We start from the raw sequence: 57671 nt of genomic DNA, 5'->3' as shown, positions 1-57671 counted from the left end.
CCTGTATTAAGGAGGTTCTCGTGAAGGGTAATTTCAAAGAGGCGCGCAAGCACGCCGGCTTGAGCCAGGACGACGCGGCCCGTGCGCTCGGCATTCCGTCGCGCACGTTCGGCTCGTGGGAACGCGGCGAACGCGAGATCAGCGCCGTCGACGCCATGCGCATCGCCGATATCTACGGATGCTCCCTCGATTACCTTGCGGGACGCATCTCATGGGAAGAGGAGCGGGCGCTTGCACGGAAGAAGCGCGTCATCGGATCGTTCGACGCCTTGACCGACCAGGCTCAGAAGATGCTCGTCGACTATTGCGCGGTCCTTCTGGGCAACCCGGATTGCCGCAAGGACCCGCACGGGGAATAGGCCTTTCGGAACTGAATGCCGGAAACGTCGACGCGGCCGCAAGGATGCGCATGGGAATTGGGCGCCATGGCCATTGACGCCGATGGTCGGGACACGGGCGGCAGGTTCCCGTACTCCGTTGCGCAACCTGCATTCAGCGGCCTAGATCACGTAATAGTTTCCCTCGTCAATGCGTTCTGCCAGGTCGGCCACCGTAATGCCGTCGAGGTAGTCGTTGATGACCTTGTCGAGCCCGCGCCACATCTCCACGGTACGGCACGATCCCATGCGATCGCAGGACGATTCGTCTTCGTCGAGGCAGGGAACCTGGGCAAGCCCGCCCTCGGTCAGGCGCAGGATCTCGCCTACGGTGTACAACGAAGGGTCGCGCGTCAGGCGATATCCGCCGCCCTTGCCGCGTAGTCCGACGAGCAGACCGTTCTTCACGAGCACCTTGAGGATGCTTTCGAGATATTTTTCCGAAATTTCCTGACGCCGGGCGATCTCCTTCAGAGGCGTGTACGAACAGGACATGTGTTCGGCCAGGTCGACCATGACGCGCAGGGCGTAGCGGCCTTTCGTTGAAATCATCATATGCTCTGCCTCTTCTCTCAATTTCATTACCCATAATATCACCAGGTTGTATGTATTTACAGGGAAGCGCATCATGAATCCCGCGCCGTCGTCTTGACTTTATCGCTCGAAGTAGGTTTAATCCCTCTAAACCTACTTAGTAGATAGGGTTATGCAGTGACGCATCTTCGGCACGACCCGTCTGCGTGTCCTCGAAAGGAAGCTGCCATGACCGTCTACACATCCATCGACCAGCTCATAGGCAATACGCCGCTCCTCGAGCTCAAGGGCATCGAAGCGAAGGAGGGCCTGAAGGCCCGCGTGCTCGGCAAGCTCGAGTATTTCAATCCTGCCGGTTCGGTCAAAGACCGCATCGCCAAAGCCATGCTCGACGATGCCGAGGCGCGCGGCAAGATCGGCCCGGGTGCCACGATCATCGAACCCACCTCCGGCAATACCGGCGTCGGCCTCGCTTCCGTGGCCGCCGCGCGCGGGTACAAGGTCGTCATCACGATGCCCGAGACCATGAGCGTCGAGCGTCGCCTGCTCATGAAGGCCTACGGGGCGCAGCTCGTCCTGACCGACGGCTCGAAGGGCATGAAAGGCGCCATCGCGAAGGCGCAGGAACTCGCCGACCAGATGCCGAACAGCTTTTTGGCCGGCCAGTTCGTCAATCCTGCGAATCCGGCGGTCCATAAGGCCACGACCGGTCCCGAAATCTGGGCGGACACCGACGGCGCGGTCGACATCTTCGTCGCGGGCGTCGGCACCGGCGGCACGGTGACGGGCACGGGCGCGTACCTCAAGGAGCAGAATCCCGCCGTCAAGGTCGTCGCCGTCGAACCGGCAAGCTCTCCGGTCCTGTCCGAAGGCACGTCCGGCTCCCATAAGATCCAGGGTATCGGCGCGGGCTTCGTGCCCGATGTGCTGGACACGTCCGTCTACGACGAGGTCGTCAAGGTCGAAAACGACGACGCCTTCGAAACCGGGCGCGAGATCGGCCGCCTGGAAGGAGTGCTCGTGGGCATATCCTCGGGCGCTGCGGTCTGGGCCGCCGTCGAGCTTGCGAAGCGTTCGGAAAACGAAGGCAAGACCATCGTCGCGCTCCTTCCCGATACGGGCGAGCGGTACCTGTCCACACCGCTGTTCGCCGAATAGGGAGGTATTCGGGTATCCGGCGGATTATGACGGGCGTTCCGCACGATTCCCGCATGGTTTGATGCGCGGAATGCAATGCGGCAGGGAAAGGAGGCTTCACATGATGATATGCGTGGATCATGCGGCTTCGATGCCGCCGCGTCCTAGGGCGCGCGCAGCCTTCGCGTGCGCTCTCGAGGCATCGTGGGGCAATCCGAGCAGCCTGCCCGGGGAAGGAGCGGTCCGCCGATGACGAAACGCGTCATGGTGGGCATGAGCGGCGGCGTCGATTCGAGCGTTACCGCATACGTGCTCAAACAGCAGGGATACGAAGTCATCGGCGCCACGATGCGCCTGCATGGCAGCGACCTGCCCGGCCGCGACGCGCACTCGTGCGCGAGCCGTGCCTGCTGCGGCCTGGACGACGTCGAGGATGCCAAGAGCGTCGCGCGCCGTTTGGGCATAGCCCATCGCACGATCGATTTCACCGATCGTTTCGAAGACGCCGTCATCAAGCCGTTCGTACGCGCGTACGAAACGGCGCGCACGCCGAACCCGTGCATCGACTGCAATCGCCGACTGAAGTTCGGAAGCATGCTTGAACGGGCGCTCGACCTGGGGTGCGACTATGTGGCGACGGGCCACTACGCGCAGATCGTGCGTCGCGGCGACCGATTCGCCCTCGTGCGCGGCGCCGATGCGTCGAAAGACCAGAGCTATGTGCTCTATTCGCTCACGCAGCGCCAGCTGGCGCGCACGCTGCTGCCGCTCGGCGGCATGCGCAAGTCCGAGGTGCGTGCGATCGCCGCCGAACAGGGCTTCATCAATGCAGACAAACCCGAAAGCCAGGATATCTGCTTCATTCCCGACGGCGACTACGTCGGCTTTCTGGAGCGCTATTCCGGCCATACGCCGCAGCCGGGAGAAATCCGCGATGAGGCGGGCGCGGTGATCGGACGGCATTCGGGCATCGAGTCGTTCACCGTGGGGCAGCGCAAAGGCATCGGCATCGCCGCATCGGAGCCTCTGTACGTGGTGGCGAAAGACGCGCGGGATCACGCGCTCGTCGTCGGGCCGAAGGATTCCCTGCTGTCCGGCGGGTGCGTCGCCGACGACTGGAACTGGATCGTCGATCCCGAGAACCTCGCATCTTTCGAGGTCATGGTCAAGACGCACTATCGCCAGACTCTGCATCCGGCGCGCGTGGAGCGCAGGCAGGACGGCACGGTCCGCATCGTCTACGCGTCGCCCGCGCGCCTCGCGGCGCCCGGCCAGGCCGTCGTCGCCTATCAGGGCGATGAGGTCGTCGGCGGCGGCACCGTCGTCTCGACGTTCTGATCGGCCCTGCGCATACGAGACGGGAATGAAGAGAGGTCGAACGGGATGTCCGCTCGACCTCTTCTTTCGGAAATTCCCGACCTATGCCGCCACGATGTTGGAGACGGCCTGGAACGCCTGGTCAAGATCGCCGATGATGTCTTCGGCGGCTTCGATGCCGATGGATAGGCGGATGGTGGCCTGCGTGATGCCTGCGTCCGCGAGCTCTTCGGCGGTGAGCTCGGCATGGGTGGTGTCGTAGGGATGCACGACGAGGCTCTTGACGTCGGCGACGTTCGCGAGCAGCGAGAAGATCTTCAGGTTGTCGATGAACGCATACGCGGCTTCCTTGCCTCCCTTGATCTCGAACGTGAAGATCGACGCGCCTCCATCGGGGAAGTAGCGCTCGTAGAGCTCGTGGTCGGGATGTCCGGGAAGGCTCGGGTGGTTGAGCTTTTCGATCAGGGGCTGGGCCGCCAGGTATTCGACGACTTTCTTCGTGTTCTCGATATGGCGGTCGAGGCGCACGGCGAGCGTTTCGGTTCCCTGGAGCAGGAGCCAGGCGTTGAACGGCGAGATGCAGGCCCCGGTGTCGCGCAGCAGGATGGCGCGGATATAGGCGGCGAGCGCCGCCGGTCCGGCGGATTGGACGAACGACACGCCGTGATAGGAGGCGTTCGGCTCGGAGAACTGCGGGAAGCGTCCCGACGCAGCCCAGTCGAAGGTGCCGCCGTCCACGATCACGCCGCCGAGCGTGGTGCCGTGCCCGCCGATGAACTTCGTGGCGGAATGGATGACGATGTCGGCGCCGTGCTCGATCGGGCGGAACAGGTACGGCGTGCCGAAGGTGTTGTCCACGGCCACGGGGATGCCGTGCGCATGGGCGATCTTCGCGATGGCGTCGACGTCGGGGATGTCGGAATTCGGGTTGCCGAGCGTTTCGATGAAAACGAGCTTGGTGGTGTCTCGGATGGCGGATTCGACTTCCGCGAGGTTCTGGGCATCCACGAACGACGTGTCGATGCCGAACGGCGCCAGCGTGTGCTTGAGCAGGTTGGCCGTGCCGCCGTAGATGGTCTTCTGCGCGACCACGTGGTCGCCGCTGCGGGCGAGGGCCTGGATGACGTAGGTGATCGCCGCCGCGCCGGATGCCACGGCAAGCCCGGCCACGCCTCCTTCGAGCGCCGCGATGCGGTCTTCGAAGACGCCTTGGGTGGAATTGGTCAGGCGTCCGTAGATGTTGCCGGCATCGCGCAGCCCGAAGCGGTCGGCGGCGTGCTGCGCGCTGCGGAAGACGTACGACGTGGTTTGGTAGATGGGCACCGCGCGGGAGTCGGATGCGGGATCGGCCTGTTCCTGCCCGACATGCAGGGCCTTGGTCTCGAATCGGTATTCAGTCATGGTTCGTTCCTCCGAATGCGAAATCGTTCGTCATGATGCAAAGGGAAAAGGGCGAAGCAGTGCGCTCGGGCGCGTTCCCGGCTGCCACGAATCCGATTCGAATGAATGCGGAAGGCCGGGAGCAGCGCCCGTATGCCTCCCGAACGAGGCCGCGCCGATGCCTATCGGCGCGCGCGGCCCTCAGGCGGAGATTTCGCCGAAAAGGACTGCAAGATTCGCTCGGGAGCAGGGCATTCGCCTGCAAGGCATCGATGCGCGCATGAAGATCATGTCGTGCGTGGCGTAGCAGCCCCGGTTGAGCGTGTTGAACTTCTCGGTCATGCGATGCCTCCTTCCGAGCGTCGTGCCGTCCTGTGATGACGACACAATAACCCACTAACCAATAAGGTCAATAGGTTTTAAGAATATGCGGAGGAGTCTTCACAATCGGGATCGAGACGAAGGGCGGTCCGCGTGCGAACGGAGTCGTAGTACAATGGCGCGGTTTGATTCGCCGATGGGCGCCGCTTCGCGCGGGCTTCGCGTCCCGAAAGGATTCTCATGGTCGCATTCGACTTCGAGAGCAAGATCGCCAGCATTCCCGATTACCCCGAGCCGGGCGTCGTCTTCAAGGACATCACGCCGCTTCTGGCCGATGGGGAAGGATTCTCGGCCGTCATCGACGCGATCGTCGACCATTTCAAGGATGCAGGCGTCACGAAGGTCGTCGGCGCAGAGGCGCGCGGCTTCATGATCGGCGCGCCTGTGGCGTATCGCTTGAACGCCGGCTTCGTTCCTGCTCGCAAGCCGGGCAAGCTTCCGCGCGCGACGCTTTCCGAGGAATACGAACTTGAATACGGCGTCGACCGTCTGGAAATCCATGCGGATGCGCTGTGCGCCGACGACGTGGTCCTTCTGGTGGACGATCTGGTGGCGACCGGCGGCACGGCCGTCGCGCAGATCCGCCTGGTGCAGAAGTTCGGCGCACGTCTCGCGGGCCTCGGGTTCCTGATGGAGCTTGAATTCCTCGAGCCGCGCACCTGCATTTCACGCGCGACGGATGCCGACGTCTTCTCGCTCGTGAAGGTCAGGTAGGCGCCTCCCTCCCATGCGTTGAAAAGCATATGTGAACAGGTGTTTCAAGAAACGGTATCGATACGGTGTCAAGGCCTTGATGACCTCGTCTCCTGCGGTATAGTGGCAGCATCATCAACCCTGTAAGGCGATCCGCGCCGTGCGTTCGGCCTTCGGCGGCCGGCTTTCGACGTCGAAGATCGGACAGCATGCATCGCCACGAGAAAGGAAGTGGTCGCAGTGCAGATCAAGTACTTCCAGACCGCATGGAACGACGTGAAGAACTCGCCCGGCTGGTTCAAGAACGTGCTCAAGCTGGGCCTTCTCGATATGATCCCGATCCTCGGCACCATCGTCCAGAACGGTTTCCTCTATGGATGGGCGCGCGAGGCCGCATGGAACGTGCGCAATCCTCTGCCGCGCACGATCTTCGGCAACAACGATACGCGGCTCTGGGCGCGCGGCGGGCTCATCTTCGTGTTCATGTTCGTGCTCGGGCTCATTCCCGGCATCATCTCGACCTTCAGCGACATGCTGACGAACAGCGGGTACTTCGCGCTGCTGGCCGGCGGGTCGTATTACGGGTCGGTGCCGCCCGTTTCCGGCGGAGCCATGGCGCTCGGGTTCCTGCTCTCGCTCGTCTCCCTTGCGCTCTACGTGCTTGTGGAATTCATAGGCTGGGCCGGCAGCATGCGCATCAGCATCTACGACTCGCTGTCCGCAGGCTTCAATATCAAGAACGACTGGAGCATGCTGAAGCGCGACACGAACGGCATCGTGCGCATCTTCGCGATGAACCTCCTGTTCGGCCTTATTTTCGGTCTCATATTCGGCCTCGTGCTCTTCATCGTCTGCTTCACCTTCCTGATGTCGATCCTCGTTCCCGTGATCAACGCGTCTTCGGGAACCATGTCCGATTCCGAAATCATGACGGCGATCGCGAGCGCAGGCGCCGGCTTCCTGGTGTTCATGCTCGTCTTCACGCTTCTCATATACGCGCTCATGTGCGTGAGCGCGTGGCTCCAGATGATCACGACGCGCGCCCTCGGCTATTGGACGTCGCAATTCAACGTTCCGTCCTGGGGTCCTCAGGACGCTCCGCTCCCGGGTGGATACGCCCCGGCCGGCGCATGGCAGCAGCCGAACCAGTATCAGCAGCCCCAGGGCGGCCAGCCGCAGCAGGGCGCCCAGCCGCAGCCGAATCCGTATCAGCAGCAGGCATACGGGCAGCAGTACCAGCAGCCCCAAGGCGGCTACCAGCCGTTCGCGCAGGATCAAGGCTTCGCACAGCCTCAGCAGCAGGCTGCCGCACCGCAGACGGCGGCTTTCGCGCCGCAACCGCAGGCCGCGGCTCCTGAGTCGGCCGAATCTCAAGCTGCTCCGGCAAATCAGACCGCTCCGGTCGCTTCGGTCGCACAGGCTGCTCCTGAACAGGTTGCTCCGGCTTCTCCGACCGACCCTCAGACGGTCCCTGCTTCGGCAGCGCAGGCTCCTGCCGCTTCTTCGGCGCCCGAGCTCCCAGCGCAGGCATCGGTTCCGGCCGGCACCGACGTGCAGGCCGCGGCGCCCGCGGTTCCGCCGACGCCTCCGGCCGCAGCGCCGTCGCTTGTCGATGCGGATGCCGGCGAAGGAGATGCATCTGCGCCTCATGACGCATCCTCTTCCGACGAGACGGGCAAATAACCTTCCGGCTCGTCGCGCATGTCCTTCCAAGACGCCGTCCGCTCCGTTGCGGTCGGCGTCTTTCTGCGAATAAGGAGATGATTTCCATGTCTGCGCTTCCTTCCGACCAGAATCCCGCGCGTCCCGAAGGGGAGGGCGGCCTGACCATGCTCGAGCGCATGAACGGCGGCCGTCACGCGATGCTTTCCGCGTGGAGCTTCACGCAGCTTTCGATCGATGATACGGCCGATGCGATCGATATCGGCTGCGGCGGCGGCGCAAACGTCGCGCGTCTGGTCGAGCGCTGTCCGCGCGGCAGCGTGACCGGCGTCGATTACGCTCCGACGAGCGTCGATAAATCGCGCTCGTTCAATGCACGGGCCATTGCGCAGGGTTCCTGCCGCATCGTCGAAGGCGACGTGATGGCGCTTCCCTTCGCCGATGCATCCTTCGATGTGGCGACCGCGTTCGAGACCGTGTATTTCTGGCCCGATATCCGCCGATCGCTTTCCGAGGTCGCGCGCGTGCTTCGTCGCGGCGGCACGTTCATGATCTCGAACGAGGTGGACGGCACGGCCGAATCCGACCGCGAGATGGCCGCATCGTTTTCGGGGATGTCGATGTATACGGGCGACGATCTTGCAGCCCTCCTAGAGGAAGCGGGCTTCGACCGCATCGAGGTGCGCACGCATCCGAGCGAGCGTTGGATGGTCGTGCTGGCCCGTCGCGCCTGATCGGATCCCCAATACTTTCGGCCTGCCGTGTCCTTCTGGCGCTTCATACCGATTCAAGAGCTCGGTGCGTACGCTTGCCCACCCTGCCGTGTTCCTACGCGAGGATCGATATCCGCCCTGTCCGATTTCAGCTTTTCGGCGCGGCTCGGCGTGCTCGTCCCTTCGTTTCCGTTCATGCTGCGTGTTCGTCATATAGAATGGTGACGCATTGCATGCAGGAAAGGGAAAGGGTCGTTCATGACGAAACCGCTTGGAGCGGCGCTCAGGGCCGTGCTCAAGATCATCTCGACGCTTCTGGTGTTCATCGTGCTCGTCGTCGGGTGCTATGTCGCGTATATGCAGATCACCTACTATCGGATCGACGACAACGAACGTCTCGTCACGGATTCCAACGTCCTGCAGACGCTGTCGGCGGGAACGGAATACACCGCGACCACGTACAACATCGGGTTCGGGGCGTATACGCCCGACTACACGTTCTTCATGGACGAAGGCGTCATGGCCGACGGAACGCCGAAGAAAGGCACGCATGGCACGGCCGTGAGCAAGGAAAGCGTCGAAGCCTGCACCCAGGGCGCCATCGCGACCACCCAAGCCCTCGATCCCGATTTCGCTCTGTTCCAGGAGGCGGACGTCGATTCGACGCGCAGCTATCATGTGAATCAGGTCGATGCCATCAAGGGCGCCATGCCCGGCTACGGATCGACCTACGCGTCGAACTTCCACAGCGCGTTTCTGGCGTATCCGCTGACCGACCCGCACGGCATCGTGAATGCCGGCCTCCTCACGATGGCCGACGCGCACGTCGCAAGCGCGGTGCGTCGCAGCTATCCGGTATCGGATGCGTTCCCCGCCAAGTTCTTCGATCTCGACCGTTGCTTCGAGGTCCTTCGCATCCCCGTGGACAACGGCAAGGAGCTCGTGCTCATCAACAGCCATATGTCCGCGTACGACGAGGGCGGCACGGTCCGCGCCCAGCAGCTTGCGATGCTCAATCAGGTGCTCAAGGAAGAATACGAAGCGGGCAACTACGTTATCGCAGGCGGCGACTGGAACCACGCGCTGTGCGGCAGCCTTGAGATATATCCTTCCGAGCAGCAGGTGCCGAGCTGGGTCGCGACGCTTTCCTCCGAGGATCTGGCCGAAGGCTATTCGGTCGTCGAGGCGAGCAACCTTGCCGATGTTCCGACGTGCCGTGGCGACGACATCCCGTATCAGAAGGGCGTGACGTACACGACCACAATTGACGGCTTCATCGTGTCGGACAACGTGACGGCCACGGCCGAGAACATCGATACAGGATTCGAATTCAGCGACCACAACCCCGTCAAGCTCACGTTCTCGCTCAACGAATAGAAGCCGACGGCGGCGGGAGTTTTGTAGCGTCTGACATCGGCATGCGGTATCATCATGCAGCTTGCCGTAGTTAGAACCGCATTCGTTCCCTCATACGGACGGATGTCCGCTCCCTTTGCAAAGGAAACCAGTCAAGATGCACCGACCATTCAGGTCATTCGACCGCCTGTTCCTGTTCGCGCCAATGCTCATGCTGGCGGCGGCCGTCGCCCATGCGGGCGCCGTGCCGTCCATCGCCCATGCTGACGAGCGCATTCATGTGATCTCGCTCATCTCCGAAGATGCCATCGTCCTGGAAAGCGACGGCCATTTCGGCATCGTCGATTCAGGCGAAGACAGTTTCTGGCCCGACGGTTCGGATCCTCGGTACCCATGGCGAGACGGCATCACGACCGGCAGAGGGTCGGAAGACGAGGTTCTCGGCTATCTGCGCAGCCTGGGGGTCAACGAAGATAATTTCGACTTCTATATCGGAACGCATCCGCATAGCGACCACATAAGCATGGCCGATCAGGTGATTCGCGAATTCAAACCCAAGCGCGTCTACATCAAGCCGTACAAGGACGAATACGTCACCGAACCGGATCGCCTGTGGGACAACCTGTTCATCTACGACCGCATGATCGCGGCTGCTCAAGAAACAGGCGCCACGCTCATCCAGCACTTCGACGAAGGGGCGCCCGTATCGCCCGATCAGACGTCCGAAGATGTGGTCGCGCGCACCACGGGCAATCCCGTGTTCATGCTCGGGAACATGCGCATCACCATCATGAACACGTCCGAGGATTACGAGGAGCATCCCGTATACGATGCCAACTGCTTCTCGCTCGGCGTCAAAGCGGAAGCGAACGGTCATTCCGCATTCCTTGCGGGCGACATCAATAACGTGACGCGCGTCGACCAGGATCCCGAGAAGGAACCGGGCCTTGAGGACGAACTGGCGGCCGAGCTCGGGCATGTCGATGTGCTCAAGGTGGGCCACCATGGCCTCTATCGGTCGAACACCTGGAACTACCTTGAAACGCTTTCGCCCGATTTCGCCATTCAGACGCAGCGGCGCAGGAACATGTACTGGCCGACCATGCAGCACCTGTTCGAGTTGGGAACGAAGTACTATCCGACGGATGATGCGATTGCCGCGGGCGTTCCCGCCATCGTCGTGACGATGGGCGACGAGGTTTCGATCAACGAGCGGCCTACGGCCACGGTCGGCCGCATCGAAGGCTCCTCGCTTCTGCATGCGCGCGTCGGCGACGCGGCCGCCGCCGCAACGGGTTGGTACTGGTACGACGGAGCCAGGTATTTCTTCGATAACGCGGACGTGTGCGCGACGGGCTGGACGAAGGTCGGCGACGATTGGCGCTACTTCGACGAGTCGACGGGTGTTGAACGCACCGGATGGCAGAAGCTCGCATGGAACCAGTCGACTGCGTGGTATCACTTCGACGCCGACGGCGTTATGGACACCGGGTGGCATAAGATCGATGGCCGTTGGTATTATCTTGCGCCTTCGGGCCGTATGAAGACCGGATGGCTTGAGGACGAGGGCTATTGGTATCACCTCGCCTCTTCGGGAGCCATGCAGACCGGCTGGTATAAAGATGGGTCGGAATGGTATTTCCTGCGCAGCTCGGGCCGCATGGCGACCGGTTGGCAGGAAGTCGAGGGAAATAACGTCACGAACTGGTACTTCTTCGGCGAGTCGGGGCGGTATCTCACGGGATGGATCAAGTCGGGCGGGGAGTGGTACCACCTCGCCGTCGACGGCATCATGGACACCGGCTGGCTGAAAGAAGGGCGGAACTGGTATTTCCTGACGTCGTCGGGTGCCATGAAGACCGGCTGGCTTAACCGCAACGGAACCTGGTATCACCTCCGCGAGTCCGGCGCGATGGACACGGGCTGGATCAAACTGGACAGCCTGTGGTACTACCTGTACGACGACGGCTCGATGGCTTTCAGCACCTGGATCGGATCGTGGCACGTCGGATCCGACGGCGCGTACGACATGACCAAGGAGGAATTCGAGAAGAAGGCGGCGAAGGAGTCTGCGCGATAACGAAGCATCTCCGCATGCTTGGGATACAATAGGCGACTGATTCTCGGACGGGGCAGGAAAGGACGCATCATGAACTTCGCTGCAATTCTGGCGGGAGGCCGCGGCACGCGCATGGGCAACCAGGACAAACCCAAGCAGTATCTGCTCCTGGACAAGAAGCCCATCATCGCGCACACGGTCGAAAAGTTCCTGGTCATGCCCGAATTCGAGAAGGTCATCGTGCTCTGTCCCGATGCCTGGGTGGAACCGACCAAAGACATCCTGCGCACCTACGTGGGGGAAAGCGACCGGCTGGTCGTCATCGCCGGCGGAGAGCGGCGCAACGACACCATCATGAACGCCATCGCCTATATCGAAGACGCCTTCGGCATCGACGACGACGCCGTGCTCGTCACGCACGATTCGGTGCGTCCGTTCGTCACCTACCGCATCATCAAGGACAACCTTGACGCCATGGCCTCCCACGATGCCTGCGACACCGTGATTCCCGCCACCGATACCATCGTCGAAAGCGTCGACGGCACGGTGATCGACGCGGTTCCCGAACGAAGCCGCATGTTCCAGGGCCAGACGCCTCAGACCTTCAAGATCGGTACGCTCAAGAGCCTGTATGCCTCGCTTTCGAACGAGGAGCGCGCCATCCTGACCGATGCATGCAAGATCTTCGTCCTGCGCGATCGAAAGGTCGCGCTCGTGCCCGGCACCGCATCCAACATCAAGATCACCTATCCGACCGATCTCAAGATCGCGCAGGCGCTCCTGGGGATCGAGGATTAAATGCTGAACACCGTGTATCAGCTGACCGCGCCGCGCCGCTTCGAGATGCTCGTACGCGACGAGAGCATCGATGAAGGCACCTTGCTCGTGCGCCCGACGCACCTGTCTATCTGCAACGCGGATCAGCGTTACTACCAAGGAACGCGCGGTGCCGCCATCATGGCCGAGAAGCTTCCGATGGCGCTTATCCATGAATCCATCGGGGAAGTGGTGCTGGACAACACCGGCACCTACGCGCCTGGCGACGCCGTCGTCATGATTCCGAATCTTCCGTGCGAATCTCATGAGGTCATCGCCGAGAACTACCTGCGCACGAGCAAGTTTCGCGCATCGAGCGCCGACGGCTTCATGCAGGAGCTCGTACGCACCGTGCCCGATCGCGTGGTGGCCTTGCCCGAAGGCATCGACAAAGACGTTGCGGCTTTCACCGAGCTCGTGTCCGTGGCGACGCATACGATTTCACGCTATGACGCGTTCGCCCACGCGGATCGCTCGTCGGTGGGCGTCTGGGGCGACGGCAACGTCGGCTTCATCACGGCCCTTCTGATCAAGAAGCGCTTTCCTCGCACCGCGGTCTACGTGTTCGGCCGCAACGAGGACAAGCTTGCCGATTTCACGTTCGTCGACGGCACGTATTTGACGAACGCGATTCCCGCCGACCTCATCGTCGCCCATGCATTCGAATGCGCCGGCGGCTTGGGGTCGCAGAGCGCCATCGACCAGGCGATCGACCATATCCAGCCCGAAGGCTGCATCGCGCTCATGGGCGTGAGCGAAAACGCCGTGCCCATCAACACGCGCATGGTGCTCGAAAAGGGGCTGCGCGTGTTCGGCAGCAGTCGTTCGGGGCGCATCGACTTCCAGGAAACGCTCGATCTGTACCGGGCGCAGCCGTCGGTGCCGGCATACCTCGAACGCATCGTGGGGCAGGTCTTCGACGTGTGTTCCATCGCCGATGCGACGGCGGCCTTCGAGGGTGACATCCAGAAGCGTCTCGGCAAGACGGTCATGCGCTGGCATATCTAAGCGATGCATTGCGCCGACGCGTGAAGGCGCGAGGCGCATCGGATTGCAAGCCTTTTTAAGCGTATCTCCCATGAATCGCACTGGCGCGCATATTCTAACGCATGGACGAATGCGCTTCGATGAATGCGAAGACGGCATCGGTCGTGGAATCGCCCGGGTGCACGAACGTGTCGCCGATCAGGCGATCGAGCGCTTGGCGGTCGTAGGATCCAGGGTCGTTCGCCAAGCGCTCGAGAAGCGCGACGAGCTCGGATTCGCTCGTGCAGGTTATGCCCGGTGCGATGGCGAGCGGATTGAAGTTGAGTCCGGGGGATTCCAGGTATTCATCGAGGTCGGGAACGTAGAACACGACCTTCTTGCCGAGAAGCGCGCCTTCGTACATGATCGACGAGTAGTCGGTCACCACGATGTCCGTGCCGATAAGCGACGCGATGCCGCTCGGCCCGATGTGCCCGCGGTTCTCGATCGGGTGGAACGACCAGCGGAATTCGGCATCCACGTCTGCGAGCGCTTCGTCCGCATGGTCGTAGAGCTCGACGAAGGGGTGTTGGGATTCGTCGGAACGGCGCAGGGTGGGAGCGAAGAGGATGACTGTCCGCGCGCCTTCCTCGCGCCGTGCGCGGTCGGCCTCTTCCTCCTGTCGACGCAGCTCGTCGTGCTCGTCGAAGCTGGGGCGTCCGAGCGCTGCAACGCGCTCCACGGGGTAGGAGAACGCCTGTGCGTACACGCTGCGGTTGCATGCGCCGCTGCAGAGGATCCAGGAATAGTTGCGGTGCATGCGCACGGCTTGCGCAGCGGCGAGCGAACGGCCTTCGCGCGTGCCGATGGCCTGGTAGCCGAATTTCTTGTAGGCACCGTACGCATGCCAGATCTGCATGACCAGGGGACGTTCGGGGAATTCGTCATGAATGGGTGCGTCTGTGCCATCGGGCGTGCCGGCATGCATGCCGTTCTGGGCGACCTTGGCCTGCGCGGTGGTCGTCGCTGCGCGGCCGTTCAGAGGATCGCACGGGTCGTCGAGGCCGTCATGCGGGCAAGCGTCCAGCACGCTGCGATCGGCGTTCGCCTGAATGCCTGATCGTCCGCTTGTTTCGCAGCGCATGTTCACGAGGCTTACGGCCGGGTTGTAGCCGTCCACGATGCATGCGCGGCATCGCGCTAGGTGATAGAGCTGACGTATGGTCGATGCGCCGTAGGCTATCGCATGCTTCGCTTTGAACGTGCGCGTGATCATGACCGGCTTCCATCCGCCGGCTTCGAAGCGTTCGGCCAGGATTTTGAAGTCCTTGCTGGGGCTGTTCGACTGGCGCGAGGCGAACAGCACTTCGTTCCGGCGCGTGAACATCAAGCAGAAGAGCTGGTAGAGGCCGTTGTAGACGACGCGGGCGCAGGCGATGGCGGCGTGTTTCATTCAGGCTCGCCTCTCTACCGTTGCGGCGTTGCTTGATGATGCGCGCGACATACGGGACGCGTCGGAGGCTTCGGCGTTCGAAAAGCCGGATGGTCCATGCGGTTCGCTCGGTGCGCCAGCATGTCGGGGAGCCGCATTGCTCCGGGCGTCTTCGTCATTCCGCCCATCGTCTCGCGCGGGCGCATCCCTGAACATCTCGGTGCAGATGCGTTCGGTTGCATGGCCGTCGCAGGCGCTCATGAATTTCACGCGGAAGGCCTCGACCTGCGCGGCGTCGAAGCGCTCGTCTACATGCGTCAGGTAGTCGACGAGTTCCTCGTTCGTGGCCAGCACGGGGCCGGGCGTAAGCTCGTCGTAGTCGTAGTAGAAATTGCGCCAATCCTTGTATTCATCCAGATCGTAGGCGAAGAATGCCATGGGTCGCCCGAAAAGCGAATACTCGAACACGAGCGACGAATAATCGGAGATGCAGACGTCGGCGCAGCTGAGAAGCACGTCGATAGGCAGGCTGCCGTCGTCGAGGAAGGCGAAATCCTGGCAATCGTCGGGAACGGGCATCGGATGCTTCACGAAAGGATGATGCTTGACGACCAGCACGTATTCGTCGCCGATCGCATGCATGAGCGCACGGACGTCAAGCACGTCGGGTCCGGTCGCGTTGCTCACATGCCCGCGGAACGTCGGCGCGTACAGGATGACCTTCTTACCTTCGGCCTGCGGAAACGCGTGTTCGAGCCGCGTGCGGGCGCCGGCGAGGAACGCGTCGTCGAAGAATACGTCGGTGCGGCTGACGCCGAGGGGCTTGATGATGCCGGGCGTGTCCTCGAGCACCATGGCTTCGGCGTAGGCCCAGGCAACGTCGGGGCTCGAGACGGTCACAAGCGACAGGTTCCCGTAGTAGGGATGACGCAGCAGCTCTTCGCGCGTGCCGCCGAAGGCGAGGCCGGCCGTGGACATGCCCCATTTCTTGAAGGCGCCGCAGGCATGCCAGAGCTGGGCGATCTTCGTTTCGGGGCGAAGGGGCAGGCAGCTTGCGAGCTGCGATGCGTCGTTGAGGAAGACGTAGCGGGCCGTGGCGATCTCCCGCGCGGCAGCCACGCAGTTCTCGAAGTACCGCGTGCGGGGCACGCTCGTTTCATGCAGCGAGATGAAGACGGTGTCGAGCCCGTAGCGTTCGCGTGCGCATCGTTCGACGAGCGCGAAGCTGTCAGGCAGGTCGTCATCTTTGTTTTCGAGGAAGACGACCTTGCGCGGATCGACGGGCGCCTGTGCCGCCGCGCGATATGCGGCGGGAATGCGCCGGCCGAAAAGGGAATCCTTGGCGATGCGCTTCGCGACGGAGCGGAGCTTTTGAGGAATGCTCATGAGGGGTGCCTCGATCATGAAAAGGAAAACATGCGGATTGAATTATAGGTGAGTTCATCTTTCAGCGCGATTCGCGTATTCTAGCCGGGATCGCGCCTTCGCACGGATGGCATCGAGGTGCAGAGGCTGCGGTTTTCGAGGGCTGACGGCCTAGAGAGGCCGATTTCAGCTCGAAGTTCGACCGAGACACGAGACATATAGAAAGGTAATCGCCATGAGATATGACGATGTACGACTCGACGTGCCCCGTTCGGAACGTGCCGAACATCCGTTTTCAAAGAATCCTATCCATACGGTGGCGTTCGCGGTCCTGACGGCCGCGATGGTCGTCCTGTGCGCGGCTCCGGTTTCGGCGCTCGCCGACGAGCCTGATGGTGCCGCGGCTGTAGGTGCGGCCGCCGTGGTCGGCGTTGCCGATGAACCTGCCGCCGATGCCGCGGCCGATATTGCCGGCGGGTCCGTTGCTGCGGCCGGTGCTGCCGGTGGGTCTGCCGCCGCGGCTGATGCTGCCGACAGGCCTGCTGCCGATGAACCTGATGGCGCTGGCAAGCGCGAAGCCGCCGACAACGATGGGGCCGATAAGCCCGCTGCCGAGGCTGCGGCCGATGCGGCCGCCGAGCCCGAAGCGGTCGCGGCTGCCGATGCCAAGCTCACCGGTTGGCAGAAGATCGAAGGGGAATGGTATTACTACGACAAAAATGGGAACAGGTATGCTAACGATGTGTTCAGCATAGATGGTGATCTCTATTACTTCGATACGCACGGGCGTATGGTCACCGGCTGGCAGAAGATCTATGAGGACTGGTATTACTTCAACGACCAGGGACATATGCTCTTCGAATGGCAGAAGATCGGCGGCTTCTGGTATTACCTGCATCCTGAAGGCGGCAGCATGGTCACCGGATACAAGAAGATCGGTGGAAAGATGTACCTCTTTGCCGATTCCGGGTACATGCGCACCGGTTGGCAGAAGGTCAATGAGAAATTCCCCGATGCAAAATACGCGGACGTGTTCTTCGAATCCAATGGCGCTGCATCGGGCATGATCAGGACGACGAAGGATGGGAAGCTTCTGGTTTCCGACGAAAACCTCAAGACCTTGACCGGCTGGTCCGAAATCGGCGGCTCCTGGTTCTTCTCGGACAAGGAGGGCATCGCGCAGACCGGCTGGCTCAAGCGCGGCGGCAACTGGTATCACATGGCCGGCAACGGTCGCATGGACACGGGCTGGATCAAGGACGACGGCAGCTGGTATCATCTCGGCTCTTCCGGCCGCATGGACACCGGCTGGGAGAAGATCAAGGGCGACTGGTACTACTTCAAGGGCTCCGGCCGCATGGCGACGGGCTGGTACAAGATCGACGGGACGTGGTACTTCTTTACATCCAACGGCGTGCTCGTCGAGTAACATCCGGCATCCGCAACGGATGCTTCTTGCAAGTTGATTCGATCGTTTCCGTCCGGCGTCTCTTCTTTTGGGAGAGACGCCGTTCTCGTCTTTCTCTGGCACATGTGCATCATGCATCGTCGTGTCAAGCTTTGCCGTAGGATGGCCGTATGTCCCATGGGCGCAGGGCGCTATGGGTCGCGCGTCCATTTTATGCGTCCATCTGCCGAAACGGGATGCGGACTAGCTCCGACTTTCCTGCACGTGGTCTATCATCGCATTAGGGGAGCCGTAGCTTCGGTCGATCTGTTTACGGCTCGAAGGGCTCGGATCCGGCTCCGGCCGGCGCCGACGGGGATGCGGGGCAAGGAGGGCGATTGCCATGACGTGCGATGATGTGCGGCTCGATATGTCGCGTTCGGAAAGCAAAGGGAGCTTCTTCTCGAGGGTGTCCTTCGCTGCGGCGGTCTTCGCGTTCTTAGCGGCCGCCGTCCTGTGCGCGGCCCCTGCGCCGGCGTTCGCCGACGAGCCCGCCGCCGACGGCGCGGAGATGCAGCGTGCGGGCGACAAGGTGCTCACGGGTTGGCAGAGGATCGGCGATTACTGGTACCTCTACGACGACGACGGGAACATGCTCACGGGTTGGCAGAAGCCCGGCGGCTACTGGTTCTACCTCGATCCGGATTACGGGTTCATGTATGCTTACGCAATTCTCGATATTGGTGATCATACCTACGGTTTCGACGAGCACGGGCATATGGTGACCGGGTGGTGGGAGTACAACGAGCTCTGGTATCTCTTCGACGAGTCCGGGCGCATGCTCACGGGTTGGCAGAAGCCCAGCGGCTACTGGTTCTACCTCGATACGGACTACGGGTTCATGCATGCCAATGAGTTTCTCCACCTAGAGGATAGCGTCTATTACGTCGATGAATATGGGCACATGGCGACGAGCTGGAAGAAGATCGTCGGGAATTGGTATCTCTTCGACAAGTCCGGGCGCATGCTCACGGGTTGGCAGAAGGTCGGCGGTTACTGGTATTGCCTGGATTCCGAATGGGGCATGCATACGGGATATCAGATGATTGACGGACGCTGGTACCTCTTCGACAAATCCGGGCGCATGCTCACCGGCTGGCAGAGGCTGTATGGAACAGGGGAAGCCATCGAATATGCAGATATCTTCTTCGCGTCCAACGGCGCCGCCTCGGGTGAGATTCGGATGATGTGGGATGGAAATCTGCTGGCCTGGAACGAGGACTCCGGTAATCCGAACGGCTGGTTCGCGCTCGGCGGCTACTGGTTCTTCACGGACGAGCACGGATACGTGCAGACCGGCTGGCTCAAGCGCGGCGGCGACTGGTACCATTTCGCCGACAACGGCCGCATGGACACCGGCTGGGAGAAGATCAAGGGCGACTGGTACTACTTCAAGGGCTCCGGCCGCATGGCTACGGGCTGGCACAAGATTGAAGGGACGTGGTACTTCTTCGCATCCAACGGCGTGTGGATCGGGTAGTCGAGAGGAATTCGGCAACTCGTGCGGCGATTGCGGATAATCGCCTGCGGAGGGGGATTGCCCCAAGATCGTGTTTCGACAACGGCCTCGGTAGTGCACCGGGGCCGATCCTTTTTTCTCGGTTCGATAGCGTCGTATGTTCCGATGGCGTTGTGCGTTCTGGCAGCGTTGCATATCCCGGCGCTGCATGCTTCGATAGCGCTGCGAGTTCTGACGACATTGCGTGTTCCTATAGGTGAACGAACATGCCGTCTCCGCAGCAAGGATCCTGGAAGAAACCTTCGGTGAAAACCCGTACGGCCGACGGCAGCTTGATGGTGCAATGGGAGGTCCGGCTCGTCGTCACCGAATCAGACGTCGAGCAATCCCAGGTCGCCGACATCGGCTTTCGATGCGTCGCGTGCGGTAAAAAGGGGGTATCGGCCACCCCGACGCATCGTGTTGGCGACTGCATCAAGTTCCGTCCGAAAAAAAAAGGGGGGGGGTATAGCCCCTTTTCGACCATCGAATTCGATGCCGATGACAAAAAATCGCTGTTTAGAGAATCTCGAGCATCATTTATGTTGTATTCACAACGAAACCGTCCTTAATCAAGCATCATTTCGTTGTAATAACAACTTATGCACCGAAAATATACCCCTATAGGGTATACTAAACGTCGATTTTTTGGCATCGAGGAAGGGTTTGACTTGCATCCTTCGGCATGCGGCCGCACACGACGGTCGTGTGCCGAATGCGCATCGAACGCATCGAACGCGGCAAACGCAGCCGTCCCTCCGTTCCGACCGCTTGGATTCTCGCTCGCCTTCGCGCTTCCTTCGCAAGCGGTATCATGCATTCGTTTTTTGCAGCATCGCATCGACGGCCTCGACGGATCGGCTTGTGCGCGCCCGATACCATCCGCCCCGCGTCTCGAATGCCGGACACGAAGGCGGATGGATACCATGGGCGATAACACGACGTTCGATGCAGCCTTTCTTGACGGCATCGACCCTCGCATCGTCGAGCGCATCTGCGCGACGCTTCAATGCGATCGGCGGGATATCGTCGATGTCGCGCCTGTGTCGGCAGGCCTTACCAACAAGTCGTTTCGCTTCTCGTGCGCAGGTGAGGCATACATCTATCGGCATCCCGGCGTCGGATCCGACGCGCTCATCAACCGCACATCGGAAGCGTACGCGCTCGGCATCGCGCGCAAGCTGGGGCTCGATTCGACGTTCGTGCACGAGGATCCGATCGAGGGCTGGAAGATCTCCCGCTTCATACCCGGATGCGTCGAATTCGACTATGGAGACGAGGCGCAGGTGGATGCCGCTATGGAACTCATTCGTCGCCTTCATCGAAGCGGCGAGACGTCGCCTTGGTCGTTGGACTTCCATGAAGAGGCGCTCCGTATCCTGGGAATGCTTGAGCAGGCGTCGTATCCGATACCCGACGGCTTCTCCGAACTTCGCGCGACCATCGATGAAGCGGCTGCCTTCCTTGCGCGCGAGAGAGGCGAGAAGGTTTTCTGCCACAACGATTTCTACGGCCCCAACATCCTCGTGAAGGACGGCCGTCTCCAGCTTATCGACTGGGAATACGCCGCCATGGGAGACTACGGCTGCGACCTGGGGAATTTCATCGCGCAAACCCCTGAGTACTCCCTCGATGACTGCACGAGGCTGTTCGATTCCTATTTCCAGAGGCCGGCGACGCCCGCCGAGGCCCGCCATTGCCTCGCGTGCGCGGCCGTCGTCGGGTTCTACTGGTACGTCTGGTCGATGTTCCAGGAGATGCAGGGGAATCCGATGGGCGAATGGCAGGATATCTGGCGCCGCGCGGCCCAACGGTTCGGCGCGCATGTCCTGCCGTCGTACCGATGCGATCCTGCGCTTCGTGCGAGGAGGATGTCGCGCAAGGAATTCGATCGCCTGGTCGCACGCGCGGAGGCGGGGAAGGCGAGCGAGGACGAGCTTCAAGCGCTCGAACCGTATCGCGCGAAGAGGGCGGTCCTGCTCGCAGCCGGGTTCGGCAGCAGGCTCCTTCCCGTCACCGCGACCACCCCCAAGCCGCTCGTGCGCGTCCACGGCGTCCGCATCATCGATCGGCTCATCGATGCCCTTCGCGCCGTCGGCATAGAGGAGATCTACGTGGTCAGGGGCTATCTGAAAGATGAGTTCGACCGGCTGCTTCCGACGTATCCCATGCTGAGGTTCATCGACAATCCCCTCTACGATTCGACGAACAACATATCGTCCGCCGCAGCCGCAGCCGGCTGCTTCGAAAACGCCTACGTCTTCGAGTCGGACCTGTTGCTCGCAAATCCCGGGCTCGTCACGAAATACCAGTTCGAATCGAACTACCTGGCAATTCCCGTCCCGGCGACCGAGGACTGGTGCTTCGATGCCGATGAGAAGGGCTCCATCACGCGCATCGCGAAGGGGAGCGACAAGCCCTGCTGGCAGATGGTGGGGCTGTCGTTTTGGACGAAGGAGGACGGTGCGCGCCTCGCCGCGGACATTCCCGCGGTGTTCGCGCAAAGCGGGGATTGCGCGCAGATCTTCTGGGACGACGTCGCGCTCGTGCATCGTGCGGACGCCTATGACGTGCATGTGAGGGAATGCTCCTTCGACGATGTCGTCGAGATAGACACGTTTGCCGAGCTCCAGGCCATAGATCCGGCCTATGCCGTCGAAGGGGATTAGGCCGCGTCGGGCGTCGATAGTGTCGAATGCCAGATGTTGACGCGCTGTGATGGTCGAAATGCCGTTCACTCGGTATCCTACGAGGAACCTATGGACAGAAGGAATCCTGGGAACCATACGGATCGCACATGTCGACAGTGAAGGATTGCATGCATGGCAGGGCAGACTACAGCTCAAGGTAATTCGTTCGAACTATCGCGGAAGGTTGCGGCCGTATGCTGCGCAGCGGTTCTCGGCGCATCCCTCTACGCGGCGCCCGCCTTCGCCGATGAAGATGAGCTTCTTCTCGATGCCGCTTCGGCCTCGCAAGATGCAACCGCAGGGGCTTCAAGCGAAGCTTCTACCCCGACGGCCGCCGATTCGCTCGGCAACCCCGACGCATCCGGACAGGGCGCGGCATCCGAGGCCGTGCCGGAAGCTCCCGTCTCCGAATCTCCCGCACCTGCTGCTCCTCCTGCAGGCGCGCTTACCCTCAGTGAATCCTCGCTGATGTTCGAAGACGCCCAGGATTCCGCAACGCTTGTCGCTGCGGGCGCCCAGGGTGCCGTTTCCTGGAAAAGCACCGATCCGCGCGTCGCGACCGTGTCGGACGACGGCGTCGTCACGGCGGTCGGTGCGGGAACCTGCCGCATCATCGCGCGCGACGACGCGGGCGTCGAAGCATCCTGCGAGGTGAAGGCCAGCGCCTTCGACCGCAGCGATCCGTCGGGACGCCTGGCGTACCTGCGTCCCGACGGATCGCGCGCCCAGGGCATGGTAAGCGTCCATGGGTTGCGGTATCTGTTCGATGCGAACGGCTGGGCGCGTTCCGGCTGGCAGAAAAACGACGGCGTTTGGATGCACTTCGATCCAAAGATCTTTACGGCCGTTACCGGCTGGAACCGTCTTACGTGGAATGACCAGGCGTCCTGGTACCTCTTCGACGCCGACGGGCGCATGCTGACCGGATGGCAGAAGGACGACGGGAAGTGGTATCTGCTCTCCGATTCCGGCCGCATGCTCAAGGGCTGGCAGAAGGACGAAGGTTCCTGGTATCACATGGCCGATGCCGGCGGTGCCATGGATACGGGCTGGATCAGGGACGACGATAGCTGGTATCTGCTTGCGGAATCCGGGCGCATGCTGACCGGATGGCAGAAGGACGACGGGAAGTGGTATCTGCTCTCCGATTCCGGCCGCATGCTCAAGGGCTGGCAGAAGGACGAAGGTTCCTGGTACCACATGGCCTTCGACGGCGGCGCCATGGAGACCGGCTGGATCAAGAGCGGCGGATCGTGGTATCTGCTCGGCGAGTCGGGCCGCATGCGCACCGGATGGCAGAAGGTCGATGGCAGCTGGTACCACCTGGATGATTACGGCCGCATGGACACGGGGTGGCTCAAGCTTCATGGCACGTGGTACCTGCTTTCCAGCGGCGGACGCATGCTCACCGGCTGGCAGAAGGTCGGCGGAGAATGGTATTACCTGTATGAGCAGGGCGACATGGCGTCCGACGAGTGGGTCGGCGACTACTACGTGCGTCCGAACGGGGAGTGGAGCGATTACGCGACCTCGTACAAGACGGGGTACCAGAATCCTTCGGGGTACTATCAGCTGAGCAGCAAGAACGTGTATTTCAACGGGTACGGCTCGAGCTTCGACTACGCGACGCCCTCGAGGATCGCCAAAAGCGCCACCCGCTCCGAGGCCATCGAGGCGTTCATCGATCGCGCGTACGATTATCGGGGCACCGACTACGTGTGGAACTGGTCGAAGCGGCCGGGCGAAGGCGTCGACTGCATAGGCCTCGTGTTTCAATGCGCATACGCCTGCGGCATGGATTTGGACGGCGGCACGAAGAACTTCGACGACTTCAATCCCTACACGCATTACATGACCGGCGCGAACGGATGGCATAGCCATGATGCCGATAATATGTGGAACTACGGCAAGGTCCAGCATCTTTCGCTATCGCAGCGCGAGCGCGGCGACGTGATCTACTGGCCCGGCCATGTGGCGATATACCTGGGCAACGACAAAATCATCGAAGCGTTCGGCGACGATGTGCACATTACGAGCCTCTGGTCCCATAGAAGCTCCCCGACGGGCGTCATGCGCTTCTTTGTGAAATAATGGCCGGGAAACCGGATGTTCGATAGGCGCATCGCAGGGGGTGCGCCTATTTTTTCGGCTGTCCGTATGGCCGGCACGACGGAGGGATGGGACATGGCGCTTCATACGAAGGACGACAAATTCGCGCATCTTCTTGCGATGTACTGCGAGTTCGATGACTGGGCCCGCGCCCACGACGTCAAGGTGTTCCTCGATTGGGGAACGCTGCTCGGCGCCGTGAGGCATCGCGGCTTCATTCCCTGGGATTTCGATCTCGATATCAGCGCGACGTGGGGAGACTACCAGCGTCTGCTGAAGGCGTGGGACGAAGACCCGCTGCCGAACCGCGCGATCGTCAACATCTACCGCAATCCTGGGTACCCGTCGCTTTTCTCGCGCCTGGTGGACACCACCACGACCGAGATTCGCCGGGCGTCTGCCTGGGACCTTGCGCCGTGCGGCATGTCCATCGACATCTTCCCCCTGGTTCCTTTGCCGAAGGATCCGAAGAAGCGCGAGCGTGCGAAGGATGCGATGCTCGTGTTCTACGAGCTGACGAACCACATGATGCTCAACAAGCGTTCGCGCAGGAAAAGCATGCGTCGGCTCCTTGCGAAGTCTTTGGTCAAACGCCGCATCTTCGGAGAGAAGCGAGTGCTCGAAGACCTGCACAGAATCGCGTTCTCGACGCCCGAGGAAGAATGCACGGCCTATATGGAGCTCACAGGCGGCAGCGTCGATGCCTGCGTCATCGAGAAGGACGTCCTCGGCACGTACAAGGAGCTGCCCTTCGAGGGGCATATGTCCTACGTGCCCGAGAAATACATCGAATTCCTGCAGGCTGGCTACGGCGTGACCTGGCGCAATTATCCGAGCAACCGGTCGGGCGGCTATCATTACGTCGAAAACCTCGACATTCCCTACGACGTGTACGTGCACGACTATATGCAGTTCCTCGACAAGGAGAAGGTTCTCAAGAACTACCGGACCTTCAAAGCCAAGGAGCTTCAGGACGTGCTCATGCGCGCGCACGTATCCCCTGAATACTGCCGCACGTCCCTTCAGCCTGCGCGGCTGCGCGTCGAGGCGTTCGGATCTCCCTCGGAATATACCGAAGGCGTGCCCGAAGACCTTGAAGCCGCCCTGACGGACTACGTGAATGCGCAGATCGCCTCGAAGCCGTGGTACTGGCGCGTCTGGGGCGGCCTGTCAGACGAATGGATCGCGCTCGCGTGCCGCATCTTCTTCGACCGCGGCATGTACAACAAGATCATGCATATCATCACGCAGAGGTCCTGGTCGCTCGACGAACCGTTGCCCGAAAGCATCCTTGAGGTCAAAAACAAGATAGAAGCCATCTTTCGCGTGTACAACGCCATCGATTACGACGATACGGACGAGGTCAGACGCCTTGTCGCGCAGGACGGCGCGGTTCTCGACGCGCTCGTGTCCACGCATGCGGATCTCTATCTGCGCTCGTGCGATGCCGAAGGCGAAGACGATTGGCGCGGGGTCGCCGAGGCGGCCGAAGCGGCGCTCGCCGCATTTCCCGGCGACGACGAGATCGAACGACGCCAGGCCGTCGCGTACGCGCGCATCGGCCGCACGGACGAGGCGTCCGCCATGCTCGAAGACATCATCGTCCGTTCGAACAACGGCATGACGGTCCTCGCCGCTAAGGATGACAGGAAGGAGCTCGGCCTTGACGAGCGCGATTGAGAAGCATCACCTGAAACTCCTGGAGGAATTCGACGCGTTCTGCGCTGAGCGGAACATCCCGTATGCGCTCGCGTTCCATTCCGCATGGGATGCGGAGAAGTTCGGCGGCTATCACGGGGGGATGTACGAGACCTCGGTCCATATGACCGAAGAGGCGTTTCGCAGGCTCCAGGAGGCCGTGCTTCCCGAAGGCCGCGGCATCGTGGGCTTCTCGAAGCGCGGCCATGCGGCGAAGTATGCGGATATGAACGCCATCGCCATCAACTTCGTCGACGAGCCGGTGGAGAAGCTGCCCGTTCCCGGTATCGCCATCGCGATCCTGAACCGGTCTTCCGACGGTTCATGGACGGGATCGAAGCCCCGCAAGCGCAGAGGGTCGTTCGTCCTGCCCGGCACCATCTTCGACGAGCTTCGCCGCGTGAAGCTGGACGACGGCGAGTTCTGGGCGTTCGCCGATGCCGACGCGTACCTCACGGCCCTTGCGGGCGAAAGCTGGCGCACGGCGAAATGGCCGTACTTCACGCCGAAATCCGACATCTACCTCACGTTCGACACGGACACCGATCCGCATCGGTTCATGGCGTCCCCCGTCGTGCGCAGGATGCTGCGGTGGCCGAACCGTGTGTTCCGCGCGAAGTATCGCGACTGGGTCCGCGAGAAGTACAACCCGTTCTACAAGAAGACCCTGCGCTATCCGCTCTACCTGACGAGGACCGAGAACCGCTTCGATCTGTGGGAAACCTATTATCCCCTCGAAGCCGACCTCATCGCCATGTCGAAGGACCCCGCGCGTGCCGAAGAGTTCGAGACCGTGCTCGAACCCCTGATCGAGCGCATGGTGTATTGGAATACGCAGAAGCTCGGCCTGTCCGTGGACGACGATCTGCTGGATCTGTGCATGCCCTTTCTTGAACGCCGTCTGGGCAAGGAAGGCGCCGAGAAGCTCGTCTCGCGCATTCCCGAGGCGTACCGCACCTCCCGCATCGAAGACGTCCTGCGCGAGCGCGGCGTGGGCCATCCGCTGCTCGAAACGGTATAATCCATACGTTCATCTGCCTGCATGGCGTTTAAGGAGCATGGAATGTCACGTACGTACAAGCGGATCCTCCTTCTGATGATGGGCGGGTCCGGCACGCGTTTCGGCGCGCCCGTTCCCAAGCAGTTCGTCGAGGTCGAGGGCAAGCCCACGTTCAGCTATCTGGTCGAGAAGTATGCGAGCATCGATTTCGCCGACCGCATGGTCATCGTCTGCAACGGCGACTGGGTCGACTACACGCGCGAATGGGTTGGAAACCTCGGGCTCGGCATCGATTGGGCCGTGGTCAACGGCGGCGCGAGCCGCTCCGAATCCGTCAAGAACGGCCTGACCGAGGCGGCGAAATCCGCGGTCGCGGGCGATATCGTCTTCATCCACGACGTCACGCACCCCTACGTCGACGAGGCGCATCTCGAGGAGCTGTCCGCCGCTGCGGCGGCCCACGGCGGCGCGACGATGGGCGAATGCCAATACGACACCGTCTACGGCATCGACCCCGAAACCCGCATGCTCGAGCGTGTCATCCCTCGCCAGACGGTGGTGACGGGCGCGAGCCCCGAGGCCTTCGAGTTCTCGCGCATCTGGGGCATCTACAGCACCCTTTCGGTCGATGAGCTGGAGAACTATACGTCGGCGGGCGCCCTTGCGCTGGCGTTCGACATACCGATCGAAGTCGTGCCGACCGACCTCATCAACCTGAAGATTACCTATCGAAACGATATGGAAGCCTTCAAGAAGCTCTTCCATAACTATTATTTCTAGGACAACGATTCCAATCGCGCGGTCATCGGGCCGCGCGATTCTCATCGCAAGGGAGCGCCTATGAAAGCTGCGGTGCTGCACGGCACGCAAGAGGTCGTCTACGAAGACATCGAGCGCACGGAGCCGGCCGCCGGCGAAGTGGTCGTCAAGGTCCACTACACCGGCGTCTGCGGATCCGACGTGCCGCGCGTCCTCCAAGGGCGCGTGCATTTCTTCCCGCTCGTGCTCGGGCACGAATTCTCGGGCCGAATCGTCGCGGTGGGCGACGGCGTCTCCTCCGACCTGGTCGGACGTCGCGTCGCCGGCGTTCCGCTGCAGCCCTGCATGGAATGCGAGGACTGCCTGGAGGGCGACTATTCGCTCTGCGGCCATTACGGCTTCGTCGGCTCCCGCTCCCAGGGCAGCATGGCCGAATACGTCACGCTGCCCGAGAAGAACGTCGTGTTCCTCGGCGATGACGTGCCCGATCTGGACGGCGCGTTCTTCGAGCCCGCATCGGTCGCCATCCACGGCATCGAGCTCGCGCATTTCAAGGAAGGGGCCACGGCCGCGGTCGTGGGCTGCGGGACCATCGGCATCCTCTGCGCCCAGGCGCTTTCCGGCTACGGCGCGTCCAACGTGGTCGCCACCGTGCGTTCGGCCCCGAAGGCCGCCGCCGCCCGCGCCGCCGGCGTGACGAAGCTCGCCGACACGCTGGAGGAAGATTGGCTCGACCAGGTGCTCGCTCTGAACGACGGGCGCCGCTTCGACTACGTCTTCGATACCGCGGGCACGCCGGAAACCATCCTTGATTCGTTCGAGCTGGCCGCCAACAAGGCCCGCGTCATGTTCATCGGCACGCCGTCGCGCGACGTGGCCTTCACCGCGAAGCAGTGGGAGACGATCAACCGCAAGGAACTCACGGTCGGGGGCTCGTGGATGTCCTACAGCAAGCCGTGGCCGGGCGTCGAATGGGATATAGTCAACCGTTTCTTCAATCAAGGAATCATGAGGGTGGTTCCCGAGATGTTAGATACGGTTTACAATCTCTCCGACACATCGGATGCCTTCGAGCGTTACGCCAAGCGCGACGTCGAAGGCAAGATTCTCATCGACTCTTGGGAGGAACACTAGATGATTACGCTGCAGGAAATCGTGAAGAAGAACAAGGAAGGCCGTCGCGCCGGCATCTATTCGTGCTGCTCCGCCAACGAGGACGTCATTCGCGCCGCGCTCATCCGCGCGCGCAAGACCGGGACGCCCGCCCTGATCGAATCCACATCCAACCAGGTGAACCAGCTCGGCGGCTACACGGGCATGACCCCGTTCGACTTCGCCGATTTCGTACGCCGTCTCGCCGAGGAGAACGCGGTGCCTTGGGAGCAGGTCATCGTCGGCGGCGACCATCTGGGCCCGCTGCCCTGGGTGGACTGCGAAGAGGAAGAAGCGCTCGTGAACGCCGAGGAGCTCGTGCGCGAGTGCGTGCTCGCCGGCTATAAGAAGATCCACCTGGACACCAGCATGCGTGTCGCATCCGACGACCCGGCGAAGCCCTTCATGACCAAGACCTGCGCCGAGCGCGGCGCGCGCCTGTGCCGTGCGGCCGAAGACGCCTATGCCCAATACAAGGAATCGCACCCCGAGGCGCCCGAGCTCGTCTACGTCATCGGCAGCGAGGTCCCCGTGCCCGGCGGCGATTTCAACGCCGGCGAAATGGGCGTGACTACGGCGGACGACGCCTACAACACCATCCGCATCTATCGCGAGGAGTTCGAGCGCCTGGGCCTGGAAGAGGCCTTCGGGCGCGTCGTCGCCATCGTCGTCGAGATGGGCGTCGAATTCCACGAGTTCAGGATCGACGAGTACGATCGCACGCGCGCGGCCGACCTCGTCGCCGCGATGCGCAAGGAGCCCCTGTGCATCGAGGGCCATTCGAGCGATTACCAGACCACGACGAACCTGACCGCCATGTGCGAAGACGGCGTCGCCATCCTGAAGGTCGGCCCGGCGCTCACCTTCGCGCTGCGCGAGGCGCTCTTCGCCCTCGAGCAGATCGAGCGCGAGATCTACGCCGAGACGCCCGAGGTCTGGTCCGACTATCGCGAGGTGCTCGAGCGCACGATGCTTGAGAACCCGAAGTCGTGGGCTCCGTACTACCAGGGAACTCCCAACGAGCAGCGCATCGCGCGCGCCTACAGCTTCTACGACCGCTGCCGCTACTACTTCGCGCAGCCGGCCGTCGTCGCGGCCCGCGACGCGCTGGTGGAAAACCTGTCCGGCAACAAGATTCCGCATTGCATGCTGAGCCAGTACCTGCCCAACCAGTACTATCGCGTGCGCATCGGCGCTCTGAAGAACGAAGCCGCCGACATCATCTGGGATCACATCGGCGATGCCATCGACGGCTACCTGCGTGCGACCGATTACTGCGGCGTGGGCGAGCCTCTTTCGGCTCCGCTCTTCTAAGACGAGTGCTTCAAGGGGGAACGCACGCTATGGCGGACATCTCAACGCTCCGGACGTCTGAAGACATCGATTTCATCAAGCAGGCGTTCGGAGAGTCCTACTACGACATCAAGACCTACGAGGACCTGCGCGCGGCGCAGGTCCTTTCCGCCACGCGCGCGGCGAACGTCGAGCTTCTGGTGAAGTTCGACGCCTTCTGCCGCCTGCATGGCATCAAGTACTTCGCCTACGGCAAGACGCTGCGCGGCGTGGTGTCGTATGCCGACTTCCTGCCGGGCGACGCCGAGCTCGAGCTCGGCATCCTGCGCGCGGATTACGACCGGCTGGTCGGCGCCTGCCGCCGTTTGACCGACGAAGAGGTCGAGGAGCTGGGCTGGCGCTTCGATACGACGTTTGCCAAGAAGCGCTACCGGGACATCGATGCCATCTACCCGCGCGTGACCGCGCTCGAACCGACTCCGGTCCTCTACGATGGGAAGGTCGTGTTCGACGGGTCGTCCCTGCCGATGCAGGTGCGCGGATCGTTCGAGCTGCCCGTCTTCGAAGAGGTGCCCGACGACTTCTTCACGCGCAAGAAGTTCTTCCGCCAGATGAAGAGGCGCAACACCATCATGAAGCGTGCCATGAACGCGCGCGAGCTCATGATCGACGACGAGGGCGTGACGCGCTTCCAGCATGGTGCGCGTCTGCGTTATCGGTTCCTGCCGCTTCGGTTCGCCTCATGGCTCATGCATCATCGCGCGCGCAAGTACGCGGGGCGGGGCATGAGCAACGTCACGCGCGTCGCGGGATGGCGCTCCGTCACGGTTCCCATCACCGATTTCGGTGAGATGCAGCGCCTTCCGTTCGCAGGCATCCAGATCTACTGCCCGATTCGTCCCGATATCTGGGCGAAGGAGCCGATTATCGAGACGACCCCCGAGCTGCGCCGCCTTCAGGAGGACGCGAAGGAGATCGTCGCCGAGATCGACCGCATCTGCCAGAAGCTCGGCATCCAGTACTTCGCATGCGGCGGCACGATGCTCGGCTACGTGCGTCACGGCGGTTTCATCCCGTGGGACGACGATATCGACATCGGTATGATGCGTGCCGACTACGAACGCTTCAAGGCCGAGGCGGGCGCGCTGCTCGACGGCGAACGCTTCTTCCTGCAGACGCGCGAGACCGATCCGAACATCCCGTACCTGTTCTCGAAGGTCAGGATGAACGGCACCACCTACATCACCGACTACAACAAATTCCGCGATTTCCATAAGGGCATCTGCGTGGACGTGTTCCCGTTCGACTACATCCCGAACGACCCGTCCGAGCAGCGCGCGTTCCGCGGGCAGGTCAAGGCGGCGGCGCGGGCGCATAACCGCATCGTGAACCGCCAATATCCGAAGGCTCAGTCGGCAAGCGTCGGCGCGAAGAAGAACATCGACTGGCTCATCTCGCAGATCAACGGGCGTCTGCTGGCGCACCATTACTGGTCGTTGTCGCTGGATGAGACGCAGCGCCATTTCGACGAGGTGGCCGAAACCTACAACGACCAGGCGATCGAAGAGGGCCTGCAGTACGTCGCCTGCTTCGTTCCGTCGTATACGATGGCGAAGGTGTCCGACCTGTATCCCGCGCAGCGCGTGAGCTTCGACGGGCTCGACATCATGCTGCCGAACAACCCCGAGGTCTTCCTGCGCATGCAGTACGGCAACTTCATGGTGCTGCCGTATCCGCATCAGCGTGCCGGCCATGACCTGCTGCTCTGGTCCGACGAAGAGGGCGTGGGCGGCGGCCGCGAGGCCGAAGAGCTCGCCGCCGAGGAAGCCGACGAATAGACGTCTACGGGCGCCTGCGGGGCGCTCGGTCGCGATGCGCCCCGTCTTCTTTGGATAGCATCCGTTTCGAGACGGGTTCGATAGCGTATTCCCGCGCGCCCCATGCAGCGAAAACGGCCGCGGCGGCCACGACGAGGTAGGGAAGAAGCGCGCCTTCCATGTAGAGGGGCGTGAAGGAGTAGATCTGGTTCAGCGCGATATGCGTGAGGTAGAGCTCCAGCGAGAACCCGCCGACGAACGATAGGAACCGCATCGCCGCAGGCTTCTCGGGCACGCCCGGTCTGTCGAAGATCGCGAAGACGCCGCAGATCGCATAGCTGAGGGAAATGCCGCCGAGGGCCTGGAACAAGCGGTTCCAAGGAACAACGATGAGATCGGTGGGCTTGAGGGATACGAAGGTCACGGCCAGCGCCGCGACGATGATCCAGGTCCACCAGCCCAAGGTGCGGCGTTCGTAGACGTACTTTCCCGCGAAGCAGCCGAAGACGAACACGGGGATGCGTCCGATGGCGATTTCGATCATGTAGTAGAAATCGGGGACGTATGCCCACAGGGAGAGATCGACCGCGATGATGAGCGCTTCGAGGACGACGAGCCTGACCGCCGCGTTCCCGCGCGGCGATTCGAAGAGGAACGCATGGATGAGCGGATAGCATGCATACAGGGGGATGAGGAGCGAGACGAACCAGACGGAGGCGACGCCTGTGAACCAGAACTCCAGCGTCGTGGCCTTCAAGACGAAGTGCGCCATCGCCGTGCCAAGGTCGGGATCCTGCACAAGGCAGCGGATGATCCAGTACCCGTAATCGATGACGACGAGAGGCACGATGAGGCGCACCGCCCTTTTCTTCATGAAGTCATGCAGCGTCGGTTTCTTCGCATACGAGAAGAAGAGGCACACGCCCGAAAGGAAGAGGAAGATGTCGACGCCGGCGTTGCCGAGCTCCATGATGCCCTTGAACCAGAGAAGCTGCTCGATGCCGAACGAGAAGTCGACGTTATCGATCGTCGCATGATAGATGACGATCCAGAGTATCGCGAACCCGTACAGAGGCGCGCGATAGGTGCTCACGATATCGAGCCTGAAGGGCTTCAAGGGCGGATTCTCCTTGCGGCGTGATGGATGGGAAAGTTGCATGGATTATACGCCCACGGCTTACGTCGTACGACCGCATCGGCAGGCGGGCGCTTATTTCGATAGGTCGTCGTTTTCGTCCCAGCCCCAGTAGACCGCATGGGTCTGCCCATACCACCAGACCCAGGATCCCAGATCGACCGTGCGGATATAGCCGACGTTGTCCATGACGCGCCCGTTGCCGATGTAGATGCCGATGTGTCCCCAGATGGATCCGGCCCAGGTGTGCGGATGGGAGGATGTGGCGACCTCCATGCCGACCTTGAGGTCGGCCGGGTCCTTGGAATTGCAGAAGTCCCAGTACATATTGCACGCATCGCCGGGATAGACGTACGACGTCCCCGTCGCGTCGCGATAGACCCGATCGACCCACTCCGAGCAGAGGTTGCCGCCGGGAGAAGGAACGGTGTAGCAGGATGCCACCATGGCTCTCTGCCGCTTGGTGAGCGTGCCGTCCTGCACGCCGTCGAGGGTGGGAAGGGCGCCGTTCGGCATGAGGCAGTACCAGACGCCGCCGGTCTTCACCCATCCCGTGTCCATGCGGCCTGAATCGCGCAGGTGGTACCAGGTGCCGCTCAGTTTCGTCCAGCCGGTGTCCATCCTGCCGGAGGCGCGCAGGTGGTACCAATATCCCTCGTCTTCGACCCAACCCGTCTCCATGGCGCCGCCGGCATCGGCTAGGCGGAACCAGGAGCCGTCGTCTTTCTGCCAGCCCTTGAGCATGCGGCCGGATTCGGCGAGCAGGTACCATTTTCCGCTATCTTTCTGCCAGCCGGTGCGCATACGGCCTTCGTCATCGAAAAGGTACCAGGACATCGTGCCGTTCCATGCAAGGCGCGCCCAGCCCGTATCGGCCGCGCCGGACGATGAGAGATGATGCCAGAAGCCTCCGTCTTTGATCCAGCCGGTCCGCATGCGTCCGGATTCGCCCAGGCAGTACGATGCGCTTCCGACCTTCTGCCAGCCGGTGAGCATGCGGCCCTCATCGTCGAAGAGGTACCACGAGGGATCGTCGCCGTTGTAGGAGGCACGCCGCCATCCCTGCGCCGCGGCGCCCGTCTTGCTGTCGAACAGGTACCAGACGCCTTCGTGGTCGATCCATCCGGTCCGAGGATCGCCGTTTCCGTCGAAGAAGAAGATCGCCGCTCCGACCTTCTGCAACCCGACCGCCTTCGAACCGTCGGGGTTGAGGTAATGGGGTCGGTCGAGCTCGTCGTAGACGAGCTGCGATGCCGATACCGCGCATGTCGCGACCGCGCCCGTTTCGTCCGTTGCGGTGATCGCGCAGGTGCCGAACCCCGTCGCCGTCACGACGCCTTCGGGCGATACGGTCGCCACGGCATCCGACGAGCTTGTCCAGGTCACGGAGCCCGATGCGTCGATCGCGGCAAGCCGGTGCGTTTCGCCTGCGTTCGCGAATGCGAGCTCTGCCGCATCGAGCGAGAAGCCTGCGGCTGCGGCGCCGTCCCCATTGTCCGCGATCGTCGATCCCTCCTCGTCGCGAGCGACGGCGCCCGTGGCGGCTTCATCGACAGGATCGTCCGATTCTCGATCGGATGGCATCGAGGCCGCCGCGAAAGCATCGCCTTGATTCGCGTCGGCGGCCAAGGCGTCATCTGCACCCGCGTCGTCGGCGAAGGCGGGGCGCGCAAGGAAGGCGGGGTGCGCGAGCGCAAGGAAAGACATGGCCAGAAGCGCAGCGATTGCGGCTGCGATGAGGGCGATTGCGGGGCGTGAGGCCTGTTTCGGGGCGGATGGCACGGTCATGGCGGCCTTTCTTGAGGAGATGTTGCACTTTTTAGGCGAAAACAGGACCGAAGGGTCTCGTCTATACACGTTACGGCAGGTAGTCTCACATTATGCAGCAAACAAGGACGCGGTGCGAATCGCGAATGCTGCACGACGCGCAACGCCGACGGCACTTCCTCGGCATCCCTCCGTAAACGCAGCCTGCGCGTCGGGAAGGTTTGATATGAACGCTTTGACCAAGGTCCTCCTCGCCCTGGTGTGCGCATGCTGCGTCGCGCTGTGCATCGGGGGAATGGCGCCGAAGCCCGCCTGCGCTCTTGAGCCCATGTCGTTGTCCGATGAGATGAAGTACTTCGCGAAGTACGAGAGCTCCCAGAATTACGCGCAGACCTTCAGCTCGGGCGACGACTACAACGCGATGGGCTACTACCAGTTCGATCGTCGGTACGGCCTGCGCGATTTCATGCAGACGTGCTATGACGACCATCCGCATATCTTCAAGGCGCTGGGAAAGGCCTTGGAGTATTCGAGCGGGGATTTCAAGAACAAAGACGTCGTCTACACGGATGATGATGGCTACGTGCATTTCACATCGTTCGGCGTGACCCTCAACGCGGCGTGGAAGGCCGCGTATAAGAGCGATCCGGAGCTTTTCGCCGGCTATCAGGACGCCTGGGCATATCAGCAGTACTACCGGCCCGTGCAGAGGATCATGAAGTCGCGGTACGGGATCGATCTTTCCGAGCGTTCCGACTGCATCAAAGGCCTCTGCTGGGGCATGTGCAACCTCTTCGGCCAGACAGGCTGCCTGTATTTCTTCGACAAGGCGGGTCTGAGCGCCGGCATGTCCGATCGCCAGTTCGCACGCGCGGCCTGCAACGCGGTCGTCGACAATGTGGCGGCGCGGTATCCGTCTCAACCTCAGTATCATCAGGGCTGGCAGAACCGCTACAAGAAGGAGCTCGCCGACTGCCTCGGCTATCTGGGTCAGTGGATCCAAAAAGCCGGAGGGTGGACGTTCGTGGTGAAAGGCAAGCCGCTCACGAGCGAATGGGAAGAGATCGACGGCTCCTGGTACTACTTCGATAAGGACGGATATGCCGTCCAAGACACGTGGAAGAAGATCGGCGGCTCCTGGTATCTGTTCGACGACGGCTGCCATATGCTCACCGGCTGGCAGAAGCCGGAGCGGGCCTGGTATTACCTCGATTCGTCGGGCGCGATGGTGCAGGGCTGGCGGAAGATCCGCTACGACGGCACGATGAGCTGGTTCTACTTCCGCACCGGCAACTCCGGCGGACAGATGCTCACGGGTTGGCGGACGATTCCCTACGACGGATCGGATCGCGACTTCTACTTCACCGACGACGGCGTCATGCTCACCGGCTGGCAGAAGATCGGCGGTTCCTGGTACGCGTTTTCCGGCAGCGGCGTCGCGTATGCGGGTTGGGAGAAGCTCGACTACGGCGGAACTGCCTCATGGTTCCTCTTCGGCGACGACCATCGCATGCGCACCGGCTGGCAGGATGCGGACGGCGAGCGCTACTATCTGGCGGGAAGCGGCGTCATGCTCACCGGCTGGCAGAAGATCGACGGCTCATACTATCTGCTCGAAGGCAGCGGAGCGCTCGTGCGCGGCTGGTATTTCGGCGGCGTGAACACCTACTATCTCGGCGCGGACGGCGCGATGGCCACCGGCTGGCAGAGGATCGACGGATCCTGGTATCTGTTCGACGATGACGGGCATCGCCTGACCGGCTGGCAGAAACCGTACGTGAACTGGTATCGCTTCGACGATGACGGCAAGATGCTCACCGGGTGGCAGAAAATCGAGCACGACGGCTCGATGCGCTGGTTCTACTTCATGCCGGGCGACGGGGGCGGCCGCATGCTCACCGGCTGGCAAAAGATCGTCTACGACGGCAAGGAGCGCACGTTCTACTTCGACAAGAGCGGTGCGATGCTCACGGGCACCCAGGTCATCGACGGCGTCACCTACACCTTCGAGAGCAGCGGCGTGCTGCAGGAACCCGATTCCGCGAACGCCGCGCCCCACGCATTGATGATGGACGTGCCGGACGATGCGGATGACGCATCGGGCGCGCAGGTCCGTGCGGTCGACGCGACGGAAGCGGCGGAGATGGAGGAGATAGGGGATGCGACGGGCGACCAGGGCGCTGCCATCGATTCCGATGTCGAGGCTGCGTCGGTCGGGCCTGCAGGACCGGATGGCAGCACGGCTGTGCGCGACGAGGCGGCCGCGAGCCTGTCGGATGCGCAGCCTGCGGCATAATCCCGGTCTTCGGCCCGGGTGCATGCACGGCGTATAATGGCACCTACGTTTTCCCGCCGATACAGAACGGACGCGCGCATGCTTGGCTCATACGAATTCGAGGCGCTCTACGCCATCTATGCGAAGGGCGCGCGCACGCAGCGCGCGGTGGCCGCGGCATCGGGGCTGTCGCTCGGCACGGCGAATGCCACGATCAAGGCGCTCAGAGCATTCGGGCTGGTCGACGATTCTCTTGCGCCGACCGATGCAGCTCTTGACGCGCTCGCGCCGTTCAAGGTCGACAACGCCGTCATCATGGCGGCGGGCCTGTCGTCGCGCTTCGCGCCCATCTCCTATGAAAAGCCCAAGGGCGTTCTGCGCGTGCGCGGAGAGGTGCTGATCGAACGTCAGATCCGCCAGCTGCGCGAGGCCGGCATCGACGACATAACCGTCGTCGTCGGCTATAAGAAAGAAGAATTCTTCTACCTTGAAGACCTGTTCGGTGTGCGCATCGTCATCAACCACGAATACGCCACGCGCAACAACAACTCGACGATCCGCTGCGTGCAGCACCTGCTCGGCAACACCTACATCTGCTCGTCGGACGACTATTTCACCGAAAACCCCTTCGAACCATACGTCTTCCGCGCCTACTATTCGGCGACGTTCGCGAGCGGCCCGACCGAGGAGTGGTGCCTGGTCACCAAAGGCAAGGAGCGCTTGATCTCGGGCGTCGAGGTCGGCGGGCGCGATTCTTGGATCATGCTCGGCCATGTCTATTGGGACCGTGCGTTCTCCCAAGCCTTCGGGCGCATCCTCGATGCCGAGTACGACGATCCCGCATGCGCCCCGCGCCTCTGGGAAGAGATCTACGCGGCCCACATCGACGAGCTTCCTATGGTCATGCATCCCTATGAAGATGGCGTGATCTGGGAATTCGACTCTCTTGCCGACTTGCAGGAATTCGACTCGGACTTCATAGACAACGTGGATTCGGCCATCATGGACCATGTGTGCCGCATGCTCGGCTGCGCACGATCGGACATCCACGGCATCGTGCCCCTTAAGCAGGGTCTGACGAACCTTTCATTCGCCTTCGAGGTGAAGGGCCGGCGTTACGCGTACCGTCATCCCGGCGTCGGGTCGGATGCCTTCATACGCCGCAGCGCCGAGGTCGCGGCGGAATCCATCGCGTATGAGCTGGGCCTCGATCGATCGTTCATCTTCGAGGACGTGACCGACGGATGGAAGCTCTCGCGTTTCATCGCCGCATGCGAGCCGTTCGACGGAAGGAACGCCGCGCACGTGGATGCCGCCATGGCGGCGGCGCGCACGCTGCATGCGTCGGGGGCGGTCGTCGAACGTTCTGCCGATCCGCTCAAGGACGCCGAGAGCTATCTCGAAGCCCTGTCCGCCGATCGGCGCATCTCGTTTAGGGATTTCCCCGAGATGCACGAACAGGCCCGCCGCCTCCATGCGTTCCTTGCGAGGACCGAGAGCGGCATCGTGCTGTCCCACGGCGATTTCTGCGCTGACAACCTGATTCTCGGCAACGAGGGACTGTGCGTCATCGATTGGGAGCGCGCCGGCATGACCTGGCCTGAAGTCGATCCGGCAACATTCGCCTGCTGCTGCGCCGATTATTCCTTCGACGATGCCATCGCCGCGTTCGAATCGTATGCGGGGCATGCGCCCGAGCCTCTTGCCCTTGCACGCTACGTCGCCTGCCTGTCGCTCGTGAGCTTCGACCGCTTCGTGCGCGCCGTGTATCAGGACATGATGGGCAAGTCGGTCGATGAGCCCCTGCATTCCTGGTATAGATTCGCGAAGGCGTACGGACGGCGCGCCGAGGAATTCATCGCCATTCTGGACGAGGCTTGAGACGCTCGCGACCTTCATGGCCGCACCTCCTTGATGGAATGGTATTCTGCGCACAAGGGTGTTTCTTTCTATTTCAGGTGGTTTTCATGAATGATCTTCGGACTCGTCACGTGGCGGCGTTTTCTCGCGTCGGCCGGTTCTGCCTGATGTCCGCCGCGCTTGCCGCAGCGGCTGCGGCTCTTGGTTCGACCTGCGTCTTCGGTTCTCCCGCATACGCCTATGCCGACGATGCGGCCCTTCCGGCCAGCGGCGCTCCTTCGTCTGCCCTCGCTGCCTCGCCTAACGGCGACGCGGCGGACGCGGGTTCCGACGGCGTTTCGGGCACGGCGGACGGCTCGGCGGATGCTGCGGCGCCCGGCGTTGCCGAAGACGCTTCTTCGCCGACGGGCGATACCCCTGGCGTTGACGCATCTCCTGCGCCTGCGCCTTCCGAAACGCCTGCCGCCGATGCTTCCGCGGCTCCTGCGCCTGGCGAGGGTTCCGGTTTCCCGGACGCGGCCCCTGCGGCCCCGGAGGGTGATCCGTCTACTCCCGGCTGGCATGATGTCGAGGGCGGACGCATCTATGTGATGCCTGACGGCACGAAGGCTTCCGGCAAGGCGGAAGTCGACGGCGAGATCCATTATTTCGATCCCGAGACGAATCTCGAACAGAAGGGCCTTATCGATATCGAGGGATCGACGTACTACTTCGACAACGAGACCGGCATCATGAGGACCGGCTGGGCGAAGCCGAACGACCGTTGGTATTATTTCAACGCCGACGGATCGGCGAAGAGCGGCTGGTTCAAGGACGTCGAGGCCGATGGCGCATGGTACTACTTGGAATCGACCGGTCGCAGTCGCACCGGCTGGCTGGAGGACGGCGGCGACTGGTATTACCTGCGTGAATCCGGCAGGATGGACACAGGCTGGTCGCATATCGATGGCGACTGGTACCACCTGCGCGCCTCCGGCAGGATGGACACGGGCTGGACGAAGGTGAAGGGCGACTGGTACCACCTGCGCGGATCCGGACGCATGGACACAGGCTGGATCAAGGACGGCGGCGACTGGTATTACCTGCGGGGGTCCGGTCGGATGGATACCGGGTGGACCAAGGTTTCCGGCGACTGGTACCACCTGCGCGCCTCGGGCCGCATGGACACCGGTTGGATCAAGGTGAAGGGCTCCTGGTACCACCTGCGCGGTTCGGGACGCATGGACACAGGCTGGTTGGAATACGACGGCGACTGGTATTACCTGTACGGATCGGGCCGCATGGCGACCGACGACACGGTCGACGGATACTACCTGTCCGGATCGGGCCGTTGGATCACCGATTCCGATCTCATCTACGCCAATTCGTTCTACAGCGATACGAACTACCTGATCATCGTCGATACCGACAGCAATTGGGTGACGATCTACAAGGGTGCGAAGGGTTTCCGCTACGAGGTTCGCAGCTTCCCCTGCTCCTCGGGCGCGTATTCGACCCCTACGGTGACGGGAACCTTCGAGGTGGGCGAGAAGGGCTACGTGTTCGGCCATGGCAATTACCGCTGCTATTACTATACGCAGTTCTACGGCGACTACCTCTTCCATTCCGTGCTGTATCGTCCGGGCGGCGGCATCCTGGACGGACGTCTGGGTTATCACATCTCGCACGGATGCGTGCGCCTGGATATCGACGATGCTGAATGGATCTACGACAACGTTCCTTCGGGATCGACGGTGCGCGTGGATTAGGATCGCCGGGTCCTGCCGATATGAAGCTTCGAGGGCGTCGTTCGCGTGGCGGATGGCGCCCTCTCGCATCGGCCCCCGTCGGTTTCAGCCTGAAGCCGTTGGTTTTGCATAAAGCGTTCAAAAAAACCGTTACTTAAAAATATTTGAACACACGTTGCATAGATGCGATACTTACGCACGAACGATTATCGGCACAGATGCCTATGCAGGGAGATGCATACATGCTTTCGGAAATCGAATTCAGGGTTGTGCGCGCCGCCGCCGTCGATGCGGTTGCGCCTGGGATGGTTCTCGGGCTTTCCGCCGCAGGCGACCCTATGGTCTTGGATGGCCGGACGTTCGATACGCTCGTATCGCACGGGCTGATCGATGCGGCAGGCCATTGCACGCAGGCCGGCCTCGATGCGCTCGCGCCGTACAAGGTGGACAACGCCGTCATTCTGGCCGCAGGGCTTTCCACGCGATTCGCGCCCATCTCCTACAAGAAGCCGAAGGGCGTGCTCGAGGTTCATGGCGAGGTTCTGATCGAACGCCAGATCCGCCAGCTGCACGATGCCGGCATCGACGACGTGACCATCGTCGTCGGATACATGAAGGAGTATTTCTTCTATCTCGAGGATGAGTACGACGTGCGCATCGTCGTCAATCCCGATTTCGCCGCCCGCAACAACCATGCGTCGCTCAATGTCGTCCGCGACCTGCTTGCGAACACCTATGTCTGCGTGTCCGACAACTACTTCTCCGAGAATCCCTTCCATGCATACGAGCGGCATGCATACTACGCCGCCCAGCGCGCGACCGGTGCGACCGAGGAATGGTGCGCCTCGATCGACGACGATGGCCGCATCGTGGATGTCGCTGTAGGGGGGCGCGATGCATGGGTGATGGTCGGCCAGGCGTATTTCGATCGGGCGTTCTCGGAGCGTTTCGCGCCCCTGATCGAGAAGGCGACCGCATGTCCCGACGACGCCGATGCGCTCTGGGAAGACGTTTTCGCCGCCCATCTGGACGAACTCGACATGCGTCTGGTGCCGTACGCGCCTGGGACCATCTTCGAATTCGACAGCATCGACGAGCTGCGCGCCTTCGACCCTCAGTTCATCACGAACGTCGATTCCGATGCCCTGGTCCATATCACGCATACGCTCGGCTGCGGCATCGAGGACGTATACGACTTCTACCCGTTGAGCGAGGGGCTCACCAACCTCTCGTGCCATTTCCGCGTGAAGGACGGTGCCGAGGGAGCCGGGGAATACGTCTACCGCAATCCGGGCGTGGGCACCGAGGACCTGATCGATCGCGCATCCGAGATGGAGGCGCAGATGCTGGCGCGCGATCTGGGCTTGGACGAGACGTTCGTCTACGAGGACCCGGACGCCGGCTGGAAGATCTCGCGCTTCATTCCGAATTGCCGTCCGCTCAACGCGCACGATCCCGTCGAGCTTTCGCGCGCGATGGCGTATGCGCGCGATCTGCATGCAGCGGACGGGCGCCTGGCCCGCTCGTTCGACTACTACGACGAGGGGTGCCGCTACATAGAGCTCATCCAGGCGAAACGTTGCATCGACATCCCTCGGTTCTGGGATATGGCCGATCGTGCGCGCAAGGTGCGCGCGTATGCGCGTGCGGACGGCGGCGAGCCATGCGTCACGCATAACGATTTCTTCGAGCTGAATTTCCTCGTCGGCGCCGACGACGCCCTGTATCTCATCGACTGGGAATACGCAGGCATGGGCGATTATGCGAACGACCTGGGCACCTTCACGGTCTGCTCGAAGCTTTCGCACGATGAGTTCGTCGCCGCGCTCGAGGCGTATTTCGGCCATGAGCCCACGCTCGCCGAGAAGCGCCACGTGGCGGCGTTCGTCGGCCTTGCGGGCTGGTGCTGGTCGGTATGGTCGATCTACAAGGAATTCGAAGGCGAGAACGTCGGCGAATGGAGCTACGTGTACCGGTCGTATGCGAAGGAATATCTGGCGCGCGCGCTGGAATGGTATGAAGGGGATGAAGCATGAGATACGGGCTTTTGAGCGGCTGCCTTTGGGGCCTCGATACGGTCATCTTGGGGATAGCCTTGGCGATGGCTCCCTATCTGGGAAGCCCCGAGACCGCGGTGCTCGCGTCTCTGGCCGGCGCCTTCCTGCACGATGCGTTCTGCGCCGTGTGGCTGTTCGTCTACATGGGCGGCAAGCGTCGCCTGAAGGACACGCTCGCCGCGCTGAAGACGAGAAGCGGCAAGGCCGTTGCGGCGGCAGCGCTTCTGGGCGGCCCTCTGGGCATGTCGGGATACGTCTTCGCCATCGGCAATATCGGCGCGGGGTACACGGCGATCATCTCGGCGTTCTATCCGGCGTTCGGGTCTCTCATGGCGGTGCTCTTCCTTAAGGAGAAGATGTCGCTCAAGCAGGTCGTGGCGCTTCTGGCCGCGCTTGCGGGCGTGTGCGTGATGGGATACGCCGCAGCCGGGTCCGATGCGATCGGCAATCCGATCATCGGCGTGGCGGGCGCGCTCGTGTGCCTGGTCGGTTGGGGTTCCGAGGCGGTCATCTGCGCCTGGGGCATGCGCGACGACGCGGTGGACAACGAGACCGCCCTTCACATCCGCGAGACCACCTCGGCGCTCGCCTACGGCCTGTTCGTGATCCCGGCCTTCGGCGCCTGGGGCTTCACGGCGAGCGTCGTGCCTTCGATGGGCACGCTCGTCATCGTGGGCGCCGCGATTGCAGGCACGACATCGTATCTGTGCTACTACAAGGCCATCTCGACCATCGGGGCGGCGCGCGGCATGGCGGTCAACATCTCGTATTCCGCCTGGGCCGTCGTCTTCGGCGCGGTGATTCTCGGCGCGCAGGTCACGCTGCTGCAAGTCGTGTGCTGCGTCGTCATAGTCGTGGGAACGGTCCTTGCGGCGAGCGACTGGAACGAGCTGTTCGGACGCATGAAGAAGGACGCGCAGCTCGCGGAGTAGAGCGGTTCGCTAGGACGGCACGCCCGCATTTCCGCAGGCGCGCTTCGCTTCGTACGAATCCTTGTGGAAGCGGCGACGCCTGCGTTCTGCCTGCGGCAGCGGTTCGAGCAGGCGCGTCCTTCTAGCGCGCGTGGTCGCCTTCGCGCCTGATGGCGTGCGGCAGGGAGTTAGGGTCCGTCTTCTGCCCTATGTCATCTCTTCTGATGGGCGGGATGCCTTTGAGCTCCTGCGCCTCCCACCTGTCCGGCAGCCTATGCGAGACCGTCCCGGCGGTAGCAACGGCCTTCTTCAGTCGTCTTCCGGAGCCGTTGTGCTCTTCTTTCTCCTGAAGATGTCGAAAAATCAATGTTTAGTGGTATTTTGCAGAGACTTTCTTTTAGCACAATGAGTACGCCACTCAATATATAGTGTATAAATTTAATTTACACTATATATTGAGTTCATGAATGTGAAAGAGAGCGGTTCGCATGACGTGTGGAATGTCTCGATATCACTAAGCTCCATTATTTTGACAATAGAACCCGAATCGCTCGCACTTTTTCGTAAAACTTCAATTTTCTGGCAGGACGACGTCTGCCTGCTCCCGCGCTGTGCGATATGCGCCTTACGCCTTGCACTCGGCGCCTACGCCTTCCGCGCTCCCTCGATGAGCGCGATGATTTTCGCACGGCTGTGAACGTCGCATTTCTCGTAGATGTGTCGCACATGGGTTGTGACCGTGGAAGGCGAAAGGACCAGCTTGTCCTGGATGGCCTTCGCTCCGTGTCCTGTCGCCCAAAGCTCGAGCACCTCCGCTTCTCGCGGGGAAAGGCCGTAGCGCCGCGCGATTTCGCGAAGCGGCGATTCGGGCGGATCCGCATCCGACGATAAGACGGCGTCGTTTGAAATCGTAGGGCCATTGTTCATAGCCGGCGCTTCGCTCGCCACGGGGACCATGGCGGGAATCTCACCTGCCATAGGCGGCTCGAAGATGAAAGTCGTCGCCCGATCGGTGAACATATAGCCCATCGCGAGCATGAGCGCCGCGATGGAGATGACGAAGAACGCGGTCATGTGATCGCGTGCGAGGAGGGCCGCGACTTCGCCCGACGCCATGCCGAAGTGGATGGCGAGCCTGCCGGTCGCGACCACGAGCAGCGCGGAATAATGCGTCGAACGCACGATTTCAATGACGAGCACCCAGGTCAACATATCTATGATTGTGGAGCGCGTCCGATGCGGCGGCGAAGGAGAGCTCGGTGCGGCCCTCTCCGCCGAACATCGTCACCGCCACGACGGCCTCGACGGCGGTTCCGCTTGGGAACTGCAACGTGTAGAACAGCGTGCCGAAGACGGTCGCAATGGACAGTATCGACGCCGAGTGCGAGATAACGCGGCGTTGGTCTGGGATGCGCGTGCTCATCCTGACCACATACGACCAGAATGGCTACGCCTTGGGCGGCCTTTCGGCGGGGGCATCGGGCTTCTTGCTCAAGGACGTGCAGGCCTTTCATCTCGCCCAAGCTGCGCGCGATGCGTTCGCGGGCGACGCCGTGTTCACACCACGGGTGACGCGAGAGGTGGCGGATCAGGCCGTGCCGGCTCCTCGACCGCATCGCGTCGCGAGCGCTTCTCATCGCTCAGCCCGTGCGAGCTCAAGGTCGCTTCGCTTGTGGCAGAAGGGCTATCCAGCGTCGAAATCGCTAAGCGGCTCACCATCGAGGCCGCCTCCGTCCGACGCACTGTGAGCCGTGTCCTCGCTAAACTCGGCATGCGCGATCGCGTACAGATAGCCGTCGCCTGGTGGCGGAAGTAGGGCTCGCGGAGACCCAGTCCTTCATTGCTTGGGTGGAAAAACGGGCTGTGCGAACTCGATGGGGAATGCTTCGTCGTTCGGGCGGGATGCGTGTCATGCGATGCCGCGGTGCGCGAGAGGCATTTATTTTATCGAAATGCCCCGATTCGGGTAGGCATGCGCAGGCTATGATGCGCGAGGGGTCGCGATGGCGAAGGGCGTCGGTGCGCGGTGGCGCCTGCGTCCGTGCGCGACGGCAACGTTCACGGAGAATATCATGTCTTGCGGCCTCGGGGTGCAGAGCGGATGAAAGGAGCAGCCTTGGATATGAGGGACGACGTGCGTGGCGCGGGAGATGATTCTTGTGATGCGGCAGTGGGCGTCGACGCGGCGCTTTCCATTCCGTTCACGATCGCTCGCTTCGATTGGCTCGAAGGCGCATTCTCGCCGTTCACTCGGCAATCTTCCAAGGAGTCTTATATCAGAGGACTCGTGCGCGAGCTCGAAGGTTTCACCGAAGAGGGCGAAAGGGCTCTTGCGACGCGCAGCCTTTCGATCGGTCCGGGAGGGATCGGAACCTTGGAGGCCGATCTCATCGCCGATGTGTTCGGCGCCGCTGCACGCCTGCTGCGCCTGGACGAGGCGGACAGAGCGGCATGGATCGATCCCGGCGTCCTGTCCACGAGCCAGCTTGACGTGCTGCGCGCATGCGGCGTGAACCGTTATGTCGTGCGCTTTTTGAGTTCCGATCCGAGGGAATGCGACTTCATGGGCCTTCCGGGCGCGCATATCGAAATGCAGAAGACCGCGATGGTTCTCGATTACGCCGGATCCCATACGCTCGATATGCAGCTGGTCGTCGGGCTGTATGGGCAGAGCGAGAGGAGCCTGCGCGAATCGCTCGTTGCGGCGATGCATTACCACGCCCGGCATATCCAGCTCGTTTCCGTCAGGCCGAGTTTCGGGAAGGCCTGCGACGACGCGACGACGTCGCGCCTGTTCTCATTCGCATGCGGCTGGCTCGAAGAGCATGGGTTCCTCCGCTATGCGCCATGCTGCTTCGCGCGGCCGGGAGCGGAAAGGCCGGCCGAAGCGCATCGCTTCGAAAGTCCGTCCGAGCTGGGGTTCGGCATGGCCGCTACCTCAGTCTTCAATGGATTGATCTGGGAAAACGTTGTGGATATCGACGAATACATCAGAGCCGAGGGCTCGCCCGAAGCCCTTACCGCGCACGTGGCGACCCTCAATGACGGGGCGCTTCAGGCTCGCGCGCGGTGGGCAGACCTGTACCATCTACGCGGCTTGGAAGGGCGGGAGAACCGCTCCGAGCTGCTTGAGAGCGGCCTGTTCACGATGGATGGGGAAGGAACGCTTCAGCTTTCGCCGTTAGGGTCGCTTCGCCCCTTCGAAGCATTCGCCCTGATCTAGCGCCTCTCGAACGCGTATCCAGCATGCCGGGGGCATCGGTTCCATCGCGTCGAACCCTGCCGCGAAGGGTGCGGCAGGGTTCGGGCGGCATTCCTCGCAGGTCTTGCCGCGGATTCGTCGGCCTCGTCGCGCCGGCGGCGTCTGCCGCCTTGAAAGGCCGAGTCCTATGCAAAGACGGGAGTCCTCGAATTCGAGGACTCCCGTCTTTGCATGCGTTCGGAGGATCGGTTCTAACCCGCCGGTCCTGAAGCGAGGGATCCGACGGGTTAGAGAGAGAAGAATCTTCAATCCTACATCGGCGGTCCGCCCGCGGGCTGGTTCTTGGCTTCTTCGGCAAGCTGCGCCACGACTTCGGCCTGCGTGTCGGCATAGGCGAGGTCGTCGTTGAGCATGGTGGCGATATGTTCGCCCGCGACCATGCCCTGAGTGCTGGCCACGCCGAGGGAATTGCCTGCCATCAGCGTGTGGTATTGGATCGCGTAGCGTCCGCCGCAGTCGTTGCCGCAGGCGTAGAGACCCTTGATGATGGTTTCGTCGGAGCGTCGCACCTGGAAGCGGTCGTTGACGAGGACGCCGGACATCTGGACCATGCCGGAGGCGACGCGGTTCTTGGACGTCTTGCCCGAGACGCCGAAGAACGGCGGGGTGTCGAGCGCATACATAAGGTCGGCGTCGCGACCCCAATCGGTATCCTTGCCGGCGGCGCACATCTCGTTATAGTGTGCGATTTCGTCGAGCAGACCCTGCTTCGCCTTTCCTTCGTATCCGAGGATATCCGCGAGCTCATCGAGCGTTTCGGCCGCATACATCGTGGAGGTGTTCATGCCGAAGCCGGTGAATCCGTAGACCTCGAAGCCGTCGGGTCCCATTGTCATGTTGTTGAGCTGCTCGGTGACCAGATCCCATTCGCGTGCGCAGGTGGTCGAGGACATGTTGTGCTCGTAGCCCTGCTTGCGGATGTTCTCGGCCCACTTGCCGTCGGCGATGCAGCACATCTGCTCGCCGGGCCAGCGCCTGGCCATGAAGCCGAGGCCGCCGAACTGCAGCTGGGCGTCGTTGTAGAATCGCCTGCCGTCCGAACCGAAGACCGGGTAGTTGCCGACTGCGGTGACGCCGGGGACGCCCATGCCGTTACCGAAGTTCATCGCGGCGCGCGGACCGGGCTCCATCATGGCGCCCGCCCAGAGCATCATCTTGATGCCGGAACCGTCGCGTCCCATGCCGCGGAACCCGCTCGGATCCGAGGTGTCGATGCCCGAGATCTCTGCGAGCTCACGGACCTCGTCGTTCAGCGCGAGGACCATCTCGCCGTTGCCGGAGAAATCGCCCGCGGCCATGAGGACAGCCTTGGCGTTGACTTTGACGTAACCGCTTTCGTTCTTTCCGATGCAGCCGGTCACATCGCCGTTCTCGTTCTGGACGAGGACGGTTGCCGTCGTGGCGAAGAGCCATTGCGCACCGTTCGCCTTGGAATCCTCGATGGAATACTTGAGCACGTCGCCGAAAGCAGGTTGATTCTGGCCTGCACCGAGGTCGTTGTTCCAATCGCGATACGAGATGGTGCCGGGAAACGAGGTGTAGCCGCTGTGATTCGCAGCGACCGAGTCGCGCCCGTCGGGGAAGCTGTAGTACACCGAATAGGCGTCGAGCTTCTCTGCAGGTACGATGCTGCGGACGTAGTCGGCGCATTCGCCGGAACGGGTGGCGTACATCTTGGCGATCGAAGGCATGGAGCGGCAGTAGGTGCGCAGCTGCCATTCGTTCATGACCTGCATTTCGTCAAGAGGTTCCGCGCCCGTCTCAAGATAGGCCTGGGCATTGACCGTGCCCATGTCGCATCCGTTGGGAGACCAGGTGTCTTCAGGTTGCATCTCCATGACGACGACCTTCATGCCGAGTTCTGCGGCCTTGCGCGCCGCGATGACGCCGGATTGTCCACCGCCGACGACGAGAAGCTCGGTATCTATGGTTTCGACGATGTCCGCATCGGCGATTTCGGGAGCCTCCCCGAGCCAGCTCTGCCCGTGCGCCGTCGATGAATCGGGAGTCGCGCCCGATGCGTTAGCGGTTTCCGCTGTGGCGGTCGTGTCTGCCGATTTGGGGCTGCATGCTGCCAGTGCGGTCGCAGCGGTTGCGCCGACGCCTGCAAGGGCCGCACCCTTGAGGAAGTTGCGGCGTGAAACGCCCATACCCATGTTCGTCACTCTCCTTCGTTCTTTCAGGTACCCTCCGCGTTCGTTTTTCGAACGATGGGAATGTACGTCGGCACGGGTGACCCGAAACGGGTAGTCTTCGTATAGAGCCTGATAAAATTGAACGTATCGGGAAGGATTCGGCGTCCTTTCCAGGCTTGGCGCGATCGCTCGGCAGGAAAGCAGCATATCGCAGCCGAGGATCGAAGTGAAAGGAGGGGCCTCATGGCGGCGTACGATGACCAAGACGGTCAAGGCGACGATCGGCGCCCTGAGACGTCTCGAGGCCCGTCGGTCCAACGAGCGTGCCCGTCTGAGGAGCATCGAAGGCGATCGGCCCGTCGTTTGCCTCCGGTCCGACGGGCCTTTTGGCATGCAGGGCGTTTTTGCGGAAGAGGAATGTCGAAAGACGCATGGAACATCGCCGGCATTGCCTGCCTGATCGTGTGGCTTGCTGCTTCGGAGCGGTATTTCTATCCGAGTTCTGCGGGATTGGACATACCTCCGTTGCTTGCATTCAACGCGTCGTATGTCTTGCTCGTCATCGTCTGTTTCACGAGCTATCGGCGAGATTCGGCGCGCGCCTTCACATTTCCTTGGGTCGTCGGCATGGCGGTTGCGGGCGTGGCGGCGGGAAGCATTGCCGGAACGCTTGTTGCTCATGGATCGCCCCATATGGCGGCGGTGTACGCATGCTCGATCATGAGCGGCTTCTCAAGCGCTGTGCTTACGTATGCTTGGGCCGATCGTCTTGTTCGACGCACGGGCTTCGATTCCTTTCGCATCTGCGCGTCAGGTATTCTTGGTGCGAGCTTGATCGACCTTGCCTGCATGAATGCGGGAGAGGCCGTGATGGCGGTTTCCTATGTCGTGCTCGGCGTGCTGATCGTCGCATGCTTGGTCATGAGCGGAGCCCAGGATGGCGAACATGCAGGGCCGATCGTCTATCGCCCGCGACAGACGTGCGATTACGCGAAGGCTTCCATCGGCATCGCGGTCCTTTCGGCGGCGCTCGGCATTGTCGTAGGTTCAACGGCGGATAACTGCACTGTGGAGTCCATGAGGGCGTTGAACGAATCCGTTGGATTCGGCCTGCTTGGCGTAGGCATAGTAGGGTGTATCGCTTTCGTCGTGCGCGGAAGCGAGCTTGATTGGATGATGTTCTTGCGACTCACGCCGACAGTTCTTCTGGTCGTCACCCTGTTCAATATCATCGCGCCTGAATACTCCGATATATGGAACGCATTGACGATGGTTCTTTGGATGGTCGTTCGCGTGCTCGTCGTACTGTTGGTGATGGAGGTCGCGCGTAGCCGCATCGCAAGCCTTCCGCTCGCGCTTCCCGTGGCACTTGCTGTCATGATGTCAGGTCATTGCCTAGGCATGCTGGCGGCGACGGTAGGCCTTGAATTCTTTATCGATCGCATGGGCTTATATGGTGTTGTGGCGTTGATCGGGCTGCTTGCGGCAGGGTCGTCCATGCTGGTGCTTTCGAATCGATTGGTGCTTGGCATGATGGTGGGCAGCCAGGTATCGTTGGGAATCGCAATGATACCTGGCGTGGCGGATGGGAGAAAGGTGTCCGAAGGCGCACAGGTCGAGACGGAAGCTTCGATCGGGGTTTCGGGGCGGGCGGATGCCGTCGGCTCCGATACCGAGGCCATGCGTTCTGCGATGGATTCTTGCGATGCGGGTTCTCGAGATCGCGGTCGCGCCGTCGAGTACCTGCTCCCTGGGGGCGTCGCCGATCGCGACTCGTTCGCCCGCGCGTGCAAGGATGTATCCTCGTTCTACAAGCTGTCCGAGCGCGAGAGCGAGGTTCTTGCGCTTCTGGCCAGGGGAAATACGCGCGCACATATTGCAGGACGCCTCGTGATCTCGGAAAATACCGTGCGAGCACACGTGAAGAGCATCTACGCGAAGCTTTCCATCCACTCCAAGCAGCAGCTCATCGAACTGGTTGAAACCCGTGCGCTTCGTTGCTCCTCGAGGGATGCATGACGGCTCCGGATAGAGAACCCTAGGACGGCGGGAGCGCCCTTGTAGGTCGCTCCACCTGGTGTGCGGTATGTATCGGCCGTGCGTTGGGGGCGTTCGGGAGCGACATCTCCTGATACGGCGAGGAAGATGGAGAAAGGGTCGGGGTTGCCCAGATGCGATGCGGTTCTCTTGATGTCTCGTCCATGTCGCATGATTGCTAAAGAAATATGCAGGAGCGACGTACGTTCTCGTCAAATATGTCTTCTCCCGTCGGATGCGGGCGTCGCTTGCGCGTTAGGGTTGTAGGAGGAATTCGAGACGATTCTGGAAAAGGCGCGGGGGAGCGCTGACAGAATTTCAATCGGCGATGGGTGGGTTTTCGTTAGCTCGCGGCAAGATTTTCATGGAAACATGGCTTCATGGCGATCATTCTCTCTCATAGCTCGGCGTTGACGTTCTGGACGCTTCTACGCATCGACGGTTCTCTCATGCTGCCCGCAGGTTGCGACGTCGTTCCCGTTCGTACATCACCCTTGTCGTTTGCACGCGCGACACGAAAGGAACTCGCGCGTATCTCATCGGTTCTCGATCCTTCGGTCCTAGATGCTCTCGCACTGCGTTGTGCGGTGGATGTTCTGGTTGGACAGGGCAGGCATTACGACAAGCCACGAGGGCTGCATGCGCATTCGACCACGCTTGACTTCGCTCCAGGATCATTTTTCCGAATTGCGCCTGATCTGTTCGTAGTGTCGCCGAGCCTCTGCTTCTGCCAGATGGGCGAGACTCTCGGGCTCGTCGATATGATTCGGCTTGGAGACGAGCTGTGCGGGACCTATGCCGCGCGCGAGGGGAGGATTGCATTTTCAATCGATCCTCTGGTGACGCGGCTGACGCTCGAAAGACGGCTCCGCTCTCTTCCTCCCGTCCGCGGCAAGGTCCGTGCTCTTCAGGCGATGCGCTATGTCGTCGGCAATTCGGCATCGCCGCGCGAAACTGCGCTCGAAGCCATGCTCGTTCTTCCTCGTCATAAGGGAGGGTTCGGGCTCCCTGCGCCCGAAATGAATGGCTCCATCAAGGTTCTTCGGGGGAATGCGGGCAGAAGCATCGACGCTTTTCAAAAAAGCGCTTCGGGCGATCCTAGAATGCGTGGCCAAAATATGCAGGCGGTCTCCCGAATGCACGGGGAAGACGCGCATGGTGCAATGCCTCGTTTTCAGGGCGGCATAGAGGATGGCAACGGGACATTGTGGAAGGACATGCGGAGCTCCGTCGGGGATTCTCGCAAGAACCGGTGCCCGGAAGGGTCGTTTCTTAGGTGCGACTTGCTGTGGCGCTCGTTCGGGGTCGCGGTCGAGTACGACAGCGATTCATATCATGCGAACGCCGAGAGAATCGAACGCGATGCGTTGCGTAGGGACTTGCTTGAGCATATGGGAATTCATGTATTGACGGTCACGAGACGAAGGTTCTCGTCCCTCACGATGCTGGAAGAGTTTGCGTATGAGTTGCGGCGGGCTCTTGGCGTGCGTTTTCGGACCCTTACGCCTAAGCAGGAACACGCCCGCCATGCATTGCACGCTGCCTTGATGAATCAGGTCGGTTGGTAAGAGGGCATCGCGACGCAGAAAGCGTGGCGCGTGGCCGGTTGCGACGGTCGTGAAAGCGTCGGCAGCACGCGATGGAGAAAACGCATCGACATTGAGAAGCGTCTGCATTGTCAGAAAATCAATGCTTAGTGGTATTTTGCAAATCGCTTTGTGGCTTGGTTGGAGAATCGTTTCAAACTCCATAGGAATGACCAGGTGTTCTATCGGCAAGGAAATGCATGGGATACTGAGCGAGCTGATCCAGCATTTTGAAACACCCTCTAAGCTTTGATTTTTTGACAGCTCCGTGCGAAAGCCGCGCGGTTTTTCGCAAAGCTTTGATTTTTTGACAGATGGGTTTGCTACACTGCTCCTTCACTTTGCGGAAAGACAACATACGAGGTCGGATGCTGCATACGCGATGACGGACCGGCGAACGATAAGAAGGGAACGATCGTGGAAGCACGTGAGAAATTCGGGTCGAGGCTCGGCTTCATCCTCATCAGCGCAGGCTGCGCCATCGGCTTGGGAAACGTCTGGCGGTTCCCCTCTATCACCGGCCAGTACGGCGGCGCAGCGTTCATCATCCTGTATCTGCTGTTCCTGGTGGCGTTCGTGCTTCCGATCCTCGTCATGGAATTCGCCGTCGGCCGCGCGAGCCAGAAGAGCATCGCACGCAGCTTCGACGCGCTCGAGCCGGCGGGAAGCCGATGGCACTTCTATAAATGGATCGGTTTCGCGGGCAACTACATCCTGATGATGTTCTACACGACGGTCGCAGGCTGGATGCTGTCGTACGTCTTCAAGTCGGCGGCGGGGTCGTTCCGCGGCGCCGATGCGGATGCGGTCGGCGGCGTGTTCGGCGCTATGCTCGCGAATCCGTTCGAGCAGATCTTCTGGATGATCGTCGTCGTTGTACTCGGTCTAGCCTGCACCTTCGCCGGCTTGCGCAAAGGCGTCGAGCGCATCACGAAGGTGATGATGGGCGCCCTGTTCGTGATGCTCGTCGCGCTCTGCATCCGTGCGGTCACGCTCGACGGCGCCGGCGCCGGCCTCGAGTTCTACCTCATGCCCGACTTCGGCAAGCTGTTCGCCGGCGGCGCAGCGGGGTTCGGCCAGGCCGTCTATGCGGCGATGGGCCAGGCGTTCTTCACGATGTCGGTCGGCATCGGCGCGATGACGGTTTTCGGCAGCTACATCGGCAAGGAACACGGCCTGACGGGCGAGGCCCTGCGCGTCGCCGGACTCGATACCGCGGTCGCCTTCATGGCCGGCCTCATCATCTTCCCGGCCTGCTTCGCGTTCGGCGTTCAGCCCGATAGCGGCCCCGGCCTCGTGTTCGTCACGCTGCCGAGCGTCTTCAACCAGATGTGGGGCGGCCAGGTCTGGGGTGCGCTCTTCTTCGTGTTCATGAGCTTCGCGGCCCTCTCGACCGTCATCGCCGTTTTCGAAAACCTGATGAGCTTCACGATGGATCAATGGGGCATCTCTCGCCGCCGCGCCGTCGTCATCAACGGCATCGGCATCGCGGCCCTCTCGCTTCCGTGCGCGCTCGGCTTCAATGTCTGGTCCGGTCTCGAGGTTCCGGGCATCGGGAACATCCAGGCGGTCGAGGACTTCATCGTGTCCAACAACATCCTGCCGCTCGGATCGCTCGTGTTCCTGCTGTTCTGCGTATCGAAGAACGGTTGGGGCTGGGAAAACTTCCTTGCAGAAGCCGATGCCGGCGATGGGCCGCGCTTCCCGCGCTGGACGCGCACCTACATGCGCGTGGTGCTGCCTGCGCTCATCATCGTCGTGCTGATCATGGGATATGTGCCCATCGTCAGTTCGTGGCTGGGGCTCGCGTAAGAGCGAAAGCGCGATGCGCGCGAAATAGCCCAGGATTCGTCCGGCTACCCGCAGCACCCTTGGTGTCCTGTGTCGAATCAGTGACGGAGCGCTTTAGCGCGATAAAGCGTTGGCGCCGATCGTACACAGTGCTATAGTGCTCTATCGTAATAAAGTATATGCAGGGCATGGGAACTTTGAGAACCGAATCCGAAATCGAAGATCGAAGCGAGGAGTCGATGCTGGAAGTCGATGCTGGGAATTGATGCCGGGAGTCAAGGTTTAAGCTGGGATAGAAGGACGGGACAAGGTGCAAGCCCGAATCCGGCGCAAGATCAAGATCGGACTTGAATCGTATCGGCCGGCCTGGAATAAACTTAGGATCGAGCTGGAATCGATTCGATAATCCACAGTTCAAGAACAAACCAAGACCGGAATCGTCTCAGAGTGAGCTTATAACCACCTCACGACCAGCTAGAATCAATTCAGGATCTGACGCGAAGCCCAGGCTGCTTGTCGACGGTGCGGATTCGGGCATGCCCGAGCCTTTCGACGCAGGGAAGGAGGGTGCGGCGATGGTTTCCTCTGAGAATCAAGCAATGACGTTGCCTGCAGGTCAGGCGATGGTTCCGTCAACGGATCGAGCAACGGCCCCGTCGACGGATCAAACGGCCCCGTCAGCGGGCCGTGCAGCGGATGCGCCTACGGATCGTACGGCGGATCCACGCGCAGGCCGGGCGACGGCTCCCCGCGCGGGTAAGCCGGGATATCCGTCTTCGGATCGAACACCGGGTCGCGCAGGGCTGATTCCCGAGGCGTTTTCCTCCGATGACCTCGAATGGGACACGCGTGTCACGCTGGCGCTCGATGCTCTGTACCGCACGTCGGGCTACGAACGCTACCGTATGAACAAGTTCGAACCCTACGACCTCTACCTCGAACACAGAGGCTTTCTGCGCGACGATGCCGTGATCAGCTTCACCGACCCGCGCGGCAGGCTCATGGCGCTCAAACCCGACGTCACGATGAGCATCGTGAAGAACGCCTCGGCCGATGCGGCCGTCGAGCGGCTCTTCTATATCGAGAACGTTTTCAGGGTTCCTCCTGGCGGCAGCGAGTTCGCCGAGATCGCCCAAATGGGGCTCGAGTGCCTGGGGTGCGATTCCGGTTACGTGCAATCGGATGTGGACGCGGAGGTCGTGGCGCTTGCCTGCCGCACGCTCGACGTGTGCGGCGGCCGATCTCGTCTTGCGGTGAGCCATATGGGGCTCCTTTCCGCCCTCCTCGATGCCTGCCTGTTGGAAGATGAGCCGCGGGAGCAGGCGCTTCGATGCATCCGTCTGAAGAACGCGGCGGGCCTTGCAGACGTCCTGCACGGAGCTGGAGCGCCATCCGAGTCCCAGGATGCCCTCCTCGGCGCGCTTGCCGTGTCGTTGCCTCTTTCGAGCGCCGTCGAATCCCTGAAGGCCCTTCCTCTCTCTCGCGTTGCGCTCGAAGCCATCGAGGCGCTGGAAGCGCTTGTCAAGCGCCTGGTCGCCTCAGGGGAAGAGCCGTGCGCGATCGAGGCGGAGCCGGATGCGGCGGGGAATACGGATGAGGTCGGGGAAGAGCTGTGCGCAATCGGGAAGGAATCAGGCGCGGCGAGGGCGGAGCCGGATGCGGCGGGGAGGCCGGATGCGATCGAGGCGGACCCGGACGCGACGAGAAAGCCGGATACGGCGGGGGAAGAACCGTGCGCTATGAGGAAGGAGCCTGACGCCTTTCCTGTTGCCGCGGGCGCTGCGGCAGGCGGTCGAGGGGTGTCGGAGGGAAAGCCTCCCGCTCCCCGTCTCGAAGCCGATCGGCTCTTCTTCGACCTGTCGCTCGTCGGTGAAGCCGGCTACTACACAGGCCTCGCTTTTCAAGGCTATATCGAGGGCCTGCCGCGCGCGGTGCTTGCCGGCGGGCGCTACGACGGCTTGATGGAAAAGGTCGGTCGTTCGCAAGGCGCGGCAGGATTCGCGCTCTATCTGGGAGAAATCGCTCCCGCATTCACAGGGGGCCGAGCATGAACGGGAGAACGGGCGCGAACGGGCGACCGTCTGCGGGCAGAAGCGCGAATACGAACGGCAGACGGGCACGGACAGGAGGCCGGACGTCGATGCCCGGCCGTCAGTGGATGGAGGATCGGATGCGAGCAGGAGGCCGAGCATGATCAGCATCGCCCTACCGAAAGGTCGCCTCGGCCGTGTCGCGCTCGAACGCATGGGCGGGGCGGACGGCGCCTGCACGCTCGAAGGGCAGGGACGCCGGCTCGTGCTCGAGGACGAGGCACGCAACGTCCGCTACTTCCTGGTGAAACCATCGGATACGGCTATCTACGTCGAGCATGGCGTCGCGGATATCGGCATCGCCGGTCGCGACGTGCTCCTGGAAACCCGCCCCGACGTCTACGAACTGCACGACCTCGGCTTCGGGCGCTGCTCGATGGCGGTGGCCGCACCGATGGGCTGGCATGACGCCCGCAACGCTCCGCTGCGCATCGCAACCACCTATCCGACCTGCGCGCGCGAACACTTCGATCGAAAAGGGCGGCAGATCGAAACCATCACGCTGCACGGGAGCGTCGAGCTCGCGCCGCTCCTCGGGCTGTCGGACGTCATCGTCGATCTTGTCGAGACGGGCACGACGCTCCGTGAGAACGGCCTCGAAGCAGTCGAACGCATCTTCGAGTCATCCGCCCGCCTCATCGCGAATAAGAGCAGCTACCTGTTCAAGCGCGCGGAGATCGATGCCGTCATCCAAGGGATGCTCGAGACGCCCGCGTCTGCCGGCATCGACGCTTGATGAAGGGAAGGATCCTATGACCGAATCGATCGCGCGGCCCGGCGCATGCCGCTTCCTCGACGAGACGCTTGCGCGCACGCTCGCCCCCTATACGCCCGGCGAACAGCCCAAGGATGTCGCCGATCTGCTGAAGCTCAACACCAACGAGAACCCTTATCCACCGTCTCCGCAGGTCGTGTCGGCGCTTGCGGCGCAGGATCCCGCCGATGCGCGTCTGTATCCCGATCCCGAGGCGACGTCGTTCAAACAGGCGCTCTCCGAGACGTTCGGCCGTCCGACCTCGTGGTTCTCCGTCGGCAACGGCTCCGACGAGCTTCTGGCCATGAGCTTTCTGGCCTTCGCCGGCCAAGGCATCGCGTTCCCCGACGTTACCTACGGCTTCTATCCGACGCTTGCGGGCCTGTTCGGACGGAAGGTCCGCATCGTCGCGCTGCATGAGGATTTCACCTGGTCGCCGGATGACTACCACGGCATTCGCGAGACGGTGGTCATTCCGAATCCGAACGCGCCGACGGGCATCGCCGCGCCGCTCGACGATGTGCGTGCGCTGCTCGCCCAGGATGCCGACCGTCTCGTGATCATGGATGAGGCCTACGTCGATTTCGGAGCGGCATCCGCCGTATCGCTGCTCGATGATTTCGACAACCTGCT

Annotated in this window: 44 protein-coding genes (1 of these 44 running past the window's edge); 34 read left to right on the top strand and 10 right to left on the bottom strand. The window is 61.9% G+C overall.

What is annotated here, in order from left to right:
- Window positions 1-20: 20 nt before the first annotated feature.
- A complete protein-coding gene (locus HMPREF1155_RS01165) occupies window positions 21-359 on the top strand; it encodes a helix-turn-helix transcriptional regulator (RefSeq protein ID WP_006363052.1) in 339 nt (112 codons plus the stop codon).
- Window positions 360-500: 141 nt separating this feature from the next.
- Here the strand turns inward: HMPREF1155_RS01165 and HMPREF1155_RS01160 are convergent, their stop codons facing one another.
- The gene (locus HMPREF1155_RS01160) at window positions 501-932 is read right to left on the bottom strand and encodes an Rrf2 family transcriptional regulator (RefSeq protein WP_009076442.1); all 432 of its coding nucleotides are present in this window, start codon (window positions 930-932) and stop codon (window positions 501-503) included.
- A gap of 207 nt (window positions 933-1139) precedes the next feature.
- Between HMPREF1155_RS01160 and cysK the strand changes: the two genes are divergently transcribed.
- Together cysK and mnmA are read left to right on the top strand one after the other, a co-directional pair.
- On the top strand, window positions 1140-2069 hold the full coding sequence (gene cysK, locus HMPREF1155_RS01155) for a cysteine synthase A (RefSeq protein WP_009076262.1): 930 nt from the start codon (window positions 1140-1142) through the stop codon (window positions 2067-2069).
- Window positions 2070-2297: 228 nt separating this feature from the next.
- The gene (gene mnmA, locus HMPREF1155_RS01145) at window positions 2298-3386 is read left to right on the top strand and encodes a tRNA 2-thiouridine(34) synthase MnmA (RefSeq protein ID WP_009076338.1); all 1089 of its coding nucleotides are present in this window, start codon (window positions 2298-2300) and stop codon (window positions 3384-3386) included.
- A gap of 81 nt (window positions 3387-3467) precedes the next feature.
- Here mnmA and HMPREF1155_RS01140 read toward each other — a convergent pair whose 3' ends face one another.
- The gene (locus HMPREF1155_RS01140; RefSeq protein ID WP_009076463.1) at window positions 3468-4766 is read right to left on the bottom strand and encodes an O-acetylhomoserine aminocarboxypropyltransferase/cysteine synthase family protein; all 1299 of its coding nucleotides are present in this window, start codon (window positions 4764-4766) and stop codon (window positions 3468-3470) included.
- A gap of 180 nt (window positions 4767-4946) precedes the next feature.
- Entirely contained in the window at window positions 4947-5087 is a 141-nt protein-coding gene (locus HMPREF1155_RS08955; RefSeq protein WP_009075987.1) for a hypothetical protein, read from the bottom strand.
- Window positions 5088-5306: 219 nt separating this feature from the next.
- Between HMPREF1155_RS08955 and HMPREF1155_RS01130 the strand changes: the two genes are divergently transcribed.
- From HMPREF1155_RS01130 to HMPREF1155_RS01100, 7 genes are all read left to right on the top strand, one after another.
- Window positions 5307-5840: an adenine phosphoribosyltransferase gene (locus HMPREF1155_RS01130; protein WP_009076180.1), complete on the top strand. Its 534-nt coding sequence runs from the start codon at window positions 5307-5309 to the stop codon at window positions 5838-5840.
- A gap of 219 nt (window positions 5841-6059) precedes the next feature.
- A complete protein-coding gene (locus HMPREF1155_RS01125; RefSeq protein WP_009076153.1) occupies window positions 6060-7502 on the top strand; it encodes a DUF4013 domain-containing protein in 1443 nt (480 codons plus the stop codon).
- Between the two features lie 86 nt (window positions 7503-7588).
- Window positions 7589-8215 (top strand): class I SAM-dependent methyltransferase, encoded by a 627-nt coding sequence (locus HMPREF1155_RS01120; protein ID WP_009076390.1) that lies wholly within the window; start codon window positions 7589-7591, stop codon window positions 8213-8215.
- Window positions 8216-8452: 237 nt separating this feature from the next.
- Complete coding sequence (locus HMPREF1155_RS01115) at window positions 8453-9571, top strand: endonuclease (protein WP_009076469.1); 1119 nt, start codon at window positions 8453-8455, stop codon at window positions 9569-9571.
- Between the two features lie 136 nt (window positions 9572-9707).
- Window positions 9708-11630, top strand: a complete 1923-nt coding sequence (locus tag HMPREF1155_RS01110; RefSeq protein ID WP_009076083.1) for an MBL fold metallo-hydrolase — start codon at window positions 9708-9710, stop codon at window positions 11628-11630.
- A gap of 69 nt (window positions 11631-11699) precedes the next feature.
- Window positions 11700-12407 carry a 2-C-methyl-D-erythritol 4-phosphate cytidylyltransferase gene (locus HMPREF1155_RS01105; protein WP_009076241.1) on the top strand — a complete coding sequence of 236 codons (708 nt, stop codon included), beginning with the start codon at window positions 11700-11702 and terminating at the stop codon, window positions 12405-12407.
- Entirely contained in the window at window positions 12408-13433 is a 1026-nt protein-coding gene (locus tag HMPREF1155_RS01100) for a zinc-binding dehydrogenase (RefSeq protein ID WP_009076334.1), read from the top strand.
- 94 nt (window positions 13434-13527) lie between these two features.
- Here HMPREF1155_RS01100 and HMPREF1155_RS01095 read toward each other — a convergent pair whose 3' ends face one another.
- Complete coding sequence (locus HMPREF1155_RS01095; protein WP_009076494.1) at window positions 13528-14844, bottom strand: CDP-glycerol glycerophosphotransferase family protein; 1317 nt, start codon at window positions 14842-14844, stop codon at window positions 13528-13530.
- Window positions 14845-16209 carry a CDP-glycerol glycerophosphotransferase family protein gene (locus tag HMPREF1155_RS01090; protein ID WP_009076119.1) on the bottom strand — a complete coding sequence of 455 codons (1365 nt, stop codon included), beginning with the start codon at window positions 16207-16209 and terminating at the stop codon, window positions 14845-14847. It abuts the gene before it with no gap.
- A gap of 214 nt (window positions 16210-16423) precedes the next feature.
- Between HMPREF1155_RS01090 and HMPREF1155_RS01085 the strand changes: the two genes are divergently transcribed.
- The 11 genes from HMPREF1155_RS01085 (at window position 16424) to HMPREF1155_RS01040 (ending at window position 31672) form a co-directional block, all read left to right on the top strand.
- Window positions 16424-17617, top strand: a complete 1194-nt coding sequence (locus tag HMPREF1155_RS01085; protein ID WP_009076623.1) for an N-acetylmuramoyl-L-alanine amidase family protein — start codon at window positions 16424-16426, stop codon at window positions 17615-17617.
- A 361-nt stretch (window positions 17618-17978) separates the two neighbouring features.
- Window positions 17979-19115 carry an N-acetylmuramoyl-L-alanine amidase family protein gene (locus HMPREF1155_RS01080; protein WP_009076526.1) on the top strand — a complete coding sequence of 379 codons (1137 nt, stop codon included), beginning with the start codon at window positions 17979-17981 and terminating at the stop codon, window positions 19113-19115.
- Between the two features lie 245 nt (window positions 19116-19360).
- Window positions 19361-19705, top strand: a complete 345-nt coding sequence (locus HMPREF1155_RS08950) for a hypothetical protein (RefSeq protein WP_155999079.1) — start codon at window positions 19361-19363, stop codon at window positions 19703-19705.
- A gap of 354 nt (window positions 19706-20059) precedes the next feature.
- Window positions 20060-21802, top strand: a complete 1743-nt coding sequence (locus HMPREF1155_RS01075) for a phosphotransferase (RefSeq protein ID WP_009076482.1) — start codon at window positions 20060-20062, stop codon at window positions 21800-21802.
- A gap of 153 nt (window positions 21803-21955) precedes the next feature.
- Window positions 21956-23914: an NlpC/P60 family protein gene (locus HMPREF1155_RS01070; RefSeq protein WP_009076156.1), complete on the top strand. Its 1959-nt coding sequence runs from the start codon at window positions 21956-21958 to the stop codon at window positions 23912-23914.
- A 93-nt stretch (window positions 23915-24007) separates the two neighbouring features.
- Entirely contained in the window at window positions 24008-25612 is a 1605-nt protein-coding gene (locus HMPREF1155_RS01065; RefSeq protein ID WP_238319036.1) for a phosphorylcholine transferase LicD, read from the top strand.
- Window positions 25596-26651 carry a hypothetical protein gene (locus tag HMPREF1155_RS01060; RefSeq protein ID WP_009076468.1) on the top strand — a complete coding sequence of 352 codons (1056 nt, stop codon included), beginning with the start codon at window positions 25596-25598 and terminating at the stop codon, window positions 26649-26651. The genes HMPREF1155_RS01065 and HMPREF1155_RS01060 overlap by 17 nt, the downstream gene beginning before the upstream one ends.
- A 42-nt stretch (window positions 26652-26693) precedes the next feature.
- On the top strand, window positions 26694-27410 hold the full coding sequence (locus HMPREF1155_RS01055) for a 2-C-methyl-D-erythritol 4-phosphate cytidylyltransferase (RefSeq protein ID WP_009076273.1): 717 nt from the start codon (window positions 26694-26696) through the stop codon (window positions 27408-27410).
- Between the two features lie 60 nt (window positions 27411-27470).
- Window positions 27471-28523 carry a galactitol-1-phosphate 5-dehydrogenase gene (locus HMPREF1155_RS01050; protein ID WP_009076168.1) on the top strand — a complete coding sequence of 351 codons (1053 nt, stop codon included), beginning with the start codon at window positions 27471-27473 and terminating at the stop codon, window positions 28521-28523.
- Window positions 28524-29855, top strand: coding sequence for a class II D-tagatose-bisphosphate aldolase, non-catalytic subunit (locus HMPREF1155_RS01045; protein ID WP_009076621.1), 1332 nt, complete (start codon window positions 28524-28526; stop codon window positions 29853-29855).
- Window positions 29856-29884: 29 nt separating this feature from the next.
- Window positions 29885-31672: a LicD family protein gene (locus HMPREF1155_RS01040; RefSeq protein ID WP_009076568.1), complete on the top strand. Its 1788-nt coding sequence runs from the start codon at window positions 29885-29887 to the stop codon at window positions 31670-31672.
- Between the two features lie 4 nt (window positions 31673-31676).
- On the opposite strand, the gene HMPREF1155_RS01035 is transcribed toward HMPREF1155_RS01040, so the two are convergent.
- Together HMPREF1155_RS01035 and HMPREF1155_RS01030 are read right to left on the bottom strand one after the other, a co-directional pair.
- On the bottom strand, window positions 31677-32768 hold the full coding sequence (locus HMPREF1155_RS01035; protein ID WP_009076104.1) for an acyltransferase: 1092 nt from the start codon (window positions 32766-32768) through the stop codon (window positions 31677-31679).
- 93 nt (window positions 32769-32861) lie between these two features.
- The gene (locus HMPREF1155_RS01030; RefSeq protein WP_009076425.1) at window positions 32862-34574 is read right to left on the bottom strand and encodes an Ig-like domain-containing protein; all 1713 of its coding nucleotides are present in this window, start codon (window positions 34572-34574) and stop codon (window positions 32862-32864) included.
- A 205-nt stretch (window positions 34575-34779) separates the two neighbouring features.
- On the opposite strand from HMPREF1155_RS01030, the gene HMPREF1155_RS01025 reads away from it, so the two are divergent.
- From HMPREF1155_RS01025 to HMPREF1155_RS01005, 5 genes are all read left to right on the top strand, one after another.
- The gene (locus tag HMPREF1155_RS01025; RefSeq protein WP_009076136.1) at window positions 34780-36849 is read left to right on the top strand and encodes an N-acetylmuramoyl-L-alanine amidase family protein; all 2070 of its coding nucleotides are present in this window, start codon (window positions 34780-34782) and stop codon (window positions 36847-36849) included.
- Between the two features lie 78 nt (window positions 36850-36927).
- Window positions 36928-38709 (top strand): phosphotransferase, encoded by a 1782-nt coding sequence (locus HMPREF1155_RS01020; protein WP_009076218.1) that lies wholly within the window; start codon window positions 36928-36930, stop codon window positions 38707-38709.
- 86 nt (window positions 38710-38795) lie between these two features.
- The gene (locus HMPREF1155_RS01015; protein ID WP_238319034.1) at window positions 38796-40436 is read left to right on the top strand and encodes a L,D-transpeptidase; all 1641 of its coding nucleotides are present in this window, start codon (window positions 38796-38798) and stop codon (window positions 40434-40436) included.
- Between the two features lie 221 nt (window positions 40437-40657).
- Window positions 40658-42451 (top strand): NTP transferase domain-containing protein, encoded by a 1794-nt coding sequence (locus tag HMPREF1155_RS01010; RefSeq protein ID WP_238319032.1) that lies wholly within the window; start codon window positions 40658-40660, stop codon window positions 42449-42451.
- Complete coding sequence (locus HMPREF1155_RS01005; protein ID WP_009076139.1) at window positions 42448-43404, top strand: DMT family transporter; 957 nt, start codon at window positions 42448-42450, stop codon at window positions 43402-43404. Before HMPREF1155_RS01010 ends, HMPREF1155_RS01005 begins: the two co-directional genes overlap by 4 nt.
- Before the next feature lie 624 nt (window positions 43405-44028).
- Here HMPREF1155_RS01005 and HMPREF1155_RS00995 read toward each other — a convergent pair.
- Both HMPREF1155_RS00995 and HMPREF1155_RS09025 read right to left on the bottom strand, forming a co-directional pair.
- Window positions 44029-44595: a helix-turn-helix transcriptional regulator gene (locus HMPREF1155_RS00995; RefSeq protein ID WP_009076400.1), complete on the bottom strand. Its 567-nt coding sequence runs from the start codon at window positions 44593-44595 to the stop codon at window positions 44029-44031.
- Window positions 44570-44806, bottom strand: coding sequence for a hypothetical protein (locus HMPREF1155_RS09025; RefSeq protein WP_009076619.1), 237 nt, complete (start codon window positions 44804-44806; stop codon window positions 44570-44572). The genes HMPREF1155_RS00995 and HMPREF1155_RS09025 overlap by 26 nt, the downstream gene beginning before the upstream one ends.
- Between HMPREF1155_RS09025 and HMPREF1155_RS09170 the strand changes: the two genes are divergently transcribed.
- A complete protein-coding gene (locus HMPREF1155_RS09170; protein ID WP_369791712.1) occupies window positions 44765-45199 on the top strand; it encodes a LuxR C-terminal-related transcriptional regulator in 435 nt (144 codons plus the stop codon). The genes HMPREF1155_RS09025 and HMPREF1155_RS09170 overlap by 42 nt on opposite strands.
- A gap of 300 nt (window positions 45200-45499) precedes the next feature.
- Entirely contained in the window at window positions 45500-46606 is a 1107-nt protein-coding gene (locus tag HMPREF1155_RS00990; protein WP_155999075.1) for a hypothetical protein, read from the top strand.
- A 290-nt stretch (window positions 46607-46896) separates the two neighbouring features.
- On the opposite strand, the gene HMPREF1155_RS00985 is transcribed toward HMPREF1155_RS00990, so the two are convergent.
- Window positions 46897-48801, bottom strand: a complete 1905-nt coding sequence (locus HMPREF1155_RS00985) for an FAD-binding protein (protein ID WP_009075956.1) — start codon at window positions 48799-48801, stop codon at window positions 46897-46899.
- Window positions 48802-49197: 396 nt separating this feature from the next.
- On the opposite strand from HMPREF1155_RS00985, the gene HMPREF1155_RS00980 reads away from it, so the two are divergent.
- The 6 genes from HMPREF1155_RS00980 to HMPREF1155_RS00955 all read left to right on the top strand — a co-directional run.
- The gene (locus HMPREF1155_RS00980; protein ID WP_009076588.1) at window positions 49198-50799 is read left to right on the top strand and encodes a LuxR C-terminal-related transcriptional regulator; all 1602 of its coding nucleotides are present in this window, start codon (window positions 49198-49200) and stop codon (window positions 50797-50799) included.
- 398 nt (window positions 50800-51197) lie between these two features.
- Window positions 51198-52385, top strand: coding sequence for a hypothetical protein (locus HMPREF1155_RS00975; RefSeq protein WP_009076077.1), 1188 nt, complete (start codon window positions 51198-51200; stop codon window positions 52383-52385).
- A gap of 435 nt (window positions 52386-52820) precedes the next feature.
- Window positions 52821-54215, top strand: a complete 1395-nt coding sequence (locus HMPREF1155_RS00970) for a sodium-dependent transporter (protein ID WP_009076532.1) — start codon at window positions 52821-52823, stop codon at window positions 54213-54215.
- 515 nt (window positions 54216-54730) lie between these two features.
- Window positions 54731-56245: an ATP phosphoribosyltransferase regulatory subunit gene (locus HMPREF1155_RS08765; RefSeq protein ID WP_050999238.1), complete on the top strand. Its 1515-nt coding sequence runs from the start codon at window positions 54731-54733 to the stop codon at window positions 56243-56245.
- A 139-nt stretch (window positions 56246-56384) separates the two neighbouring features.
- Complete coding sequence (gene hisG, locus HMPREF1155_RS00960; protein ID WP_009076274.1) at window positions 56385-57020, top strand: ATP phosphoribosyltransferase; 636 nt, start codon at window positions 56385-56387, stop codon at window positions 57018-57020.
- Between the two features lie 16 nt (window positions 57021-57036).
- Window positions 57037-57671, top strand: partial view of a histidinol-phosphate transaminase gene (locus HMPREF1155_RS00955; protein WP_009076125.1) — the 5' portion only. It continues 466 nt past the right edge of the window; the window shows 635 of its 1101 coding nt (coding positions 1-635); the start codon lies at window positions 57037-57039; its stop codon lies off the right edge, out of view.

It is taken from the genome of Slackia sp. CM382 (assembly GCF_000293015.1).
GTDB classification, from domain to species: domain Bacteria; phylum Actinomycetota; class Coriobacteriia; order Coriobacteriales; family Eggerthellaceae; genus Slackia; species Slackia exigua.
Note: the sequence above shows the minus strand (reverse complement) of the source record. Positions and strands in the feature narration are given on the sequence as shown.

What these genes read in the sequence shown, in the direction of transcription:
- HMPREF1155_RS01160 (WP_009076442.1), bottom strand. Translation starts at nt 932, where the DNA reads ATGATGATTTCAACGAAAGGCCGCTACGCCCTGCGCGTCATGGTCGAC.
- cysK (WP_009076262.1), top strand. Translation starts at nt 1,140, where the DNA reads ATGACCGTCTACACATCCATCGACCAGCTCATAGGCAATACGCCGCTC.
- mnmA (WP_009076338.1), top strand. Translation starts at nt 2,298, where the DNA reads ATGACGAAACGCGTCATGGTGGGCATGAGCGGCGGCGTCGATTCGAGC.
- HMPREF1155_RS01140 (WP_009076463.1), bottom strand. Translation starts at nt 4,766, where the DNA reads ATGACTGAATACCGATTCGAGACCAAGGCCCTGCATGTCGGGCAGGAA.
- HMPREF1155_RS08955 (WP_009075987.1), bottom strand. Translation starts at nt 5,087, where the DNA reads ATGACCGAGAAGTTCAACACGCTCAACCGGGGCTGCTACGCCACGCAC.
- HMPREF1155_RS01130 (WP_009076180.1), top strand. Translation starts at nt 5,307, where the DNA reads ATGGTCGCATTCGACTTCGAGAGCAAGATCGCCAGCATTCCCGATTAC.
- HMPREF1155_RS01120 (WP_009076390.1), top strand. Translation starts at nt 7,589, where the DNA reads ATGTCTGCGCTTCCTTCCGACCAGAATCCCGCGCGTCCCGAAGGGGAG.
- HMPREF1155_RS01115 (WP_009076469.1), top strand. Translation starts at nt 8,453, where the DNA reads ATGACGAAACCGCTTGGAGCGGCGCTCAGGGCCGTGCTCAAGATCATC.
- HMPREF1155_RS01110 (WP_009076083.1), top strand. Translation starts at nt 9,708, where the DNA reads ATGCACCGACCATTCAGGTCATTCGACCGCCTGTTCCTGTTCGCGCCA.
- HMPREF1155_RS01105 (WP_009076241.1), top strand. Translation starts at nt 11,700, where the DNA reads ATGAACTTCGCTGCAATTCTGGCGGGAGGCCGCGGCACGCGCATGGGC.
- HMPREF1155_RS01100 (WP_009076334.1), top strand. Translation starts at nt 12,408, where the DNA reads ATGCTGAACACCGTGTATCAGCTGACCGCGCCGCGCCGCTTCGAGATG.
- HMPREF1155_RS01095 (WP_009076494.1), bottom strand. Translation starts at nt 14,844, where the DNA reads ATGAAACACGCCGCCATCGCCTGCGCCCGCGTCGTCTACAACGGCCTC.
- HMPREF1155_RS01090 (WP_009076119.1), bottom strand. Translation starts at nt 16,209, where the DNA reads ATGAGCATTCCTCAAAAGCTCCGCTCCGTCGCGAAGCGCATCGCCAAG.
- HMPREF1155_RS01085 (WP_009076623.1), top strand. Translation starts at nt 16,424, where the DNA reads ATGAGATATGACGATGTACGACTCGACGTGCCCCGTTCGGAACGTGCC.
- HMPREF1155_RS01080 (WP_009076526.1), top strand. Translation starts at nt 17,979, where the DNA reads ATGACGTGCGATGATGTGCGGCTCGATATGTCGCGTTCGGAAAGCAAA.
- HMPREF1155_RS08950 (WP_155999079.1), top strand. Translation starts at nt 19,361, where the DNA reads ATGCCGTCTCCGCAGCAAGGATCCTGGAAGAAACCTTCGGTGAAAACC.
- HMPREF1155_RS01075 (WP_009076482.1), top strand. Translation starts at nt 20,060, where the DNA reads ATGGGCGATAACACGACGTTCGATGCAGCCTTTCTTGACGGCATCGAC.
- HMPREF1155_RS01070 (WP_009076156.1), top strand. Translation starts at nt 21,956, where the DNA reads ATGGCAGGGCAGACTACAGCTCAAGGTAATTCGTTCGAACTATCGCGG.
- HMPREF1155_RS01065 (WP_238319036.1), top strand. Translation starts at nt 24,008, where the DNA reads ATGGCGCTTCATACGAAGGACGACAAATTCGCGCATCTTCTTGCGATG.
- HMPREF1155_RS01055 (WP_009076273.1), top strand. Translation starts at nt 26,694, where the DNA reads ATGTCACGTACGTACAAGCGGATCCTCCTTCTGATGATGGGCGGGTCC.
- HMPREF1155_RS01050 (WP_009076168.1), top strand. Translation starts at nt 27,471, where the DNA reads ATGAAAGCTGCGGTGCTGCACGGCACGCAAGAGGTCGTCTACGAAGAC.
- HMPREF1155_RS01045 (WP_009076621.1), top strand. Translation starts at nt 28,524, where the DNA reads ATGATTACGCTGCAGGAAATCGTGAAGAAGAACAAGGAAGGCCGTCGC.
- HMPREF1155_RS01040 (WP_009076568.1), top strand. Translation starts at nt 29,885, where the DNA reads ATGGCGGACATCTCAACGCTCCGGACGTCTGAAGACATCGATTTCATC.
- HMPREF1155_RS01030 (WP_009076425.1), bottom strand. Translation starts at nt 34,574, where the DNA reads ATGACCGTGCCATCCGCCCCGAAACAGGCCTCACGCCCCGCAATCGCC.
- HMPREF1155_RS01025 (WP_009076136.1), top strand. Translation starts at nt 34,780, where the DNA reads ATGAACGCTTTGACCAAGGTCCTCCTCGCCCTGGTGTGCGCATGCTGC.
- HMPREF1155_RS01020 (WP_009076218.1), top strand. Translation starts at nt 36,928, where the DNA reads ATGCTTGGCTCATACGAATTCGAGGCGCTCTACGCCATCTATGCGAAG.
- HMPREF1155_RS01015 (WP_238319034.1), top strand. Translation starts at nt 38,796, where the DNA reads ATGAATGATCTTCGGACTCGTCACGTGGCGGCGTTTTCTCGCGTCGGC.
- HMPREF1155_RS01010 (WP_238319032.1), top strand. Translation starts at nt 40,658, where the DNA reads ATGCTTTCGGAAATCGAATTCAGGGTTGTGCGCGCCGCCGCCGTCGAT.
- HMPREF1155_RS01005 (WP_009076139.1), top strand. Translation starts at nt 42,448, where the DNA reads ATGAGATACGGGCTTTTGAGCGGCTGCCTTTGGGGCCTCGATACGGTC.
- HMPREF1155_RS00995 (WP_009076400.1), bottom strand. Translation starts at nt 44,595, where the DNA reads ATGTTGACCTGGGTGCTCGTCATTGAAATCGTGCGTTCGACGCATTAT.
- HMPREF1155_RS09025 (WP_009076619.1), bottom strand. Translation starts at nt 44,806, where the DNA reads ATGAGCACGCGCATCCCAGACCAACGCCGCGTTATCTCGCACTCGGCG.
- HMPREF1155_RS00985 (WP_009075956.1), bottom strand. Translation starts at nt 48,801, where the DNA reads ATGGGTATGGGCGTTTCACGCCGCAACTTCCTCAAGGGTGCGGCCCTT.
- HMPREF1155_RS00980 (WP_009076588.1), top strand. Translation starts at nt 49,198, where the DNA reads ATGTCGAAAGACGCATGGAACATCGCCGGCATTGCCTGCCTGATCGTG.
- HMPREF1155_RS00975 (WP_009076077.1), top strand. Translation starts at nt 51,198, where the DNA reads ATGGCGATCATTCTCTCTCATAGCTCGGCGTTGACGTTCTGGACGCTT.
- HMPREF1155_RS08765 (WP_050999238.1), top strand. Translation starts at nt 54,731, where the DNA reads ATGCCCGAGCCTTTCGACGCAGGGAAGGAGGGTGCGGCGATGGTTTCC.
- hisG (WP_009076274.1), top strand. Translation starts at nt 56,385, where the DNA reads ATGATCAGCATCGCCCTACCGAAAGGTCGCCTCGGCCGTGTCGCGCTC.